Genomic DNA, 57,671 nt, shown 5'->3' with positions numbered 1-57,671 from the left:
ATTTCCAACAGCAAATCTTTAATAGAGTCATATGTGTTGTTTATACATACTAAACTTTTATCCCTATCCAACCACTTTACAATTTGTATATCTTCTTCTGTTTGTGGTATTGGCTCGCTATTATCTGCACAATACATCAAAAACCAATGCGTATGTTTTAAATGGTATTTTTCTTTTTTTGAAAAAATATGCCTTGTAACTCCCAATTTTCTTAAAATAGTTAGGTTGCTAAGTCCTGTTTCTTCTTCAACCTCTCTTAAAGCGGCATTTTTTCGGCTTTCACCCTCTTCTATTTTTCCCTTGGGTAAATCCCATTTCCCAAGTCGGTAAATCCACAGTATTTCTTGTTTGCTATTGACTACAATTCCTCCTGCTGCGTCAATTTTGATAAACAAAGATTTGAACTTTTTTATAGCATTTTTTATTTCACTTTTCTTTGCAATTATAGTTAAATTTATACCTTTGTCGTCAGATAAAAAATTTAAAACATGATCAAATAAATTTGATTCGGCGTTGTAGTAAACAATATTGTCTTCAACGTTTTTTTTGCGTAAAGCTTTATTGTTGCTGTAAAAGTTGATACAACGTTGATGAAAATAAACAGTATATCTTTGCATTATGAAGGAATATTTAAATGAAATTTCGGCAGTAACAGCAGAATCTCTTTTGCAAATTAAAGCAATAAAATTAAATAATACAACTCCATTTACATGGGCATCGGGCATAAAATCGCCTATATACTGCGACAATCGCAGGATTTTGTCTTTTCCAAAAATAAGAACTTATGTTCGTCAGGAAATGGCTAGAATAATAAATATTGAGTTCGGACCTGTTGCTGTAATTGCAGGTGTTGCTACAGGCGGAATAGCTATAGGAGCATTGGTTGCACAAGATTTGGGTGTGCCTTTTGCTTACGTTAGAAGCGAGAAAAAAGATCACGGAATGAAAAACCAGATTGAAGGCGTTGTTGAAAGCGGACAATCGGTGGTTGTAATAGAAGACCTTGTAAGCACAGGCAAAAGTAGTCTGAATGCTGTTGCTGCACTTCGCGAAGCTGAAGCCAACGTTAAAGGTATGGTGTCGATTTTTTCGTATCAATTGGAAGAAGCCATCGAAAATTTTAAAGCTGCAAATTGTCAGCTTTTTTCGCTAACAAATTATAACGACCTTATCAAAACAGCCTTACAACACGATTATATCAAAGAAAGTGATATGCAGTCGCTTATACAATGGAGAAGCAATCCATCAACTTGGGGAATTGAATAATGATAAAAGAAAATATTTCCGATCCTGTTAACATAAAGAGTACAGCATCAGGAACCTTCGATATTCTGAACGATTTTACAAATTTTTCGGAAGTTATTCCACAATACATCGATAATTGGCAAGCTACAAAAGGCACTTGTTCTTTTTCGTATCGCAATATTGTTGATATTACTTTCACAAATGAACACGCTGTAGCTTACGAGCAAGTGGTTTGGAAAATGACAAGCAACATAGTGAAAAATGCCGACATCGTTTTTAATATAACCGACAACGGCGATAATGTTGATGTTAATATTGCTTCAAAAGCCGACATACCACCAATTGTGATGATTGCCTATTCTTCAATGTTCGATAATTTTTTAAAAGAAATATTGCTCAATTTAAAGCAGTTTATTGAAAATAAATCGATAAAATAGTGCAATTGCTGTAATTACCTTATCTTTGTTCAACGATAAATAATAATAAAATGAAAGTATCATTATCTTGGCTTAAAAATTACATTAATATTGATAAAAGTGCTGAAAATATTTCGGAATTTCTTACCAATTGCGGTTTGGAAGTCGAAAAAGTTGAAAGCTACGAAACCATAAAAGGCGGTTTAAAAGGCTTAGTAGTTGGCGAGGTGTTGTCGGTAGAAAAACATCCCAACGCCGATAAGCTGAGCTGTTGTAAGGTAAACGTAGGAACCGAAGTTTTAGATATAGTTTGTGGAGCTCCAAATGTTGCTAACGGACAAAAAGTTGTTGTAGCAACTGTAGGCACAAAGCTTTATCCCACCGATGGTGAACCCTTTGAAATTAAAAAAAGTAAAATCAGGGGTGAAGAAAGTTACGGAATGATTTGTGCCGAAGATGAAGTTGGAATAGGTTCATCTCACGACGGTATTATGGTTTTGCCTGCTGAAACTCAAGTCGGCACTTTGGTAGCAGACTTGTACAATATCACTTCCGATACTGTTTTTGACATAGCAATTACGCCTAATAGGGGAGACGCTACTTCGCATCTTGGCACTGCTCGCGACTTGTACGCTGTTCTTAAACAAAACAAAAGTCAAGAAAACATAACTTTTTCGGTTCCCGAAGTCAAAAACTTTGCTATCGAAAGTAAGTCAAAGCCAATTTCTGTTGAGGTACAAAACCCCGAAGCTTGCATCAGATATTCTGGTATTTTAGTCGATAATGTTACTGTTGAAGAGTCGCCGCAGTGGCTTCGCGATTGCCTTTCGGCTGTGGGTATTCGTCCACACAACAACATTGTAGATATTACCAACTACATTCTGATGGATTTGGGACAACCCTTGCACGCATTCGACTATGACAAAATTTCCGGCAACGCCGTTGTGGTTAAAAAGTTAGAACATGATACACCTTTTGTAACCTTAGATGAAGTTGAACGCAAACTAACTTCGCAAGACCTTATGATATGCAGCAGTAGCGAACCTATGTGTATTGCAGGAGTGTTCGGCGGGATAGATTCATCGATTACTGATAAAACAACCACGGTATTTATCGAGAGTGCATGTTTCGATCCAGTTCATATCAGAAAAACAGCCAGACATCACGGTTTGTCAACCGATGCCTCTTTCAGATACGAAAGAGGAACCGACCCAAACATCACAATTTATGCTCTTAAAAAAGCGGCTATGATGATGAAAGAGGTCGCAGGCGGAAATATTGCATCTGAAATAATTGACGTTTATCCAAATCCGGTTCAAAAACATTCTATAACCGTTACAAAGCAGTATATCGACAATCTAATTGGTGTTGAAATAGATATGAATGATATTGTTTCAATTTTGAAATCCTTGGATTTTGAAGTGGAACTTCTCGGTCAAGATGAACTGAAAGTTTTAGTACCAACTGCAAAGGTCGAAGTTTTACAGCCTGCCGATGTTGTTGAAGAAATATTGCGAATATACGGCTACAACAATGTTCCGTTCTACGATAAAGTTTCAAGCTCTTTATCTTATGGCAAAAAACCCGATGGCGATAAATTACGCACCAATATATCGAAATATTTGAGTGCCAATGGTTTTGTAGAAGTTTTGAACAACTCTCTCACAGCTTCAAAGTATTACGAAAATAACGACAGCTATCCTTTGAGCAAATGCGCAAAAGTTTTAAATGCTCAAAGCTCAGAGTTTAACGTAATGCGTCAAACATTGCTTTATTCGGTTTTAGAAAATGTTGCTTTCAATATAAATAGGCAAAATTCAGACCTAATGTTTTTCGAGTTTGGAAACGTCTATAGATTTAATGCCGATGAGAGCGAACAAGATGTTGAAAAAAAATATTGGCAAAACTCAAATCTTGCGGTCTTAACTACAGGCAACGTGCTTCCAACCATTTGGAATAATCCTCACAAGCAGGCAGATTTTTATCACTTAAAATCATTTGTAGAAGCTATAATAAAAAAATCGGGCATACCTTTAGAAAGTTTAACACAAACCGACACAGAAAGTGGTATATTTGCCTACGGACAAACTTTGTCGCAAAGAAATGATTTTCTGGCACACTACGGAGAATTAGACGAAAAGGTTTTGAAAAACTTCGGAATTAAGCAAAAAGTGTTTTATGCCGAAATAAATTGGCAAATGGTATTAAGCAAAGCTATATACGCCAAGCAATCTAAAATTACCTTATCTAAATATCCTATAGTTGAAAGAGACTTAGCATTTATTATCGATAAGAATATTAAATATTCCGATTTGGAGAATGCGGCGTTTAAACTCATTAAAAAACCTTTGTTAAAGGTGATTTTGTTTGACGTATACGAAGGTAAACAAATAGCTGACGATAAAAAATCGTATGCGCTTAGGTTTCAATTTATTAACGAAGAGAAAACCTTTACCGATTCGGAAATTGACGGATACATGGATTCGCTAATGAATATGTATCAGAAGCAGTACGGAGCCGTTATCCGAAAATAAAAATTTGCAAACAAAGGTTGTTATATGACAAAATGTCGTTAAATTTGTTATTTAAACGACAGAAATGTTTAATTTTGCCGAAAATATAAAAGAATGGACGTACAAGCTATTAAATTAAGGTTTGGGATAATAGGCAACTCGCCTCTGTTAAACAATGCTATAGATGTAGCTGCGCAAGTAGCTGCAACCGATTTAAGCGTTTTGGTAACAGGCGAAAGCGGTGTGGGTAAAGAAGTGTTTCCTCAAATAATACATCACCTAAGTACCCGTAAGCATGGCAGATACATTGCTGTCAACTGTGGAGCAATTCCTGAAGGTACAATAGATTCGGAGCTTTTCGGACACGAAAAAGGATCGTTTACAGGTGCTACCGATGCTAGAAAAGGTTATTTTGAAGTTGCTGATGGCGGTACTATTTTTTTAGATGAAGTCGCCGAGCTGCCATTGTCAACGCAAGTTCGTTTGTTACGTGTGTTAGAATCGGGTGAGTTTTTAAGAGTTGGTTCTTCAAAACCGCAAAAAACCGATGTTAGAGTTGTTGCAGCTACAAATATTAACGTTAACGAAGCAGTAGAAACCGGGAAATTCAGACAAGATTTGTACTACCGTTTGAGTTCTGTGCCTATTCATATTCCTCCACTCAGAAAAAGAAAGGAAGATATTCATCTGATATTTAGGAAATTTGCTTCCGATTTTGCCGAAAAATACCGTATGCCAACTATTGAGCTCGATGAGCAAGCTGTTGAAATGCTTACCAATTACAGATGGCCCGGCAATGTCAGACAGTTGAAAAATATTACGGAACAAATTTCAATTATAGAGAAAAACAGAAATATTAACGCCGAAACACTTCAAAAATACTTACCTCAGGATAATCAGTTTCTGCCTACTTTAGTCGATAAAAAAAGCGCATCAGAGTTGGGAGAAAGAGAAATTTTGTACAAAATACTTTTCGATATGCGTAAAGATATTTCGGATCTGAAAAAAGTAGTTTCGTATCTATCGCAAGATAATTATCCCAAAAGTATTGACGAAATTTCAGACCTTGTAACTAAAGACCATTTTACGCAAAATATTCCCGAAACCAATAATATAAATATAGTTGTTCCTGTTGACAATCAATACGTAGAAGAATTTCAACCTACCGAAGTTTTGGAAGAAAGTCTTCAGCTACAACACAACGAAAAAGAACTGATAAAAAGAGCTTTGGCTAAAAATAACGGTAAAAGAAGAGTAGCAGCTAAAGAATTAGGAATTTCGGAACGAACACTTTATCGCAAAATTAAAGAATATAATTTGTAAAAATAATGAGTCGTACATTCAGACAATACTGCAAAATATCGTGTTTCGGATTGATAACCGTAATTACTTCGTTTTTGTACGTCTCGTGTGGTGTATATTCATTTACCGGAGCAAGTATTAGTCCTGATGTTAAAACTATAAGTATAGATTATTTTCAAAATAAATCTCGAATGGTAAATCCGACCTTGAGTAGGGTATTTACCGAAGCACTTAGAGATAAATTTGTAAATCAATCGACTTTATCTTTGGTAAACAACAACGGCGACCTTACTCTCGAGGGCGAAATAACCGACTATAACCTCGAACCTGTTGCTGTTACAAGCGATCAAAGAGCTTCTATGCAAAGACTCAGAATAAACGTTAGAGTCAGGTTTGTTAATACAAAAGACGAAAAACAAAATTTTGAGCAATCTTTTAGCCGCTATGCAGACTTCGATTCAAGATTACAACTATCGCAGGTAGAAAACGCATTGATTGAAACTATTAATGAAGAACTTACCGACGATATATTTAACAGAGCCGTAGTAAATTGGTAAAACTATGGAAAACAATATAACAATAGCACATTTAACAAGGTATATCCGGCAACCCGAAAGCATGGACAGGTTGGTTGTTAATGAGTTATGGAAGGTTATTCGCAAATATCCGTCGTTTCAGTTGGCTAGAGTTTTACTTGCAAAAAATCTGCTCAATACCAAACATAAGGCTTATCCGCTTTCGCTAAAATTAGCTTCGGCATATGCTTCGGATAGAGCGATGCTAAAAAAATTTTTAGAAGAAAAACCTTTGGTGAATCAAAGTGTGAGCCATAGTCGAGATGCTTACTATAATAATAAGGAAGTAGATACCCAAAATGTTGAAGTAACCAAAACCGAGCAAACAGATATTGATGTCATTGATGAGAAACCCGAAACAATTTCTCAAAAAGAAACAACCAATGAGCAGTTAAATAAACTAGTAAATAGAATTAGAATAAAACTGTCGGAAAATTCACCAGAAAATATAAATTCATCGACTGAACTAGATGAACAATACACCGATACTCAAGATGAGCAAGATGAAATATATAGTCAGCAAGACTTAATAGATGCCTTTATTAGCAATCAGCCCAGCATAAAACCCAAAAAAGGGGACTTCTTTAGACCATACAATGTTGCCAAACAAAGCGATACTAAACCCGACGATTTGGTGTCGGAAGCTTTGGCTGAAATATATAAAAATCAAGGGCATTTTGATAAGGCAATTGAAATTTACGAAAAATTAATTTTGCTTAATCCGGAAAAAAGTGTTTACTTTGCAAACCAAATTAAAGAAATACAAAAAAGTCAAAATTTTATAACATGAACGCATACGTTTTTATAGCAATTTTAATTCTTATAGCAGCAGTGCTAACTATATTGGTAGTGTTGGTGCAAAACTCAAAAGGTGGAGGTTTGGCTTCTAATTTTTCTTCGTCAAATCAGTACATGGGAGTTAGAAAAACCACCGACTTCTTAGAAAAATTTACTTGGGGAACTGCAATAGTCATTTTGGCATTATCATTGATTTCTGTTGTAGCTATACCACGTGGTGTAAGACACAACATCGAAGCTGATACAGAGTTGAGACAAGTTATTGACGAAAATGCAGTGCCTATTCAAGATTATCAGCCAATTCCGACAGAAGAATAAAATTGATAAGATATTATTCCGACAAAGTGTCAGTCTAAAAACTGACACTTTTTTTATTTTTAAGACGGACATTAACAATTCCTTTATTTAGCGTAATATGCTGACACACAGCGTCTTTATTGCAGCATTTTAAATTATTATCAGCTTTTACTTTCTTAAATTACCATTTTTTAAGCCTTTAAAAAATAAAATGGCATAAATTATGAAATACTAAGGCGTATTTGAATAATAAATTAACTTAAAAATAAATTTAATAATATGTCTAAAATTAACATTAAACCATTAGCAGACCGTGTTTTAGTTAAACCGGCAGAAGCAGAACAAAAAACAGCAGGCGGTATTATTATTCCCGACACAGCTAAAGAAAAACCACAAAAAGGAGAAGTTGTCGCAGTAGGTAACGGCAAAAAAGATGAACCACTTACTGTAAAGGTAGGCGATACCGTATTGTATGGAAAATATTCGGGAACCGAATTGAATTATAACGGTGAAGATTATCTTATGATGAGAGAAAGTGATATTTTAGCAATTATCTAAATAACCGAAAACAATAACAACATTTAAAATTTACAACGATGAAAGGAAAAGAAATAATATTCAATTTAGAAGCACGCGACCAAATGAAAAGGGGTGTTGACATGTTGGCTAATGCTGTAAAAGTAACACTCGGACCAAAAGGACGTAATGTAATTATAGAAAAATCGTACGGAGCACCACAAATTACTAAAGACGGTGTTACCGTTGCTAAAGAAATAGAATTAGAAAATTCAGTTGAAAATATGGGAGCTCAGCTTGTTAAGGAAGTAGCTTCCAAGACAGCTGATGTAGCAGGCGACGGAACCACTACGGCTACCGTTTTGGCACAGTCGATTATTGCTACCGGATTAAAAAATGTAACTGCAGGTTCCAATCCTATGGATTTGAAACGCGGTATAGATAAGGCTGTTGCAGTTGTGGTAGAACATATCAAAGGTATGTCGCAAGAAGTTGGCGACAATATCGCAAAAATAGAACAAGTTGCTACCATTTCGGCTAATAACGACCCCGATAGCGGTAAGCTTATCGCCGAAGCAATGGAAAAAGTTTCTAAAGAAGGCGTTATTACCATTGAAGAAGCCAAAGGTATTGAAACAACTATTAAAGTTGTTGAAGGTATGCAATTCGATAGAGGATATATTTCTCCATACTTTGTTACCGATACCGAAAAAATGGAAACAGTATTCGAAAATCCTTTTATTTTGATTTACGACAAGAAAATCAGTACAATGAAGGATTTCTTACCTATACTCGAAAAAGTTGTTCAAACCGGTCGTCCTCTATTAATTATTGCCGAAGATGTTGACGGAGAAGCTCTTGCAACACTAGTGGTAAATAAAATCAGAGGTTCGTTGAAAATTGCAGCTGTTAAAGCTCCGGGATTTGGCGACAGAAGAAAAGAAATGCTTGAAGATATTGCAATTCTTACAGGTGGAACCGTGATTTCCGAAGAAAAAGGTTATCGTTTGGAAGATGCTGACCTAAGCTACTTAGGCGAATCGGAAAAAGTTAATATTGATAAAGATAACACAACTATTGTTAGCGGAAAAGGCAGTTCAGAAGCTATTCAAGGCAGAGTTAACCAAATAAAGGTTCAAATTGAAAATACTACTTCCGACTACGACAGAGAAAAACTACAAGAACGTCTTGCTAAACTAAGCGGTGGCGTTGCAGTTATCTACGTTGGAGCAGCTAGCGAAGTTGAAATGAAAGAGAAAAAAGACCGCTACGACGATGCACTTCACGCAACCAGAGCAGCTGTTGAAGAAGGTACAATACCCGGCGGTGGCGTTGCTTACATTAGAGCAATTTCGGCATTGGACGGATTAAAATTGGAAAACGAAGACCAAGACTTAGGCGTTAAGATTATCCGTCGTGCTCTTGAAGAACCGCTCAGACAAATTGTTGCAAACGCAGGTCTCGAAGGATCAATAATAGTACAGAAAGTTAAAGACGGTAAAGATGATTTCGGCTTTAACGCTCGCAAAGAAGTTTACGAAAACCTTTACGAGTCTGGCGTTATCGACCCAACCAAAGTAGCTCGCGTTGCATTAGAAAATGCTGCATCTATCGCAGGAATGTTCCTAACTACCGAAGTTGTCATCTCCGATATAAAAGACGACAAAGAACCGGCTATGCCGGCAGGTATGGGCGGAATGGGCGGAATGTACTAGTAGATAAGTAAATATTCTTATAAAACAAAAAGCTGTCTGTAAAGGCAGCTTTTTTTGTGTAAATGTGCAAGTGGTGGTCGGTGGTTGGTGATGGGTGATGGGTGATGGGTGATGAGTGGTTAGTGAATTAGTTCTGAGTTTTGAGTTCTGAGTCAGGAAAAATATTCGTAACTCCTAACTCCTAACTCAAAACTCCCGACTCATAACTCGTAACTCTTCCGAAACTTCGGGACTAACCCGCACCCCGCACCCCGCAACCCGTAACCCGTACCACTAATTATATATATGTAAGACCTCCCCATCAAAGCTATGGCGATACATTTTTAAAGGGTAAATCGATGGACCTTCAATTTTGCCTCCGTCAACCAAATTAAAACGACTTCCACAAGTTGTGTCAATACATATAACGCCCGATTCTTCAACAAATACTTTTGCTGTTATCTTTTCGGGATCGTGTGGGCAGCACCTTTCAAATACCGAAAACTCGTTGGTCATAATTCTGTAAACAATCAAACCTCTGTAGCCATCGTCTATGTACTTGTATCCACCTACGGGAATATAATCCATTGAGTTAATATACAAGTACCTGTCGACATTAACGTAGGGTATATCAGGATAGTTTTTATCGCCACACGATAAAAACATGAAAAAGGAGCATAACAAAGTAAAAAAAATATTTTTATATGTACGTTTCATAACAATTTTGCGTTTCAATATAAAGGAACTATAAAGATAAAGTTTTTTTATAATTAGACAACTTACATTAAACACTTTTTATTTTATTGAAATGAACAAATTTTTTAAAATTCTGCTTTTAGTATTCTTGATAGTTACAACTTCATCGTGTGGTATTTTTAGCCGTAGCCAGCAAAAAAAAGTAGAACGTAGAGAAAGAGCCATAGTTAAAGCTCAGCAAAAAGAATACAAAAAGTTGAAAAAGGCTCACTTCAAAAAACAAGACAAAGAAACTCAAAAGATGATGAAAAGAACACGTAAAAAAGCTAAAAGGTTTAACAGAAAGTAATTTAAACCCTATCAGCTTTTTACAAATTTATTTTTCTCAGATAAAAAAATAATTGCTATACCTTATTATAATATATTACAGTTTTAACAAAAAAAATACGATTTTCAGGTTAAAATATTAAAAATCTTTTATCTTTGAAAAATATTTTTTTAAGCCTTACTATGAACACGATATTATTCATTCTGTTTACTGCTTTTTGGGTTATATTTTCGGTTTACGAAGCGAAAAAAAAGAAGCAGGAAAAGCTAAACAAGCAATCCGCTTTGAGGGATATTGTTGATAGTAAAGCAGATACTCTTTCCGATTACGAAGAAAATACGAGAAGTTCGGGCACTAGGTATAAGCCTCTTTCGGAAGACTCTCTCGAAACAATAATTGATGAAATTGAATACGATTATTCTAATAAACTAGAAAATATCGACAAAATACAGGTAGAAGATATAAAAGACGAAAAATTAGCAATAAATTTTGATTTGCAAAAGGCTGTGATATACAGCGAGTTGCTAAATAAAAAATATTTTTAACAAAAAATTTTTCATCAAATTTCTTGTTCTTGTTAAATTTGGTTAAAAATATATTATCTTTGACACCTTATTTTGATAAGTATTGAATAAATAAGAATTAAATTAAAATAAATAAAATTAAACTATTATTTACAAATAAACCAATTCAGTATGAAAAGAAAAATACTCCTATTCTTCGTTTGGTTTTTAGTCGCAAGTACCTTTGGATACGCTCAATCGGGTGCGTTGAGGGGAAAGATTTACGATAAAAAAACCAAAGAACCGATTCCATTTGCAAATATTGTTGTTGAGCACGGTGGCACACAAGCAGGCGGTGGTACAACCGATTTTGATGGAAATTACACAATTAAACCGGTACAGCCGGGAACATACGATGTAAGAGTTTCTTACGTTGGATATTCACCCGTGCTTATCAGAGGATTTGTTATTGCAGCCAACAAAACCGAATTCTTAGACATTGAGTTAGAGTCAACATCTACTCAGTTGGAAGAAGTCGTCGTGGTTGACTACAAAGTACCTCTTATTAGTAAAGACAACACAGTACAAGGCGGTACAGTTACATCTGAGGAAATCGCAAAGATGCCTATCAGAAGTGCTGCATCCGTTGCTACCAGCGTTGGTGGAGTTTTTTCACGCGACGGTGAAGTTGGTAGTGTGAGAGGACAAAGAACTGAAGGTAACGTTATGTACATCGACGGTATTAAAGTTATAGGTTCGAGCAGCCTCCCCGAATCTGCTATTGAGCAGGTATCGGTTATGTTGGGTGGTTTGCCGGCACAATACGGTGATGCTATCGGTGGTATTACCAACGTTACAACAAGAGGACCTTCAAGAATGTTTGGAGGAGGTCTTGAACTTCAAACCTCAGAATTGCTAGACCCGTACGGATATAATAGAGCAGGGCTTAACATCACAGGACCTATTTTTGTTAACAAAACAACAAATAGAGCACTTGTTGGATACTTTATAGCAGCCGATGCTACCTATAGAAAAGACGGAAGTCCTCTTGCAATTGGATCTTACTATATTAAAGATGATGTTTTGGAAGACATGTTAGAGCATCCATTCCAACCAAATACCCCAAACCATTACAAAGCCTTATTTATTACTAAGGACGATCTTGAATTTTCAAAATCAACCCGTAATAGCAATAACTTTAGTATAAATGCAACAGGTAAGTTCGACGTTACTCTTTCGCAAAATGCCAACCTTACCTTCGGAGGTTCGTATAATCTATTCTCCAGAAGAGATTTCAGTTATTATAACTCAATGTTCAACTACGACAACAATAGCATGGTAAGTGGTAATACCTGGAGAGTTTACGGTAGATATACTCATCGCTTCCCTAACAATCCGGAAAGCAATTCGGTATTTAAGAACGTATATCTTGAGCTTCAGGCAGACTACTCGCAGTCGTTTGGCAAAAGAGAAGATGCTGAGCTAAAAGATAACTTAATGGCTTACGGACATGTTGGACAGTTTGATACACATAAGAAGAGGGCGTACAATGAGGTGGCAGATACAGCCAATAGAAGATTTTATTATGAATTTGACGGATATGCAGATACTGCAATCATTTTCACACCTTCAACTTATAACCCGCTTATTGCCAACCATACCACAGACGTTTACGAACAATTTGGTAGCTTTAAATACAGAGAGGAACTATATGGATATGGTGGTTTGCTAAACGGACAAACCCCTAACACTCGTTTTGGCGGAATTTACAGTTTGTTTGGTATGCCAGGTGCACGTCAATCAGGTTATTCAATGAGTTCGTCAACTCAGTTTACAGCTAACTTCAATATATCGGGCGATATTAAAAATCACGAAGTTAAATTCGGTATGACTTTCGAACGTGGAACATATTCTTATGTAGGATATGCACCTACAGCTTTTTGGAGTCATATGTATTTGAGTACAAACTCGCATATTAAACAGTTAGACTTAGAAAACCCAATAGACACTGATCTTCAAAGACAAATTGAAATAGACGGAGTAGTGTGCGATGTGTACCAACGTGATTATAAATTCTTAGTTGGTACCGAAACACAATACGTATTTGACAGAAGATTAAGAGAAGCAATGGGCTTACCAACAAATGGTAGCGAATACATAGATATAGATTCGTACAATCCCGAAACGTACACAATTTCGTACTACGATAACGATATGGTTAGAAGAACCGTTACCTTGTCGAAGCCTATAGATATTACTTTCTTTAGTGCTGATGAGTTGTTAGGTCCTAACAGTTCCAGACAGTTTGCTTACGCCAGAGGCTACGATTTCCACGGCAACAAGTTTACCGGAGCTAATAAACCAAGTCATATGGACTTCTTTACCAAGAGAGATGAAAACGGAGTTTATACACGCCCGATTGCAGCCGAAGAACCAATTTACATGGCATTTTATCTACAAGATAAATTTGCTTTCGAAGATTTGGTATTTAACGTAGGTGTTAGAGTCGACCGTTTCGATGCTAACCAGCCGGTACTTGCCGACCCATATTCTCTATATCCTATCAGAACAGTTGGAGAAGACAATAATTTTACTCACCCTGCAAGCATGGGCGATGATTATAAAATTTACGTCGATAATATGGAAAATCCTACTACTGTTAAAGGTTACAGACATGAAAATGTTTGGTACGACGCAGGTGGAAACGAAGTTGTTGACCCTGAAAAGAGTTCTATTAAAACAGATATAGGTCTTATACCTTACTTTAAAACATTAGATAAGGTAGAACGCGAAAACTTTAATAGCTCGTTCTCCGATTACAAACCGCAATGGTCTGTAATGCCTCGTATATCATTCTCATTCCCGGTTACCGATGAGGCTTTATTCTATGCTCACTACGACGTTATTACACAACGTCCTAAATCTGCTAACACTTTCGACCCTGTTAACTATTTATACTGGGCTAATGAAAGCAATCCTACTTTCTCTAACCCTGATTTGAAACCCGAACAAAACGTTAACTACGAGTTAGGTTATAAACAAAAACTAACCAATACATCGTCAATTAATATTTCGGCGTTCTATATCGAATCAAGAGACCAAATCCAGTCGTTCCGTTATACAGGAGCATATCCTAAAACATATTATTCATACCATAATATAGACTTTGGTACAGTTAAAGGTCTTACTTTAACATACGATTTACGCCGTACAGGTAATGTTCGTTTAAGAGCAAGCTACACATTACAGTTTGCTAACGGTACAGGTTCCGATCCTGAAACTTCAAAAGCTCTTATCAGCTCGGGACAACCTAACTTGCGTAACTTATTCCCACTAACACACGACAGACGTCACGCTTTAGTTCTTAACTTTGACTTCCGCTATGGCGAAGGACAAGACTACAACGGTCCAAAGGTTGGAGGAAAAGATATATTGGCTAATACAGGTATAAATATTTCTATGAACGGTGGTTCGGGTACTCCTTATACACGTTCAAGCAAAATATATCCGGTATACCGTGTCCAAAAAATTATCGAAGGTTCGTATAACGGTTCTCGTATGCCATGGTCTTTCCGTTTCGACGGACGTTTAGACAAAGACTTTACTTTTGCTACGCAAAAAGATAAAAACGGAAATAAAAAGAATTATTACCTAAACGTTTATCTACAGGTGCTAAATATTCTTAACTCTAAAAACATAATGGGTGTTTATTCTGCAACAGGTAACCCCGATGATGACGGATTCTTGAGTGCAGCTGAGTATCAAACAGAGATAAACAACCAAATAAGTACTCAAACATTTATCGACTTGTATTCAATAAGAGTTAATAATCCTTATCACTACAGCTCACCAAGAATGATTCGCTTGGGTATAGGTTTAAACTTTTAATTCAAACTATAGATAATTAAAAAATAATCTCTTAAAAAGAGTATAACTGAAAAAAATATGATACAAATGAAAAAAATACTTTTAAGCTTATTAGCAGTCGGGTTTTTATTCTTGTTTTCGTCTGAAGTACAAGCCGAAAGATACAGATACGAAAAAAGTTCGCCTGCTCAAATAAAAGCCACAGCCGCAGGATGTAAGGCGGGTGCTAACTTTAAGTGGCTCGAAATTAACAACGTAAGAACACGTATCAACACCAGCGGCGACATGTGGTGGGACTTCGAAATTGGACAATACGAAATTCCAAAGGGTTCGAAAAAAACCAGTATGTTTGCTGCAGCATTGTGGATTGGAGGTCTTGACAACCAAGGACAGCTAAAACTTGCTGCACAACGTTTCCGCCAAGTTGGTATCGACTACTTCCCCGGACCGCTCACGGTTAGTGGCGATAACCCTGCTTCTATTACCAGAGAAGTTTGCGAAGAGTACGATAAAATATTCTCGATATCTCGTGCTGAAGTAGATGAATTTTTGGCTTATAACCAAAATCCGTCAGCATACCCAACTTATCAAGTGCCTGAATCAATTAGAGACTATCCGGCACACGGAAAAGAAAATCTACACCAACCCAGATATTTAGCTCCTTTTAAAGACGTAAACGGAGACGGAGAATACAAATGGGAAGATGGAGATTATCCGTACTACGACTTGACAAACGAGTTGTGCCACACCAATATTCCTACAATGGAGGGTAATGGTATTTTGGTTGACCAAGTGTTGAAAGGTGACGGAACTTTGTGGTGGGTGTTCAATGATAAAGGCGACGTTCACTCAGAAACCGGTGGACAGCCTATAGGCTTGGAAATCAGAGCTCAGGCTTTTGCTTTCAGCACCAACGACGAAATTAACGATATGACTTTCTACTCATACGAAATTATTAACCGTTCTACATATACCTTAAATAATACCTACTTCTCGCAATGGGTTGACTCTGAGTTAGGTTTCGCTTACGACGACTATGTTGGTTGCGATGTTATCAGAGGTTTGGGATATTGCTACAACGGTCGTCCTGTTGACGGTAATAATCAAGTATGGACATACGGAGAAAATCCACCGGCAGTCGGTGTTGACTTCTTCCAAGGTCCTTATCTTGACCCCGACGGTTACGACAACCCTTCATTCAATCCGTACAGCTACGACGAAGGTCCAACCTTTTTTGGAAGTTGTGCTATAGTTGAGTACGACTCTACACTCCAAATGGTTGCTCTTAACCAGTCGCCCGGCGACTCTGTTTTAACCTTAGTTAATGCATGTGCAATTAACGGTGTTAACTTTGGAAACGGAATTATTGATGACGAACGTTTTGGTATGAGAAGATTTGTTTATCACAACAACGAGTCAGGAAACCAAGGTGACCCTCATTATGCAAAAGACTACTATAACTACTTGACAGGACGCTGGAAAGATGGTAAAAGAATGGAGTATGGTGGAACAGCTTATCCGGGTCAGGGTGGTACATACGGACCTGTTTGCGACTTTATGTTCCCTGGAAATACCGATATTTGCGACTGGGGAACAGGTGGTTTGCAACCCAACGGACCTAAAGATTGGACTGAAGAAAGTAGCGGTAACCCTCCAGGCGACCGTCGTTTCATGCAGTCGGCAGGACCATTTACTCTAAGACCAGGTGCAGTTAACTACATTACCGTTGGTATTCCTTGGGCAAGAGCAACAAGTGGAGGACCAATGGCTTCGGTAAGAAAACTGCAAGTTGTTGACGATAAATGTCAGCAATTGTTCGACAACTGTTTTAAAGTTATCACCGGACCAAATGCTCCCGACTTAACTTTAAGAGAATTAGACAAAGCTATCATTATTTACATTTCTAACCGCAGAACTCCTGACGATGGAAATAACTTTAATGAAAAATACGTAGAATACGATCCTCGTATCCAGGCACCTGACCCATCAGTTTCTTGGGACTCGCTATATCGTTTCGAAGGTTATCAAATTTTCCAACTTAGAGATGCTACTGTTACAGTTGCCGATATTAAAGACGTTGATAAAGCTCGTCCGGTATTCCAATGCGACCTTAAAAACGACGTTTCTTCTATCATAAACTATTATTACAATGCCGACCTTAACAGTAATGAAGCTTACCAAGAAGTTAGAGGCGAAAATAAAGGTATTGTTCACTCAGTTAAGATTACAAAAGACGCGTTTACTAACGAAGCTCTTGTTAATCACAAACAATACTACTATTTGGCATTAGCTTATGCATATAATAACTACAAACCCTATAATCCACTAGATCCTGACATGTTGGATGGTCAGATGCTACCTTATTTGGCTGGTAGAAAAAACATCAGAGTTTATACAGGTATTCCTCATCAAACTGTGGGATTGCTTTCGCCTAAAGCAGAATATGGTGATGGTGTAGTTATTACTCGTATTGCAGGTCAAGGAAATGGTGGAAATTATCTTGAATTAGACGAATCTTCGATTGAAGAAATTTTGTCGAAACCAATGATGGATTCAACCAATAACACCTTAGGTATGGACACATATCCAATTGCTTACAATTTAAAGTATAAAGAAGGTAGAGGACCTATAGATGTTAAAGTTATCGACCCGCTTAATGTTAAAAATGCTGAATATGTTGTTAAGTTCGATCCTATGCATGACGTTGTATATAAATTCCAAAATAAAGATACGTTAATGCCTGTTGGCACATGGACATTGACCGACTTATCAACTGGAAAAGTGTACCATTCGGATACAAGTACAGTTGTTAAAAACGAACAATTATTCTTAGACTTAGGTCTTTCTATCAACATTCAACAAAGTCTATACTTTGGCTTGTACGTTACAAATGTTGAGATAAGACCGGACTATGATACCGCAGGTAACTTAACAGGTTATGATTATGTTTATACCAGAGAACCTCAATTGGAAAACAACGGATTCCTTGGTGCAACTATGGAATTTGAAGACCCGACAAAACCATATATTGATTTTGTTCCGGATATTGACGGTCATGAGCTTTTCGACTGGATTAGAGCAGGTATGATTAAGAATTGGGACTGGAAAGCTATAGGCAACTTTTTCGATCCTCAAGGAATTTACGAGCAAGTTTTGGAAGGCAGGTGGTCACCTATGATTTTTGCACAAAGTGATGGATATATAGCTCCTTCATACAGTGTTCAAAGTGATGCAATGCGTAATCAATTCATAAATACTCAGTTGTCAAGTGTTGATATAGTATTTACTCCTGATAAATCAAAATGGACACGTTGTGCCGTTGTTGAGTTGTCGAGAGCCAAAAATCAATCGCAAGGAAAAGTTGAGCAATTTGAACTTCGTGCACATCGCTCATTAAATCAAAATGGTGATACAGCTGTTGTAAGTTCTGATCCAGCACTTAACTCCGACTTTATCCACCCATATGGTATGAGCTGGTTCCCGGGATACGCTATCAATGTTGAAACAGGTGAACGTTTGAACATTGTTTTCGGAGAAGACTCTCGTTATCCGGAAGAAAATGGAGCTGACTTGCTCTTTAATCCGGCTCCGTTGAGATTAGACTACGAATATGCTCCGGTTGATTTCCCAATAGGTGGAAGACACTATATTTACGTCATGTCCACATATACAGGCAAAAAAGCAAAATTAGGTATAACATCTCCAATACATCCTGCAAGTGTATTCGACCATCCGGCTTATGATGGTTGTGCACACTTTGTTAAACAAATTACAAGACCTGCTATACCTGTACTTGCTCGTCAATTCAGAGCACAACAGCTTTCAAATGCTATGTGGGTAGCTGTACCTTACAGTACTCCTCAAACCGGAGAGTGGCTAAACTGCGACTTAAAAATCCAGATAAGAGTACAAAAACCGTACGAACGCTACTTCTCAGTTCCAATGGCTGGAGCGCATGCTGATAACGATTATTGGCCCATGTATAAGTTTACAACCGAGAATGTTGCAACAGAATATAACGATGTAGCAAAAGCCGAAAATGACTTGGATAAAATAGCAGTTGTACCTAATCCGTATTACGGTTATAACCAATACGAAACCGACCAATTAGATAAACGCGTAAAAATTGTTAACCTACCTCCAACTTGCGATATTTCGATATACAATACAGGTGGTAACTTAATACGTAAGTTTTCTAAAGACGACCCAACTATCAGTTCAGTCGATTGGGATTTGACAAACTATGCCGGTATTCCTGTTGCAGGAGGTATTTACATTATATATGTTAAATCACCACAAGGCGAAAAAGTTGTTAAATTCTTCGGTTCGCCACGTCAAATTGACTTAAATGCATTTTAATTCGTAACAAACAAAATTAAAGACAGATGAAAAAGATTTTAAATAAAATAGTTATAATTACAGTCGTTGCAGCCTTGTTGTTACCGGGTTATATGCAGGCTGGAAATAAAGACAGGTCTGGAGAAGCTGGAGCTTCCCAGTTATTGATAAACCCGTGGGCAAAAAGTTCGGGCTGGAATGGAGCCAACGTGGCTTGTGCCTTTGGTTTGGAAAGTTTGTTTTCAAACGTTGCAGGTTTGGCTTTTACTCCGGGTACTGAAGTTTCTTTCAACCATACACAATGGTTGAAAGGAGCTGAAATAGGTATATATAATATTGGTATAGCACAACGCGTTGGACCTGGAAGCGTTTTGGGTGCCTCTATTATGACAATGAATTTTGGAGATATACCTATTACTAGAGTTGACCTTCCCGAAGGAGGAGTTGGAAACTTTTCGCCCAGATATTTGGTTATTAACCTTGCATATGCAAAAGCGTTCTCTAACTCAATATACGGAGGTTTCAACTTTAAAATTATTAACGAGTCAATGAGTAACCTTAGCGCAAGCGGTGTAGCTATTGATGCCGGTATTCAGTACGTAACCGGTATTAAAGAAAACATCAAGTTCGGTATTGCTCTTAAAAACATTGGACCTACCATGAGATATACGGGAGACGGTTTGTCAATTCAAACATTCTTACCGGGCAACTCTAACCAATTTACCATGGACATACGTTCATCGGCGTTTGAATTGCCAACACAGCTATTTATTGGAGGTTCTTATGCTTTGGACTTTGCTGAAATTCACCAAATTACATTTGCAGGAGCATTTGTTTCAAATGCCTTCGGTAAAGACCAATTTGTTTTAGGTCTAGAGTATAGCTTAAGCGACTACTTGCAAGTACGTGGAGCATATACCTACGAAGATGGCATTTTAGATAATGCAAAAAGAACGACAGTATTTACAGGACCTAGTGCAGGTATTACTGTTCAAGCTCCTTTAAATTCTGACAAATCTTCCGTATTTGCGGTAGATTATTCGTATAGAGCAACTAATCCATTTGGTGGAGTTCACAATATTGCTGCCAGACTAAATTTCTAATATAGAAGAAATACATTTTGGTACTCTTTTTGTTCACCAAATATAAAGACCCTGTTAGTTCAGGGTCTTTATGTTTTTTTAATCTACATTTATTATGTCAAAAGTAGTATTTTATACTGAAGAAGGTTTAGAAAAGTTGCGTGCTGAATTAAAGCACCTAATAACTGTTGAGCGTCCTGCAATTTCGGAGCTGATAGCTGAGGCTAGAGATAAAGGCGATTTATCGGAAAATGCCGAATATGATGCTGCTAAGGATGCTCAGGCTATGTTGGAAAATAAAATATCTCAGTTGCAAGATTTAATTAGCAATGCTCGCTTAATTGATAAGTCGAGGCTCGACCCAAATAAAGTGCAACTTCTCGCAACTGTTACAATAAACAATCTTACAAGTAAGAGTAAGGTAACTTATACTATTGTTCCGGAGAGTGAAGCTAATATTAGGGAGAAAAAAATATCGGTAAACTCGCCCATAGCTAAAAGTTTGTTAGGCAAAAGCGTTGGCGATAAGGTTGAAGCTACCGTTCCTGCCGGAATACTGAAATTAGAAGTACTTGAAATAAAATATAATCATTAATAAAATGGCTAGTATATTTTCCAGAATAATAAAAGGCGAAATTCCATCGTATAAGGTGGCTGAAAACGACGACTTTTATGCTTTTTTGGATATAAATCCGCAAGCAAGAGGTCATGTTTTAGTGGTACCCAAACTAGAAGTCGATTATATATTCGATTTACCCGAAGATCTTTATCGCGCTTATTGGGATTTTGCTAAAAAAGTTGCAAAAGCAATTAAATTAACAATACCATGCGAAAGAGTAGGCGTGGCTGTTGTTGGTCTAGACGTTCCCCATTCTCATATACATCTTATCCCTATTTCTAAGGTTGAAGATATGAACTTTAGTAAAGAAAAAGTAAAATTAACGGATGAAGAGATGAGAAAAACCGCTGAGTCTATTGCTGAAAAGTATAGATTGGCAACAGAATTATAGGCTTATAAACTCAAACTTGCAACCGTCGAATAAACCCTTATCGCTTAGTTTGATTTCGGGTATAACCAACAACGCCATAAATGAAAGCGTCATAAACGGCGCTTTTAGCGTGCTACCCAATTGTTTTGCTTTAGCATCAATGTTTTGATATTGAGTAGCTACTTCCGATGCTTCAAGGTCTGACATTAGTCCGGCTATGGGTAGTTTTAGTATATCGGTTTTTCCGTCTTTGCTGCAACAAATTCCGCCTTTGGTTTCTATTATTGCGTTTATTGCTGTCGTAATGTCATTGTCGTTTGTGCCAACAGCAATAATATTATGGCTGTCGTGAGCAACCGTAGATGCAATAGCTCCCGATTGCAAGTTAAAACCTTTGATAAAGGCTACGGCAGGCTTGGCTTTGTTGTATCTATTGACAACAACAAGTTTTAGTATGTCGTCATCAATATTTTGAACGATTTTATTGTCCTTAACAGTTGGTTTTACAAGTATTTTGTTTGTAAATAACTCACCATCAATGGCTTCAATTACATTTATGCTTTCGTTACCCGAATATTCTACAGCAATTTCATCAACTGTAATCTCAGATATGTTGAATTTATTAATAATTGTAGGCGGTTTTGTTTCAATTAAAGAAACATTGCTTTCGGCAACGATATTTCCATTTATGACAGTTTTTATAATATCAAAATCGGACAAATTGTTAACTACAATGAAGTTAGCCTTATCATTAGTTTTTACAAATCCGGTATTAAGGTTATAATGTTTTACGGGGTTAATACAGGCGGCTGCGAGCACATCAAATAGGTTGTAATTCAATTTTACAGCCCTTTTAACCAATAAATTTATGTGTCCTTTCACAAGGTCGTCGGGGTGCTTATCGTCGCTACAAAACATTAATTTTTCGGGATATTTATCAAATAAGGGAACAAGAGCATCAAAATTTCTGGCAGCGCTACCTTCACGAATTAAAATGTTCATGCCACTATTAATTTTTTCTATAGCTTCATCTATTGTTGAGCACTCGTGGTCGGTGCTAATACCTGCTTTGGCGTACAATTTTAAGTTTTCGGAAGATATGCCCGGAGCATGACCATCAATAGGTTTATTGTATTTTTTTGCTAAGTCGATTATTGCCGATACGGTTTCGTCGTTGAAAACAACGCCTGGCACGTTCATCATTTCCGACAAATGGTAGATGTCCTTATTGCTTAAAAGTTCGTCTATTTCGGCAACACCTAATTTAGCTCCGTTTGTTTCAAAACTTGTGGTAGGAACGGAAGATGGAGCACCGTTGAAAAAATGAAACGGTACGGTTTTTCCGTTTTCAATCATAAATTCAACTCCTTTTACGCCGTTAACATTTGCAATTTCGTGTGGGTCGCAGACGGCTCCGATTGTACCATGAGTAACTGCAATTTTAGCAAATTCGGAAGGGACAAGCATTGAGCTTTCAATATGTATGTGCGAATCGATGAAGCCGGGCAAAATATATTGATCGCTTACGTCATCGGATTTGGTGATTTTTTCTATTCTATCGCCGGAAATATGAAGAATACCATCGTAAATATTACGGTTTTCAATATCGACTATGTGTCCTGAAATGGTTTTAAGTGGTTTCATAAATTATTGTTTTATTTGTTTTAACTGATTTGCGAGAAAGATTTTTGTTTTTTCTTTAGAAGTAGAAAATGCTTTAAAATATTGATATTTTCGGGATTATTGAGTCCGTTTTCGTATAGCAGAACTCTGTCGGCTTCATTTTTAGCAACAACTAACATTCTTTCATCTCTAACTAAATTAGCGATTTTCAGTTCCAAAATTCCACTCTGAGCTGTTCCTTCAAGGTCGCCCGGACCTCTCAAACGTAAGTCCACATCTGCTATTTCAAAGCCGTCGTTTGAGTTGACCATGGTTTGAATACGAGTGCGTCCTTCGCTACTAAGTTTACTATAATCGGATATCAGTATACAATACGATTGGTACTTGCCTCTTCCAACTCTGCCTCTGAGCTGATGCAATTGCGAAAGTCCGAAACGCTCGGCATTTTCAATTACCATTATGTTTGCATTAGGTACGTCAACTCCAACTTCAACAACAGTAGTAGCGACCATGATATCGGTTTCGCCATTTTTAAACTTTAGCATTGCTTCATCTTTTTCGGCTGGTTTCATTTTGCCGTGAAGCATATCTATTGAATATTTAGGCGAAGGAAAAATTTGTTTTATGTTTTCAAATTCTTCGTACAAACTGCGCAAATCGAGGGTTTCAGATTCTTCAATTATAGGATAAACAATATATGCTTGCCTTTTTTCGTCAATATTCTTTTTCACAAACCTGAAAACCTTTTGTCTGTCTTTTTCAAAAGCTGCAATTGTTTTTATTGGCAATCTGCCAGGTGGCAATTCGTCAATAACCGAAACATCTAAATCGCCGTAAAGTGTCATTGCCAAAGTACGTGGAATAGGAGTGGCAGTCATAACAAGCACGTGAGGCGGAGTAATCGACTTTTTCCATAGTTTTGCCCTTTGTTCTACGCCAAACCTGTGCTGTTCGTCTATTACCACAAATCCCAAGTTTTTGAATTGAACAATATCTTCAATAAGTGCGTGTGTTCCTATAATAATATGTAGGCTACCGTCTTGCAACTCTTCATGTAGTTTCTTTCTTTCCGAAGCCGTACTACTTCCCGTTAGTAATCCAACATTTATATTCATATCGCCTAGCATTTTGCTGATAGTGTTGTAGTGTTGGTTTGCAAGAATTTCGGTAGGAGCCATAAGGCAAGACTGAAAGTTATTATCGACGGCTATAAGCATACACATAAGAGCGACTAAGGTTTTGCCGCTACCGACATCGCCTTGCAAAAGTCGGTTCATTTGTTTACCCGAGCGCATATCGGCTCTAATTTCTTTTATCACTCTTTTTTGAGCATTAGTTAGCTTAAAGGGTAGGAGGTTGCTGTAAAAATAATTGAAATTATCGCCGACAACAGAAAAAGTAAAGCCTTTTATGCTTACGCTTCGTTGATGTTTGTAGCTTAAGATATTGAGTTGAAGAAAGAAAAGTTCTTCAAAAATCAGACTTTCTTTTGCTTTGTCAAGATTTCTTTCGTTTTTAGGATAGTGAATTTCTTTCAGACTATCTCTTCGTGATAAAAATTTATAACGATTTATTATGTCTTTGTTAAGATTTTCGCCTATTACTGCATAAACTTGGTCGATTAGGGTTTTAGTTAGTTTAGCTAGTTGCTTTGTACCCAAGCCGTGTTGCTTCATTTTTTCGGAAGTGTAGTATATTGGCTGTAGAGGGTCTATATTTATTAATGAGAACTCACTCACAGGTTCCATTTCGGGGTGAGCGATGTTGTACACTCCTTTAAAATAAGTGGGTTTTCCAAAAATTACCCATTCGGAGTTTATTTTAAACTTATCTTTAACCCATCTTATACCTGCAAACCAAATCAGTTCAATGCTTCCGGTGTCGTCTTCAACCGTAACTACAAGTCGCATTTTTCTGCCAACACCTATGGTTTCAGTTTTTATTACCTTAGCTTTCAGTTGAATATAAACGTTGTCGGATTGGATTTCGTTTATTTTATAAAATTTGCTTTTGTCAACATGCCTGAATGGAAAATAATGCAACAAATCGTAGTATGTACTGATATTCAATTCATCTCTCAGTATTTTACCCCTTTTAGGACCAATTCCTTTAAGGTATTCAATAGGAGTATCTAATAAATCTACTTGCATTATTATTTACATCTAAAACTAATGGCAAAGTTATAAAATTAGAATAAAAAAAACCGTTATAAAAACGGTTTTTTAAGTTAGATTGCAGGAAATTGATTAGTATTCCCACAAGTTTTGCTCAAAGTTGAGCAATTCATCTTTAATTCTTTGCGATTCAAGCACAGCATCCATACCTGTAGCGTATTCGGCAATACTTCTGTCGTACTGGTTATCAACTTTAGTAATGTAGCTTGAAAACATTCTTTTCCAGAAAAACTCATCGTACGACATACGAGCGGCACCGTTAAATCTGTTAAACACTTCGGCTTTGGCAAGAACTGGTCTGGCTTCGGCAAAGTTTATCCAAAACATTGGCGAAGGACCTCTATATGAGCCGTCTTCATTAAAGCGGTCGACTACCGGACAAAGACCTATAATTCTGACTTCAAGCATGGAACGTTGTTTGTCGAAATACCAATCTTCTTTAATACGTAGTGATTTAACATGCGAAGGATTGAATTTTTCAACCAAAACCGTATCGTAGTAGTCGTATGGAGGATAGTTTCTTTGAAGCTGTACAGTTTGCGTACGGTCGGTTCTCTCCATAAGTTCTTTGTAGCTTAAAGGAGTTGTAAACTCGTCTGTTGCAGATGTAGCATCGTATGCGGTAAGTGTTCCTTCACGAAGAGCGTCCATAATGACGGTTATAAAGTTACGCCAATTGTTGTGTGGCACTTCGGGATAGTACATTACTTGATTCATTTTTTCTTTGAAGTCAATGGTTCTCCATATACGGCGTTCCCATACATAGTCAGATGTGCGAACATAAGCATAAGGCACAGGTTCTTTTTCGAAACGTTCCGTTTTATCTATTACTCCATCTAATGGAGGAGTATTTAATATAGCCTGCGAATAACTACTTATAGTTATGCATAGTACAGCTGCCAATATTATGATTATTTGTTTCATTGTTTGTTGTTTTATTATTAATTTTAAAATTAGTAATATTATTACAAATCTTTATTTTTTAATTTTATTGTATAGTTAGAACAATTGGAGTAAGTCTTCTGGTTCTGCCATCGGGACCTTTGGCTTGAATATCGTTGATCGTAATTTGTTCTCTAGTTCTGGCATTTCTAATAAAGTCAATCATCTCAGGAGTTAGAGTATTGCCTTTACTTGGCAAGTCAATAATGTCTCCCCTTCTATTTCCTGAAAAATTGAAAGAAGTAATAACGAAATATAAATCGAATTCAAAATCGTCGGGCATTTTAGGGATAATAGCTCGTGCGGCAATAAGTCTGTCCTTAGTTATAGCACCTTCATTAATGTTAGCTATCATTGCAGTTGGACTTGGCACATATTTTACCCTATAATCAACGCTACCCATACTCTTCACTCTACCGTCAAGTTGGGCATTTACAGTTATTTTTGAAGCTCCTGCTGTTGCTGGTCTGACTATCCAGTCGCTTCCGCTTCTAACAATCTGACCGTTGTTAGTAGTAGCGGTAATTTGATCGGGAGAAACACCGCCTGCCGAAATTGTTACAGGATTGTCAACACCTACGTAAAATACATTCATTTTGGTTGCCGAAACGGCTAATGAAGGAGGAGCGACGATATAATCAAATTCAACGGGAGCAGTAACGTCGGTTCCGTCGGGTTTTTTGAAAAACACGGTTCCGGTTACTTTTTTAGGTCCGGGCGAAGTTGAAGGAAGGGAGATTTTAATAACTCCATTTTCACTCGAACGACTTACACCACCTATGTTAGCCGAAAAGCTTTGTTTGGTATCCATAGCGGTAACAAACACTTCAGCTTCGTAGTTTTCGCCTTGGAAAACGTACTGACTCTTAGGAACAACCGTAGCACCTATTTGGTCAATTTTAAAGTCCGATGCTCCAATTTCAGCCATAAGGTGGTTTACAACGTCATATTCGATATTTTGAATTTCGCCTACAATGTTGTTTAATATAGCAACGTCGGCAGCCAATATGGTATGATAAAAATTATACATTTCCCAATTTTGTTGTGTTCTGCCTGCGTCGTAGAATGGACCTTCTGTATCCAAACCAATTTTTATCATACCTCTCTTTTCGGGCTCTACCAAGTTCATAATATCTTCTTTGTACTTTTCAATTTTCTTTCTCATTTCTCCGGCTTTACCGGCAGAACCGTCATTAGAGTTGCCAATAAAAAATCTGGTAGGTGTGTCGTACTTATCTTTCTTCTTAATATCGCGAAGAGCAATAGTTTTAGCTTCTTCTTTTGTAATTCCTTCAGCAATGGAGATAAGTTCGTATTTTGTTTCATTAACATAATCTTTAAGTTCTTTGGATAAAGCTTTTGCTTCTAAAGCCTTATTCCAGAAAGGGGTTACTTTTTCAGGATTATCGGAGTTATATTTTTCAAATCTTGTATAAAGTTCTCCCGTTTTTGCATCGAAAGTCTCATTTGTTTTGGCAATAGTTTCGTTGACAATCAAAAACGCGTTCAATAGTTCAACGGAGACATTAAGAGCCAACATAGCAGTGAGTATAAGATACAACATTGCTATCATCTTTTGTCTGGGTGTTTCCTTATATGCAGCCATTTGTTAAATTTTCAAGTATTAGTTGTTAGTTTTTTGGATTGAAGTTCATTGCCGATAACATATTACCGTACACTTGGTTAAGAGCCGCAACTCTTTGAGTAAGTGCACTAAGTTCTTTTTGATAGTTATCCATGTTTTTGGCTGAAGTTTCAAGAGTTGAAAGGAAGTTACTTACTGAGTTAGTAAGTTCTTTGCTGGAATCAACTTGAGATGTAACAGACTTAACTTGCATTTCATATATATTGTTCAACGTTGCAAGGTTGTTTGAAATTTTTTGTAGCTGTTCGTTGTAGTTTTTACTATCGGAAGCACTAAAATTAAGTATATCAGCTGATTTCGATAACAATTCAGCGGACTCATTATATTTTTGTACTAAATTATTTGCCGAATTTGCTGCTTCCGACATTGTGTTTGAAAATGTTTGTGCTACATTAATTTCCTTTTTAATAGCACCCGAAACTTCTTCGTATGTTTGAGCTAAGTTGCTTGCAGTACTTGCAGCCGATTTAATGCTATTAGAAAATTCTCCTGTAACTTTTGCATCTTCATCTAACACTCTACCCATATTTTGGTACGATTTTGAAAGCTCGCTAGCCGATTTACTTGCTTCGGTTACATTTCTGACAAAGGTGTCGGATGTAATTGCCGAATCGGTAACATTTGACATTTTGCTAACATTTTCGCTCATTCTTCTCATGCCTTCTCCTAAACTTTCGATAAGTTCCGGTCCTATCTTGGCTTGTGTAAGCATATCGTCAAGTTCCTGTGTTGGCGTTTTTGCTACACCTGGAGCAGTTACTTGTTTTTTATCTTTATCCTTGACTTTTTTTTCTTTTTTGGTGGGACGCATGTGTTCGTACATACCTGCTAATTCCGGGTACACCAGAGACCAGTCTGGTTCAACGTAAGGTGGTTCGAACGCAGAGAAAAAGAATATTATAGCCTCCGCCGAAAGACCGGCTATAAGCATAATATTTGCTCCCGGTAAGTGTACAATTTTAAAAAGTGCTCCTGTAATAGCTACTGCAGCTCCTATCCCGTAGAGCTTAGCCATGAAAAGTTTATATCCTTTACTTGTTACAATACTTTGTAGTCCCATTTTAGTTATGTTTAATTGTTGATTATTTATTAATTATTAATTTGTGATTATTTTCTATTAGTATATTCTTGATGCCTTTGCGGGGTTATCGTTTTTCTGACGTCCAATGAAGTCTTGTACGCAACGGAAACCTATGTAGCATTTGGCAGAATCTTGGTATTCGTACGATCTGGTGTTAACTTGCAGATAATAAGCAATATCTTTCCATGAGCCGCCTCTGATTACTTTTCTTTTAAGTATTGCAGGGTCGTCTTCTTTGGCATTGTACTGGTACGTTGGGTTCATATCCCAAGTAAATTGTGTAGCCGATTCGTCGTATGCATCAACGCACCATTCAGCAACGTTGCCTGCCATATCGTAAAGTCCGAAATCGTTAGCCGGATAGTGTGCAACTATAATTGTTCTGGCTCCTCCATCGTCGACGTAATTACCTCTAAGTGGTTTAAAGTTAGCCAAGAAACAGCCTTTATCGTTACGTGTATAAGGTCCTCCCCAAGGGTAAGGGCTGAATGTGTTTCCACCTCTGGCTGCCCATTCCCATTCTGCCTCGGTTGGTAAACGGAACTCTGCAGGCATAGCACCTTTTTTTCTGTTTTTCATACCCGTTTCTAGCAGGCGTGTTCTCCATACGCAAAATGCGTTGGCTTGTTTCCAACTAACTCCCACAACCGGATAATGATCGTAGCCCGGATGCGAAAAGTACATCTTTGCAATAGGGTCGTTGTAGCTATACGAGTAGTCGTGTAGCCAAGATAAAGTATCGGGATAAACGTTTATAACTTCTTTACGAACGTAAACCGAACGGTCTCTCATACCTTGATGCCTATTAGCAAAGTTGGCATTTTTGGGGTCGCTTGTTTCCTTAAAGTTTTTCTTTGAAGCTGCTAATAGATCTACAAAATAGTATTCGTAGAATAATTTTCTGGCGTCAATTTCTTTTTTTCTGAAATACCTTTCATTTTCGGGAACGTACAATGGTTCGAGAGCTTCAACTACCTCCTGATTTCTTAAATCAATTTTTGTTTCCCAATTAAGGTATGGCGGGTCGTAGATTTCGCCTGTTTTTTTGTTTTCTGAGATTAGGAATTCTTCGGGATTGATTTCGCCAAGCAATGTTCTTGCAATAGAATCGCGAACGTAGTACACAAATTGCCTATACTCATTGTTTGTAATTTCCGTTTCGTCCATATAAAAAGCCGATACGGTTATGGTACGAGGCATATTTTGAAAAGAATAAAAAGCATCTTCTTCGCCTGCACCTTGTGCATAGCTACCCATTGGCACGTATGCCATTCCGTAGGGATCGGGTTGGAAAAATTTACCTCTGTTTTGTACTCCTATTAATTCGCCGTTGCCATTGTTTTTACAGCTATAAGCAGCTATACCTATTAATAAAACGAATATTAGCTTCTTCATCATGAAAAATTTAATTCTTAGTTAGTTTTTTTACAACGCAAAAAACTTAAATTTATTGTGTTTGCGTTGGTCTGATTTAGTTTAGTCTTTCTTATAACGAGTTTATATTTTTTTTATTTTATAAGATACAAAAAATATTATAAAAATCTTGTATTTCTGTATCCTGTATTAGTTTTTTGCCTTTCTATTTTAAATAAATATCTCATCATTATTTCGTGCGACCCAAATGTCCTTATCCCAAGCCCACTAATAGGTATGTCAAAAGCGTAACCTATTTCTATGTCGTTAAATTCTGTTCCTATAATAAGGTTTATTGCATCTTGAAAACGATACCCAACTCCGCCCCAAATTTTATTATTATATTTTGCCATTGCCATAAAATTTGTTTGAAAAACTTTTCCATCGCTGTATATTAAGGCTGTTGGCATAAATACAAAGTTGGGGTAGGCTGGTAATGTAAAGTTGTAACCAACGTTAGCATAATAATGCCTTCTGTTCTGCAGGGCAATGGAACTTTGTCCTTCCAACTCTTTTTTTGTTTCCAAAACCTTGTTTGATGATAGCGAAATGTAGTACTTAGGATTTTTAAATATTAATCCGACAGCCATATCGGTAACAACAGCGCCTTTATCGTTACCACCTAAGTTAACAGGTTCGTTATCGGTGGTAATGTATTTAGAATTATCGTGGCTTACATTGTTAAGGTCGACGTTTGCTCCTATGCTCAACAAATTATTGCCTATGTACGCGTGAAAGGCATATCCTAGCTTCACATCTAAATTGGAGGTAAAACCTAATTTATCTTGCATAACTCCAAAGCCTATGCCACCGTGCAAAATCCTTATCGGAGCATCGGCAGTTGCTTCTACGGTAACAGGAGAAACAATATTTCCCTCAGGGTCTTTAAATCCTAACCATTGATTGCGAAAAACTCCAACAACCGAAATGCCATCGGAGAGACCAAAATTTGCAGGATTATATATCGACCTATTGAACATGTAATGCGTAAAGTGGGGGTCTTGCTGTGAGTACGAATCCTTACCCGCTATAAACATTACAGTCGTTACCAACAGTATTATTAGATATGATTTGTTTGTCATTTTTACAGTAATAGACCTCCTGTTTTAAAGCGTGCTAAATTAATACTTTTTCAATATTAAACGAATACTCGTTAGATTTTCTTGTATTTATTTTGCAAATTTAACTAAAAACTCAGAACTTGAATGCATAATTGTAAAAAAATGATAGATGTTTTATAAGATTAGACTTTAAAGCCCTAATATTGAATGGGGTACGTGGGAATCAATAATTAACAATTAGTAATTAGCCCCGAAACTTCGGGGTTAACTGTACATTGCTCATTTCTCATTGCATCTGCCACCACTTCAAGGTTTTATCGAAAAGTTGAAAAATATTGACAAGCATTTTTAGAGTAGTTTTGCACAATTATTATTTTTACAAAATATTAAATCAGAAATATCATAAATAAAGACATATGAATAGAATTAATATTAAAGTAGGTCTTGTTGTATTTTCGCTGTTTGCATTATGCTTAACGCTGATTGTTTCTTGCAAATCGGATAAGAATAAGGTGGGCGATGAGCTAACAAAGCGTATTCAGTACGATGTTCCTATATGTGATGTAAGTGCCGACTCCTATTGGTGGATAAACAATATAGAAGGAATAAAAAGAGAGGAATTTGTTAAACATATTTTCAAGCAAGTTACCGACGGGAATGTTGTTGCTCACGACATTTTTTCGTACAGACAGTTATCTGCCGAAGACGTAAAAACCATAATTCGCCGTGTTGATACTATTAGCGTAATGTCGGCTCAACCGCCATACGAGTTGGTTGACACCGTTTTGATTAAGGAAATTTCGGTTCAGGACATAACTAAAATTAGATTTTTGGAGGAGTGGTATTTCGACAAAAAAACATTGCAGATAGATAAAAAAGTTAAAGGTATTTGTCCTGTTGTTGAAATATACAACGAAGATGGCACTTTTAGAGGCAACAAACCTTTGTTTTGGATTTTTACCGACGATACCTATCCGAAAGCGTTTAACCTTGTGGAAGAATAATTATGAGCTATCAGTATCAGGTTTTGCCTAACGGTTTAAAATGGATTCATTTGCAGAAGGACTCAAAACTTAGTCATATTGCTGTTTTGGTTAAGGTCGGTTCAAGGTATGAAAGCAGTTCTCTTTCGGGAATATCGCACCTTATTGAGCATGTATTATTTAAGGGAACGAGTAAACGCAACAATGTACAGGTGCTAAACAGGTTAGAAAGTGTTGGAGCTGACTTGAATGCGTATACAACAAAAGAAGATACAACTATTTATGCTTCCTTTCTGACTGAATATTTTTTGAGAGCTGCCGAACTAATCAGCGATGTGCTTTTCAATTCGGTTTTTCCGGCAAAAGAAATTGAAAAAGAAAAAAATGTAGTTATCGACGAAATAAATTCGTATAAAGATAGTCCTGCCGACAATATTATCGATGCATTTGATGAAGTTCTTTTCAAAAACCACCCGTTGGGCTCTAATATTTTGGGCAAAGTATCAACAGTGAAAAAAATAAGTCAGGCTGATATTGTCGATTATTATAACACTTATTACGCGGTTAATAATTTGGTAATAGCTACTATTAGCGGAAAAAGTATGAAACAGTTGCAAAACACGGTACACAAGTGTTTCGGCAATAATAATAGGAGGTCGGAAATTATCAAAGCCGAATCTGTTTTAAATTATGTTCCGCAAACGGTTATAAAGAATAAATCGCGTCATCAAAACCATATTGTTATTGGCAATGTTACGTACAGCTTGCACGACGAAAATAGAGTAACTTTGAGTTTACTAACCAATATGTTGGGTGGTCCAGCCATGAACTCAATATTAGCTTTAGCTTTAAGAGAAAGAAACGGCATAGCCTACAACTTGGAGGCTAATTACAATGCATATTGCGATACCGGAAGTTTTTCTTTTTATTTGGGAACCGATAGTATTAATACCGACAAGGCTATATCAATAGTTAGAAAAGAATTTAAAAAATTGAGAGACAATAGGCTATCGGCTCAAAAAATTAGTATGGCGAAAAAGCAGATGAAAGGTCAATTGGCGTTAGCTATAGAATCGTCGCAAGCTGAAATTTTGAGTATGGTAAAGTCGTATGCAGTATTCGATAAGGTTGATACTTTTGATGAAATTTGCGAAAAAATTGATAATGTAACATCAAACGATATTATCGATGTTGCCAATCAGGTTTTGGACGATGATAAATTAAGTGTTCTTATTTATAAGTAGTTGAAATAGTTATGGTTAAAATTCCGAATCCGCAAAAGTTGTATTGGCAAGTTGATGAGTATGCCGAAAAGTACTCGGGCAAGGATTTGCCTTTGCTTCAAGAGCTGTACAGAGAAACAAACTTAAAAACGGCTTATCCGCAAATGATTACATTGCCACATCAAGGTAGAGTATTGCAGTTTTTGAGCAAAGTAATCAGACCTAAGTTTGTTTTAGATTTGGGTACGTTTACCGGATATTCGGCTCTGTGTTTGGCTCAAGGTCTTCAAGAAAACGGCAAACTCTTCACTGTTGATTACAACGACGAGACTTCGCAAATAGCATTGAAATACTTTAAGAAAGCAGGTTTGGACGATAAAATCGAATATATAAAAGGTAATGCGGAAGATGTTATCAAAACCTTGAATTACAGTTTCGATATTGTTTACGTCGATATTAACAAAGAAAGTTATTGCTCGATAGTAGATTTGATATTGCCAAAATTAAGCGACAACGGAATAATAATAGTCGATAATGTGTTGTGGTATTTGCGAACAGTTGATAACATAGCCGATAAAGACACAATGGCTGTTACCAAATTCAATAATTACGTGCAAAATCGCAGCGATATTAACAATATCATGCTACCTATTGGTGACGGCTTTATGATAATTACCAAGAATTGAAAGTTATCAGGGCTTAGCTACACTTTATATTTATAATCTAACTTTGATAATTCATTATTAGCATTCACAATTTTTTGTTTCAAATTGCTTTTGTACAGTTTTAGCTTTTCGTTAATTTTTTCGTCACTCAAAGCTAAAATTTGTATAGCTAATAGTCCTGCATTTGTAGCAGCGTTAATACCTACGGTTGCAACAGGTATTCCTGGAGGCATTTGGACAATAGCCAACAAAGCGTCAATACCGTAGAGAGAGGCATTTATAGGCACACCAATAACAGGCAGCGTAGTATATGCAGCAATAACTCCGGGCAAGTGAGCCGCCATTCCTGCAGCAGCTATTATTACTTTTATACCCCTTTCTTCTGCTGTGCTTGCAAACTTTTCAACTTCTTGTGGTGTGCGGTGAGCCGATAAAGCATTTATTTCAAAAGGAATTTCAAATTCATCAAATAGCTTTGCTGCTTGTTCCATTACTTTTAGGTCGCTGGTGCTACCCATAATTATACTTACAATTGCTTTCATCTTTTTAATTTTTTTCAAAAGTATAATATTTGCGTGTTTTATCAAAGTTATTGAAAGTTATTTTGAATTATTAGCTTTTGGCTGTTAGCCGTTAGCCGTTAGCCGTTAGCTTTTGGTGATTAGTGATGAGTGATCGGTCGTTGGTGGTTGGTGGTCGGTGAGTTGTCAGTTTTGTCCCGAAATTTCGGGACAAAACTAACCCGCAACTCGTACCCCGCAACACGCAAAAGCTTTATCCTTTAAACACAACAAAAAAGTAAATGATAAAGATGAAAATGCTTGAAAACAAGTAAGTAATCAGCAAAAAACATGAAATTTGTCATACTTATTTAGAAATGACAGGAATAAATTTAAATAAAATTCTAACTTTGCATTTTTGCAATTAAATGATAGAATTTTATGCCTAATCAAATAAGTATTGACGGGATTGACTTTAAGAAGTATATAGAAGAAACTGATATAGTTGAAAAAATTAATCAGATAAGCTATACAATAAATTCCGAGTACAAAGACAAGGATCCGATTTTTATAGTAATACTTAACGGTTCTTTTATGTTTGCATCCGATTTGGTAAAAAGATTTTCGGGTCATTGTCAATTGGCATTTGTAAAACTGTCTTCATATGATAAATTAGAAAGTTCGGGAAAAGTTAGGGAAGTTTTTGGTCTAGATATTGATATAAACGGCAAAGATGTTATTATTGTAGAAGACATTGTTGACACAGGCTTAACGCTTGAATTTTTTATTTCAAGATTGCATGAACATAATCCTAAAAGTGTCAGAATAGCAACACTTTTACTAAAGCCCGATTCATTTAACAATCGTTTCCCTGTCGATTATGTGGGCTTTGAGATACCCAACGATTTTATTGTTGGCTATGGGTTAGATTTAGACGGCTACGGCAGAAATTACCCACATATTTATAAAAAAGAAAACAAGTAATAAATATTAATAAACCTTAAGGTAAATGTTAAATATAGCTATATTCGGACCTCCGGGAGCAGGAAAAGGAACACAGTCAAAGTTGCTTATTGAGAAGTATAACCTTGCATATATTTCAACCGGCGACTTGTTACGTCAAGAAATTAAAGAAGGAACTGAGTTGGGAAAGCAGGTTGATGACCTGATAGCCAAAGGAAATCTCGTTTCCGACGATATTATGGTTGAACTTATTGAAAAACGAATAATAACCAATCCCGACAAAAACGGATTTCTTTTCGATGGCTTTCCAAGAACTTTAGTACAAGCGTACATACTCGACGGATTGTTGTTAAAACTTAACACAACTCTAACTTGTATGTTAAGTCTGGAAGTTCCCGACGAAGAGCTTACCCGCCGTCTTATTGAAAGAGGAAAAGTGTCCGGAAGGAGCGACGATAACGAAGAGGTAATTCAGTTCCGACTTCAAGAGTATCATCAAAAAACAGCTCCTGTTAAAGAATATTACAAGGAAAGAAATTTATATCAGGCAATAAATGGAGTTGGGCATATACCCGATATTTTTAAAAAGCTTCAAAAAGCTATTGATGAAGCACTTCAAAAAGTATGGTTCAATTTGGTGCTTTCGGGACCTCCGGGTGTTGGTAAAGGAACGCAGGGTAGGCTTATTGCTCAGAAATATAACTTATACTATATTTCTACAGGTTCATTGCTACGCAAAGAGGTTGAAATGAACACCAAATTGAGTGAAGTAATTAAACCAAAATTAGAACAAGGTGAGCTTGTTCCTGATGAGATAGTTATAAGAATTATAGAACGTGAGATAAAACTTCATAGCGATGTCAACGGATTTGTTTTTAAAGGATTTCCGCGTACAATATTGCAGTCTTACATTTTAGACGGGTTGTTGCGAAAGATGAACATGAATGTTTCGTTTGTTATCGAAATGACAGCACCTACAATCGAGCTCATTAAGCGATTAGACAAGAGAGGTCGTTCCGAAAAAGGACGTCCTTACGACAAATCTACAGGACTTATAATTGGTCGTCTCGAAGAGTACCAAACCAAAACGGCTCCTGTTATGGATTTGTACAAAAAAAGAGGTAAGCATGTTCTTGTTGATGCAACGGGAGAAAAAGCGGAAATTTTTAATCGTATTTCGGCTAAGGTAGGCAAGGCAATTTTAAAAATCAGATAGGAGAAAATAGAATAGTATGGCTTTATCGAACTTTGTTGATTACGTAAAAATATACGTCCGTTCCGGTAATGGCGGTAGCGGTTCGACTCATTTTTACAGAGCAAGAGGAATTCCTAAGGGAGGTCCCGACGGCGGCGACGGCGGTCGCGGAGGTCATATTATTGTCAGAGGAGATGCTCAACTGTGGACATTGCTACATTTAAAATATACCAAACATTTGCATGCCGGAAACGGAGTTGGCGGCTCGGGAAACAATAAAACCGGAGCCGATGGCGACGATGTTGTTATTAAAGTTCCATTAGGAACGGTAATTAGAGATTCCGAAACAGGCGAAGCTATTTGCGAAGTTGTTGAAGACAACGAAGAGCACATAGTTGTTAAAGGCGGCAAAGGCGGACTTGGAAATATAAATTTTAAATCGTCAACAAATCAAGCTCCACGATACGCACAGCCGGGAGAGTCGGGTAGCGAGGCATGGGTTATTTTCGAGCTAAAACTATTAGCCGACGTGGGTTTGGTTGGTTTCCCAAATGCCGGTAAATCAACTTTGTTGAGTACCATTTCGGCAGCAAAACCCGAAATAGGCGATTATCCTTTTACTACACTGCGACCAAATTTGGGTATAGTTTCTTACTACGATTATAAATCGTTTATTATGGCAGATATTCCCGGTATTATTGAAGGAGCTCACGAAGGCAAAGGTTTGGGACACAGGTTTTTAAGGCACGTTGAACGTAATTCGGTATTATTATTCATCATAGCCGCCGATTCGAAAAGTATAAAAAAGGAATACAAAATTCTTTTAAACGAATTGCAAATGTACAATCCTGAACTTGTACATAAGAAAAGGATGCTTGCCGTAAGCAAATCAGATTTGTTAGACGACGAACTGATAGAGATGCTGAAAAAAGAATTACCAAAGGATATTACTACAGTTTTTATTTCATCACATCACAAAAAAGGCTTAACCGAGCTTAAAAACCACTTGTGGAAGCTGTTGGAGGAATAATTTTGGGTGATTGGTGGTTGGTGGTCGGTGGTCGGTGAGTTGTCAGTTTTGAGTCGAGAGTATTGAGTTTGGAGACTCGGAACTCGGAACTCGGAACTCAGAACTCGGAACTCAAAACTCAAAACTCAAAACTAACCCGCACCCACTACTTCTCGTCCAACTTATCTTCTAAATTCTTAAAGCCTTTTCCTAAAATTTCGCTAGCATCAAGTACTGCTATAAAAGCATTAGGGTCTATTCGGTGAATAAACTCTTGAAGCATGTACAACTCCTTAGGGTTAACAACGGTAAAAATTATTTTTTTCGATTTGTATTTATACATACCTTCACCAATCAAGAAAGTACCACCACGTCCCAAATCACCTATAATGCTGTCGCGTATTTCCTGATGCTTATCGGAAATGATAAACAAAGTTTTATCGTACGAAAATCCGTGCATAACAGCATCTATAACTCTACCTATAACAAAAATGGAAATAAAACTGTACAAGGGTAAAGTCCAATCTTTGAAAACAATAGTGCTTATAAAAACAATAACGGCATCAACCGACATCATTAATTGTCCTATTGGCAGACGTGTGTACTTTTGCAAAATCATAGCAACAACGTCGGTTCCGCCACTTGTGGCTTTGGCTTTAAATGTAAAAGCCACTCCAACGCCCACGAAAAGTCCACCGAATAAACCCGAAACTAATGTATCATCGGGAACCAAAGCAACATTACCACTTATCATTGATATAATATCGGTAAAAATACCTGTAAGTACGAAAGCAACTACGGTTTTGGCTCCAAACCTGGGCCCTAATATTTTTGTTCCTATTAGTGTTAAAGGAATATTGAAAGCCAATGAAACCATACCAATAGGAGTGTTAAACAGGTGGTGCAGCATAATGGATATACCATAAATTCCGCCTGGTATTATCTTGTGCGGACTTAAAAACAGCACGTATCCCATCGAAACCAACAAAGTGCCAATAGTTATGTAGGAGTACGATTTAAACCATCTCTTCGAAAAAGGTATTTCTTTGCGTAAGTTTTTTATTTCCATTTTTTAAAATTATTCGTGTGTAATGTTAATCTGATAGTTTTTTTGTAAGCGACCTAAAGCCGTCGCCGTATATTTCGCTTGCTTCAATTATGGTAATAAACGCTTCGGGGTCAACGCTGTGTATGTATTCTTCCAACAAAGCCATTTCTCTGCGGTTAACAACAACAAATATTATCGTTCTTTCATCGCCTTGGTACATACCTGTTCCGGGAATATAAGTCCCACCGCGTTCCAACTTTTCAATAATAAAGTTGCGAATAAGTTCCGACTCTTTCGATATAATAAACATAGTACGGTCGAAGTTTGTTCCTTCGCTCACAATATCAATAGTTTTACCTGTAATAAAAATAACAACCAACGAGTAAAGCGGAATTTTCCAATCGGCAAAAACAACCAATCCTAATAGAACAATAACCGAATCGACATAAATAAGCAATTGACCTACAGTCAGTTTTGAATATTTTGCCAAAATCATAGCCACAATATCCGTTCCGCCCGAAGTAGCTTTACTTTTAAAAATAATTCCTAAGCCAATCCCTATCAGCAATCCGCCAAAAATAGACGAAAGCAAAGCGTCACCTTCCACCAATGGACTTTCTCCGTAGAAAAATGTGAGAGTATCGACAAATATTGCCGTACAAACAAATCCTACTACAGTTTTAATTCCAAATCTTGGACCTAAAACCCTTACCCCAATGATGGTTAGCGGAATGTCAATCATAAGAGCCATCATACCGACAGGCAAACCGTTGGGAGCCCACGAAAATACACCTTTTGTTACGTGATGTATAACAATTGATATACCGTAAGAACCGCCGGGTACTATTTTATAAGGTGTAATAAAAAAGACAAAACCTGATGCCAAAATAAAAGCACCGATGACTATGAGCGAATAACTGATAAACCAGCTTTTTGAGAACACCTTTTCTTTGAAGTGTGCCATTGTGTTTTAGTGTTTTTTTAATTTTTAATAATAAATTCGTCTGCAAATTTCGTAAGTTTATTTGAATTAGATTAATTTTGTTACATGAAAAATGTAAAAAATAATTTCGATAAAGTAATTAATCGTCGTGGTAGCGGTAGCTTGAAATACGATGCTATGAAGCAAGTTTTGGGACACGATGCCAAATACGCTATGTGGGTCGCCGATATGGATTTTAAAACCCCTAATTTTATAACCAAAGCATTGAAAGACAGAGTTAAACACTCGGTTTTTGGTTACGATTACAGAAATCCCAATCATTTCGATTCTTTTATTTCGTGGTTTAAAAATAGGCATCAGTTAGAAATTTGCTCAACCACTGTCGGATTCACGCCTGGAGTCGTTCCGGCTGTTAATATTGCTGTACTTGCTTATACAAACGAAGGAGACAAAATTTTGGTTCAGCCGCCGGTTTATTTCCCGTTTTTTAACGCAGTAACCGACCATAACAGAGTCTTGGTGCAAAGTAAACTCAATTTTGACGGCAGCAGACTTCAAATAGATTTCGATGACTTTGAAGAGCAGATTAAACAAGGTGTTAAACTTTTTATTCTGTCAAATCCGCACAACCCTGGAGGGAACGTATGGACTGTTGAAGAACTGACCAAAATGACTGATATAGCTCTCAAATACAATGTAATCATTGTGTCGGACGATATTCACTGCGATTTGGTTTACAAAAAATATAAGTATACACCTATTCTCACTTTATCGGAAGAGGTTGCGCAACAAACAGTTATGTTTACCGCACCGAGCAAAACTTTTAATGTGTCGGGATTGGCTTCTTCGGTTTATGTTATTCCTAATCCTGAGCTAAGAAGTAAATTTGAAAATCAAATTCAAAAATATCATATTTCCAACGGAAATATTTTTGGCAATGTAGCTCTTAAAGAGGCGTACAAGAATGGCTACCAATATGTTGATGATTTGATGAGTTACCTGCAAAAAAACGTCGATTATGTTGTAGAATTTATGTCGGAATATACGCCAAAAATAAAACCTGTAATCCCCGAATCTACTTTTTTAATGTGGTTAGACTGTCGAGAGCTTAATTTAAGCGACAAAAGATTAAATCATTTCTTTTTGAAAAAAGCCGATATGGGACTCAATACTGGAATTATGTTCGGCAGTGGAGGCGAAGGCTTTATGCGTTTGAATATTGGTTGTCCGAAATCGCATCTGAAAAAAGCTCTTAATAGTCTTAAAAAAGCATACGATAAAGATTTTAAAAAATAATATATATGATAGTAGATTTACTCAGCGATACAGTTACAAAACCAACACCCGAAATGCTCCAATACATGATGCAGGCACAGGTTGGCGACGATGTATATGGAGGCGACCCGACAACCAAGCGATTGGAAGAAAAAATCGCTAAAATGTTTAATAAGGAAAGTGCTCTGTATTTTCCTTCGGGAACTATGGCTAATCAGGTTGCTATAAAAACTCATACGCAACCCGGACAAGAGATTATTTGCCATAAGTTGTCGCATATATATTACTATGAGTCTGGAGGACCGGCTTTTCATTCTGGCTTGTCAACTTGCTTGTTATCCGGCGATAGAGGTCATCTCGACCCCGATGATGTAGAAAATCACATAAATCCATCCGACGATGTTCATCGTCCGCCAACAGCTTTAGTGTCTGTCGAAAATACCATGAATAAAGGCGGTGGCAGTATCTACGATTTTAATAAATTGGTGGAAATAGGTAAAATATGCAAAAAGCATAATTTAAAATATCACTTAGACGGAGCCAGACTGTTCAACGCTTTGGTTGAAACCGAGCAAACAACCGAAGACTATGGAAATTTGTTCGACAGTATTTCGGTGTGCATGTCGAAAGGATTGGGAGCTCCTGTGGGTTCGGTGCTAATGGGAGATAGCAAATTTATAAATACTGCAAGACGCTACCGAAAGATGTTTGGTGGAGGAATGAGGCAGTCAGGCTATTTGGCTGCAGCCTGTATTTATGCACTCGACAATAATATTTTACGTCTGAAAGACGACCATAGAAGAGCTAAACTTTTAAGCACCGAATTAGAAAAACTCAACTATGTGCAAAGCGTAGCAAAAGTTGAAACCAATATTGTTCTTTTTAAATTAGACCCAAAAGTAGACGCCGATAATTATGTCAGTCAATTAAAGAACGACGGCATACTGACCATGCACATGGGTTACAATAATATCAGAATGGTAACACATTTAGGTATCGATGATAATATGATTGATAGAACAATTGATGTAATTAAAAAATATAAAATTTGACCTTTATTGGCGATTTAATACTACCTTTACCACTTTTAATATTTTTAGGAAATAAGAATTAAAAACAGAGATGGCAATATTCAACTCAATAGTATCGTGGTTTATGCGTCGGCGCATGCATCAAATAGAATACTTTTTGAAGTATCCCGACGAAGTACAAAGGGAATGGTTACAAAAGCTTTTGCAAAGCGGTAGCAGTACCGAATGGGGCAAAAAATACGACTACGATTCAATAAACAATTTTTACGATTACGTAAATCGCGTTCCCATTAGCAAGTACGAAGATTTGCAACCATACATTGAAAGGCTACGAGCAGGCGAAAATAATATCTTGTGGAATACAGATGTAAAATGGTTTGCCAAAAGCTCAGGAACAACAAATAGCAAAAGTAAATTTATTCCGGTAACTAACGAAGCTCTCAACGATTGTCATTACAAAGGCGGCAAAGACCTAATAGCTATTTATTTGCACAACAACCCCGACTCAATAATATTAGAAGGAAAAACATTGGCTATGGGAGGGAGTCTTAAGCAAGACGGAGTTGGTGGACAAATTGCTTGCGGTGATGTGTCGGCTATACTTATGGACAATCTTCCGTTTTGGGCTCAATTGGCACGCACTCCAAGTATTGATATAGCTTTGATTGAAGATTGGGAAGAAAAACTAGATCAGATGTCAAACGCAACCATTAAGGAAAATGTTACTGCTCTTATGGGTGTCCCATCGTGGATGTTAGTGATGCTTAACAGAATTTTGGAAATGACGGGAAAGAAGTACATCAACGAAGTTTGGAATGACTTGGAGCTTTTTATTCATGGTGGTGTTAATTTTTCTTCGTACAGAAATCACTACGACAAAATATTGAGTAAACCGTTGTATTACCTGCAAACATACAATGCCAGCGAAGGATTTTTCGGAATACAAGATAGGTTAGTAGCTACCGATATGTTGCTAATGCTTGATTACGGCATCTTTTACGAATTTATACCGTTAAGCAACTTGCAATCCGATAATCCTAAAAGTCATCCCATTTGGGAAGTAGAAATGGGCAAAAATTATGCAGTTGTTATTTCAACCAATGCAGGACTATGGCGGTATATGATTGGCGATACAATTGAATTTACATCTTTAGACCCGTACAGAATTAGGGTTACCGGACGAACCACAAGTTTTGTCAACACTTTCGGAGAAGAAGTTATTGAAGACAATGCCAACAAGGCTTTAGAAGTTGCTTGCAGAAACACAAATTCCGATTTTACAAACTATACCGTTGCACCTTATATCAACGAAGATAACAATACTGCAATGCACGAGTGGATTATTGAGTTTGTGCAAGTGCCCGATTCTGTGGACGCTTTTACTCACGAGCTTGATGTGGCTCTTAAAAGTTTAAACTCCGACTACGAAGCCAAAAGGCATAAAGATATTATGCTAAAACCGCCAAAAGTACATGCAGTACCCAGAGGAACTTTTTACGAATGGATGAGAAATCGTGAAAGATTAGGTGGTCAGAATAAGGTGCCCCGTTTGAACAATGAAAGAAATTATGTTGACGAAATATTACAAATGTTAGCTGAAAAATAATATCTTTGTTAGCAAAATATAAATAATCACAATAAAAAATATAATGGGAAAACATATAGCAATAGCCGGAAATATCGGTGCAGGAAAAACAACCCTAACACGTTTGTTATCAAAACAATTAAATTGGCATCCTTTGTACGAGGATGTTGATACAAACCCGTATCTGCATAGTTTTTATGAAGATATGCAACGTTGGTCTTTCAATTTGCAAGTTTACTACTTAAATAGTCGTTTTCGTCAGGTAATAAATATCAGAAACAGCGAATTTGATGTTATTCAAGACCGTACCATATACGAAGATGCGTACATCTTTGCACCCAACCTACATTCAATGGGATTGATGGAATCACGTGATTTTGAAAACTATTCTTCACTGTTCGAGCTGATGGAATCGTTTATAAAGCCGCCCGAACTACTTATATATTTGCGTGCCGAAATAGGTACTCTTGTCAGAAACATACAAAGGCGCGGCAGGGAATATGAGGCAGGTATAAGATTAGATTACCTGAAAAGTTTGGGCGAAAGATACGAAGCATGGATAGACAACTACAAGTACAGCAATCTGATTATTTTAGACGTTGATAATCTTAACTTTGAAGATAATCCGCAGGATTTGGCTAAGGTAATTCAAAAAATAGAAACTCACATGCACGGGCTATTTGCCTGATTGTCTGCATTAGTGATTCATTATTTTATAATTAAATAACTTATTATGTTTGCAAAATTTTAAAAATAATGTACATTTGCAAACTTTAATAGTTATTGGAATGAAACCTACAGATAAATTGGATGAATTTAATATTTCGTTGGCAAACTTGAGCGACGACAGAAATGAGTTCAATTATTCTGTAACGCAAGAATTTATGCAAATTTTCAATCCCGATTACTCAAAAAAAACCGACATCGATATTACTATCGTTTTACAAAAAAGACACTCGATAATAGATGTTGATATTTGCGGAAAAGGATGGATTGAAGTTATGTGTAATCGTTGCGCCGAAGATTTCATTTATCCGGTAAATATTGAAGAAAAATTAATAGTTAAATATACTGATATCCCTACTGAAGATACAGTTGAAGAGAAGTTCATACATTACTCAAGCACCGAAATAAATTTTTCGAAAGAAATATACGATATTATTTATCTTGCAGTGCCTATGTATGTGGTTCATCCGGACACCGAAACAGGTGAGTCCACGTGCAATGCCGATACTTTGGAGCTATTGCGGACTTATTCGGAAAAAAACGTGTCTTCGCATTGGGATAAACTTAAAGAATTAATAGAAAAATAATAATTATTATGGCACATCCTAAGAGAAGAAATTCAAAAGCTAGAACGGCAAAACGCAGAGCACACGACTTTTTGAAAGAACCTACAATAACACTATGCTCAAATTGTCAAAGCCCTGTATTGTATCACCGTGTGTGCAAAGAGTGCGGATATTATCGTGGAAAGCAAGTTATAGAGGCAAAAGAGGCATAATTATTTTAGTCTGATATGAGAATAGGACTAGATGTTATGGGAGGGGATAAGGCTCCTAATGCAACGCTTGACGGAGCCATTCTTTCTATTCCTTATCTGCACGACGAAGATGTTATTGTTTTGTTTGGCGACGAAACATTAATATCTGAGTATTTGCATTCGCACAATGCAGATATGGCTAAGTTTGAAATTGTAAACTGTAGCCAGGTAATAGAAATGAGCGAGCATCCTACGCGAGCCTTAGTTCAAAAGCCCGACTCAACAACGGTTGTCGGTTTTCAGCATCTTAAAAATAAGCAAATAGACGCTTTTGCAAGTGCAGGAAACAGCGGAGCCATGTTAGTTGGGGCTGTACAAAGCATTGGTCTTATCGACAAAGTTCTGCGTCCGTGTGCTTCGGTTGTTATTCCGCAAGAAAACGGCTCATTTACAATGCTGTTAGACGTTGGAACAACTCCTGACTCTAAGCCCGAAAATTTGTTGCAATTTGCTATTATCGGCTCAACTTTTATGAAACACCTTTATAATATTGATAATCCTATTGTAAAGCTGCTTAATATTGGTTCCGAAAGCGAGAAGGGTAGCATATTGTATCAAAAAGCTCACAAACTATTGAAGCAAAGTGAAGATGTAAATTTTTGCGGAAATATTGAAAGTAGAGACGTGTTGAGAGATAAAGCCGATGTTATTGTTTGCGATGGATTTACAGGCAATATAGTGCTTAAATTAATCGAATCTTTTTATTACATGTTGTCTAAAAGAGATAAACTTGATGATTTCTTCGTAAAACTTAACTACGAAAAATTTGGTGGAACTCCAATTCTTGGTGTTAAAGGCAATGTAATGATAGGGCATGGAATTTCCAGCGGCGAAGCAGTTTGTAACATGATAATTAATTGCAAGAAGATTCATCAATCAAACTATATTGAGAAATCTAAACTTATTTTAAATAATTATAAACCAGTTAATTAACCGAATTAAAAATATCAGAACAGCAATTGTTCTTACAAAATAAAATATATGAACAGAAATATAAAAGCAGTTATCACAGGAGTATCCGGATATCTTCCTGATTATATTTTGACTAACGAAGAATTGAGTCGTATGGTTGATACATCAGACGAATGGATAATGACTCGTATAGGAATTAAAGAAAGACGATTATTAAAACAGCATGGCTTAGGCTCTTCGTACATGGCAGAACATGCAGTAAACGATTTGCTTAAAAAAACAAATACCAATCCCGAAGATGTTGATATGGTAGTTTGTGCAACTGTTACTCCCGATATGCTTTTCCCTTCAAATGCTTCTATTGTTAGCGATAAGTGCGGAATTAAAAATGCTTTTAGCTTTGATATAGAAGCTGCTTGTAGCAGTTTTTTGTATAGTCTTTCTGTGGCACAAAAATTCATTGAATCAGGTACGCATAAAAAGGTTATTGTTATTGGAGCCGATAAAATGTCGTCAATAATAGATTATACCGACAGAGCTACTTGTCCTATCTTTGGCGATGCGGCAGGTGCAGTACTTTTGGAACCTACAACCGAAGATGTAGGAATTATAGACTCATATTTGAGGTCTGACGGAGTTGGTCGTCATCATTTATATATGAAAGCCGGTGGCTCAGCTTATCCCCCAACTATCGAAACCGTTACAGCTCGCGAACACTATGTTATTCAGGAAGGACAAGTAGTGTTCAAATGGGCGGTTAGCAAAATGGTTGAAGCAACCGAAGAAGTACTGAAAAAAAATAATTTAACCATCAACGATATTGATTGGTTAGTTCCTCACCAGGCAAATCTCCGAATTATACATTCGGTAGCTCATCATCTTAAACTTTCACCAGACAAGGTAATGATAAATATTCACAGGTACGGAAATACCACTTCCGGAACTTTACCACTTTGTTTGTACGACTACGAAAAACAACTCAAAAAAGGCGATAAAATAATATTGGTTACTTTTGGAGGAGGCTTCACCTGGGGAGCTACCTACTTAAAGTGGGGTTACGACGGGGATAATAAGTAGTTAAGCAGTATTAAAACAAAAATATGAAACAGTATCAAATTTTGAAGACTATTATTGTGTTAATGGCAATGTTTTTTTGCTTTCAAACAGAAATAAAAGCACAGACAAAAACAGAAGTACTTGTAATAGGGACAATTCATGCTGGACACATTGACAACCCAAATTACTCATTACAAGACCTTGTGAATATTTTGGGAACATACAATCCCGACGCGATTTGTGTCGAGATACCACCATCATATTTTAGAAAGCAATCCTATCTAAAAGAGATGATGTTAGCTGCTATATACGGTTTTGATAATAATAAAAAAGTTTACCCTATTGATTGGTGGGAAACTCTTTCTGACGCTCGAGCTGAAAGAAATGAATATATCAAAACTGACGATTTTAAAATCAAAAGCCAACAAGCAGATTCTTTAAAAAACAATAATCGTATAATGCAAGAATTCACAGCGAGATATGGCACAATGGATAGCATATGGAAAAATAATATAATGAGCTATGAGTTCTTTAATGGCGAAGATTATAACGACTACATTCGAGAAATGTACACCATACTAATTAATGTATTTGGCGATGGATGTATGAATTTATATTCAGAATTACGTAACGCTAAGATGATGGAATTAATCAACAAAGCCATTTCTGAAAATGAAGGGAAACGCGTTATTGTACTTACAGGGGCTGAACATAAGTATTATTTTGATATCGCCTTTTCAAAACAAAAAGGTGTTAAATTGATTAACTTTAAGGAATTATTACCATTAAAAACAATAGCTCTAACCTCAAACTTAACAGAGTTTATTGACAGAGATTTGGCTAAGGGTTATTATGATGTATCGAATGCTTCATCTGTTGATATTATGTATCAGGGGGCATTAGTCCCGCTTGTTCATGGTATGGGAATGGATTACGACCCTGCTATTATACCTGCTGAAAACGTAGAAAAAGCCAATTCCATTATAGCTGAATGGGAATCAATAAGTTCAAAATCAACAGTATTACAGTTTGAGAAAGCATGGATTAAGTTTTTAGAAGAAGATTATTTAACTGCGATTGAAATATCAGAAAATATTAAAGATAGGATTGACGAATTTCCGAAAGAAAAACATTGGTTTTATGTAGGACATTATTGGCGTAATTTGGGGTTTTGTTATGACATGACTAATCAAAGAGAGAAAGCAGTAGATGCTTATAAAGAATGCATAAAAGCTTGTGAAACGTTGGGTGTTGACATGAATTTTGCCAAAAATTATATCTACAAAAATTTTGAAAATGAACCTTACATGAGGAAAAAGGACAAATAAAGTTACATAACACTGTATTTACAACAGGCGAAGTTGTACGCAAATTTGCAGTTCTGTACCTCGCACCACGCAATTCGTAACCCGTAACCCATAACACGCAACTCGAACCACGCAACACGTAACACGTAACACGAAAGCCAACAGCTAATTAAAATAATAGTTAAACTCTACTTAACCGTACTTCCGTTATCAATAACAGAACTTGGCGAAACAAAATGAAGTTTTCCTTCGTTGTCTTCAGCCATTAAAACCATTCCTTTAGATTCAATTCCTTTGAACATTTTGGGCTGCAAGTTTTCCAAAACTACAACCTGTTTGTTTATAATATCGGCAGGATTAAAGTGTTGAGCTATGCCCGAGACTATCACTCTCTTTTCGGAACCTAAGTCGATTGTAAGTTTAAGTAGTTTGTCGGTTTTTGCAACCTTTTCGGCTTCTACAATAGAGCCCACAACCAAATTCATTTTTACAAAATCATCAAAGTTGATGTTTTCTTTAACTTCAATCTTTTTGTTTTTTTCGGTGTTTTCTTGTAAGGTCTTATTTAGTTTGTCGATTTGAAAATCAATAGCTTCATCTTCAATTTTGCTAAATAACAATTCAGCTTCGCCTACAAGGTGTTCATCTTTTACTATGTTGTGGCTGCCTGCATCGTTCCACAAAAGTTTTTCAATTTTAAGTAATTTGAACAGTTTAGCTGATGTAAAAGGCAAGAACGGTTCGCAAAGTATTGCCATATTGGCACAAATTTGAATTGAAATATTCAATATTGTTTCAACTCTTTTGGGGTCGGTTTTAAATACTTTCCAAGGTTCGGTATCGGTTAAATATTTGTTTCCCAATCTGGCTAAGTTCATCAACTCGGCTAAAGCCTCTCTAAATCTGAATTTGTCAAGCGATTCACCTATAGTTGAAGGATATTTTTGCAATTCTTTAATAACTTCTTCATCAATCGAAGTCAAATTGCCTATAGGTTTTACTTTTCCATCGAAGTATTTGTTTGTCAGACTTATAGTTCTGTTAACAAAATTACCGAATATGGCAACTAATTCGGAATTGTTTTTCGTTTGAAAATCTTTCCAAGTAAAGTCGTTGTCTTTGGTTTCGGGAGCATTTGTTGTAAGTACGTATCTCAAAACGTCTTGTTGGTCGGGAAACTCAACCAAGTACTCGTGAAGCCAAACAGCCCAATTTTTCGATGTAGAAATTTTATTTCCTTCCAAATTTAAAAACTCGTTAGCCGGAACATTTTCGGGCAATATGTACGAGCCTTCTGCCTTTAGCATAGCCGGAAAAATAATGCAGTGAAAAACAATATTATCCTTGCCTATAAAATGGACAAGTTTTGTGTCGTTGCTTTTCCAATAGGGTTTCCAATCTTTATTATTTTGTTCAGCCCATTCTTTCGATGCCGATATGTATCCTATAGGTGCATCAAACCATACGTACAACACTTTACCTTTAGTATCGGGTAGCGGAAGACTAACTCCCCAATCCAAGTCGCGAGTAACTGCACGAGGTTGCAGACCGCTGTCTAACCACGATTTGCATTGTCCGTAAACATTGGTTTTCCAATTGGTTTTATTTTCAACAAGAATCCATTCCTTAAGAAAATCTTCGTAGTCGTTTAACGGCAAGTACCAGTGTTTAGTAGGTTTTCTTACAAGTTTAGCTCCGCTAAGCGTAGATTTAGGATTTATCAAATCAGTTGCATTGTGCGAAGTCCCACACTTTTCGCATTGGTCGCCATAGGCTTCTTCGTATCCGCATTTTGGGCAAGTTCCTATAATATATCTGTCGGCTAAAAACTGTTGAGCTTGTTCGTCGTAGTATTGTTCTGTGGTTTGTTCTATAAATTTACCTTCGTCGTAAAGCTTTTTAAAAAAATCGGAAGCCGTAGCGTGGTGAACTTCCGAAGAAGTGCGACTATATACATCAAATGAAATTCCGAAATCGGAAAATGATTTTTTTATAATATCATGGAATTTATCAACTATATCTTGCGGTGTAACTCCTTCTTTCAGAGCTTTTATCATTATAGGTACACCGTGTTCGTCGCTACCGCCTATAAATAGTACGTCTTGTCTGTTAGAACGCAGGTAACGTGCATAAATATCAGCAGGAACATAGACACCGGCAAGGTGTCCAATATGTATAGGTCCGTTTGCGTATGGCAAAGCCGAAGTTATAGTATATCTTTTGTAATTTTTTTCGTGCATTTTTGTTGATGTGATATTATTTGCAATAGTTATAAAGGTTTACGAGTTAGAGGCAATGTCATACATCTGCAACCGCCGCCACCGCGCGAAAGTTCGGCACCGTTGATGGTTATTACGCATTGTTTATAGTCATAAATGTTTATGTTTTTGTTTATAACCTCGTCGGCTGTAAGCACTTCGTAGCCATTTTTGTTAAGTTCTTCAATTGTGTGAATGTTTCTGCCGTAGCCCAATATTTTTCCGGGAGCAAGTGCAAAAAAGTTTGCACCGCTGTGCCATTGTTCTCTTTCTTCCAAAAGCTCTTTTCCGCCGCCACAGTATAATATTTCCAAATCCATTCCTAATGATTTTAACACTGTTGGTATATTGTCAACTTCGTTAATAGAAACCACTTTGCCGTTTTCGTACTGTATATGTATTGTTAAATATCTGTTTGGCAGCATAATAAGGGGCTTATAAACCATACATTGATGCGTGTTAATAAACGTAAACACCATATCTAAGTGTATAAATGAAGCCGGAGTATAAGGAAGTTCCTGTACGATAATATGCCCTTTTTGACGATTGTTTTTCAGATAATTAAGTACAAAATCGATTCCGGTAGTAGATGTTCTATCACCGGTACCGACAAGTAAAATATCTTCTCTTGCTATAAGGAAGTCGCCGCCTTCAAAGCTAATAGGTTTGTTGTTGTTGTTTTCATCGGTTTTTGGACTTGTTACTATTTTGGTGGCTATGTTTGGGTGATGTTTAAAAACATGTTCCATGATAATAGCCTCACGATTCCTAACATTGCTTGCCATTCGGCTTATAAAAATATTGTCGTTTATACCGATAGATATATCACGTGTGAAAAACAAATTGTGCAAAGGTCCAATTTCGTAAGGGTCGTTGTCTAAAAATTTTGTTAATGTATCTTTTTTAAGTTCAACACCTTTGATAATAGCCGAGCATAGGTCGTTGTTCGATAATGAATTAAGATAATCCATTACGGCAGGTGTAATATACTCTTTTTCAGCAATTTTTGTTAAAAAATCACCTCTGTTGTTTCCATTGTTAAAAGCATCTAATAAAAGCTCTTCTATCTCAAAAACATTGGCAACTTTGCTTATTACATTCTGATATACAGCATGTTCTCTTTTAGCTACATTCAAGTTTAAAATATCGTTATAAAGAGCCTTTTGTGCATATTCGGGTGTCATGTTTTCAAGTTCAATGCCAGGCGTGTGCATTATCACATTTTCTAATTGTCCTACTTCGGAATTGATACTTATTTTAATATTATTAGACTGCATAATACTATAACCTTTTTTATTTACTGATTTGAATTTATGTTATTGCAAAATTAATAAAATGTTACTAACGTAGGTAATCTATATTTCTTTTTAATCCTCCAAATTTGGCTCTTTTAATTGCTGAGCCCTCAAATATTGTTTTAAAACTCTCTTCATCAATGTTTTCCCAGTCGTGGGCTGTAAGATTTTTTATATTATCAGAAAGCTTAAAATCAGGTTCTTTGTGATGCTTTACTTTTTTATTCCATGGGCAAACTTGTTGGCAAATATCACAGCCGAATATCCAGTTGGAGTACGTGCCTTTGAACTGTTTGGGAATTTCTTCTTTGTTTTCAATCGTTAAGAATGATATACATTTGTTTGAATCAACAACGTATGGCGATGTTATTGCTTTGGTAGGGCAGGCATCTATACAGTTTGTACAAGAACCGCAGTAATTTTTTGGCTCTTTTGCCAAAGTAGTTTCTGTAAGTTCAACGTTGGTGGCAATACCGCAAATAAAAAAGTAAGAACCAAGTTTTTTATTAATTAGCAATGAGTTTTTCCCTATCCAGCCCAAATTTGCTTTTTGAGCCAACGCTTTTTCCATTATTGGAGCAGTATCAACGAAAATTCTTGTTGTCAGCTGTTTGTGGTTTTCTTCAATTTGTTTGCTTATTCTTTTCAGCTTTTTTCTTAATACTTTGTGATAATCCTTTCCGTAAGCGTATTTTGATATTTTGTAGGTGTTATCAGACAAACTCTCGTTGGTGTAATAGTTTTGCAAAAAAATAAAAACCGATTTTGCACCATCAATTATTTTCGAAGGGTCTTTTCTGATGTCAACATTTCTATTCATGTAGTGCATCGATGCGTTAAAACCCTTGTCTAACCATTCGTCAAGTTTTTTATTATTAAACTCAAGCGATTCTATATTAATATAGCCAACATCATCAAAACCTTCGTCAAAGGCTAATTTTCGTACAAATGATATCAAATTATCCAACTAAATATGGTATTATTGTTTTTTTATTATCAGAATAACGTATCCGTATCTTTAGCTTTGGTTTTGCCAACGTGTAAGTACGCTTTTTCGGTAGCTTCTCTGCCTCTTGGTGTCCGCATAATGTATCCTTCTTGGATTAAAAAAGGCTCATACACTTCTTCAATTGTATCGGCATCTTCGCTAACGGCAGTGGAAATTGTCGAAATACCAACGGGACCACCTTTAAACTTATCAATTATGCACGATATAATTTTATTATCCATTTCATCGAGTCCGTTTTTGTCAACTTGCAGTGCATTCAATCCGTACTGAGTTATTTCCATATCAATGGCACCATCGCCTTTTATTTGTGCAAAGTCTCTAATTCGTCTGAGCAAAAGATTTGCAATACGCGGTGTGCCTCTGCTACGTCGGGCAATTTCAATAGAAGCATCGTATGTAATATCTATTTTTAAGATACCTGCCGAGCGAGAAATTATTTTTTGCAAAGTATTTGTATCGTAGTATTGCAATCGGGAGTTAATGCCGAACCGAGAGCGTAACGGAGCTGTAAGCAATCCCGACCTTGTTGTTGCTCCTACCAAAGTAAAAGGGTTTAGCGAAAGTTGTACGCTTCTGGCGTTTGGACCACTTTCTATCATAATGTCTATCTTATAATCTTCCATTGCCGAGTACAAGTATTCTTCTATTATCGGGTGCAAGCGATGAATTTCATCTATAAACAGAACATCGTTTGGACCAAGTGCAGTGAGCAATCCTGCCAAGTCGCCGGGTTTGTCCAATACCGGACCCGATGTAACTTTAATATTTACGCCCAATTCGTGAGCTATAATATACGATAAAGTTGTTTTGCCTAAACCCGGAGGTCCATGTAGCAACACGTGGTCTAGCGCTTCTCCTCTCTGTTTTGCAGCAGCAACAAATATTTTTAAATTATCGATTATTGACTTTTGTCCCGAAAATTCGCTAAAATCTTCAGGTCGCAATGCCTTTTCAATGTCTTTATCCGTTGCATTAAAGTGCTTATCTGTTGCATCTAAATTGATGTTCATTATAATAAATCTTGTAAAATAATTATTAACGACTTCAAAAGTACAAAAATAGTGTGTAATTATGTTGCTACTGTACAAGTTTTTTGTGTTACATCTGTCAAATCTTATTATTTACATCAAAAACTTTCATCTATGTATTTGCTTTCATTCAATCAATTAGCTTTAAATAATTATAAAAATGCATCAACTTTTCAATTTCCTGTTGTATAATTTCAAAAATTGATTATCTTTGCGGAAGCAATATTGAAGTTCAAAAAATTAAAAAATATATTGCGGGGTGGAGCAGTGGTAGCTCGTTGGGCTCATAACCCAAAGGCCGCAGGTTCGAGTCCTGCCCCCGCTACAACAAAGATAGAGCATCATTAGTTAAAAAATGGTTGCTTTTTTTAATCGTATCTTAAATTTTTTAATTTGACAAAAAAAGCTATCTCGGTTTACCCAAGATAGCTTTTTTGTTTTTGTTTAACTAATTCTATTAGTCTTCAGGGTGAATTGCTTCAACCGGACAAGCTTCGGCGCATGCACCGCAGTCAATGCAAAGGTCTGGGTCAATTTTATAAATATCACCTTCCGAAATAGCCTCAACTGGGCATTCGTCGATGCATGTTCCACATGCTATACAATTTTCTGAAATTTTGTGTGCCATAGTTATGTGTTTTTTAGTTGTTTTTTGCAAAAATAAAATAAGGTTTAATAAAATGGATGTTTTTATTTTGATGCAAAAATTAATTACTTTAACAATTATTTTAATTAATTTGTCTATCTGCCATAAAACTAACATGTTATAAAGCGAACAAAGTTCTTAATTAGACTTATTATAATTTATAATTTAGTTTTAGTTTAAATAAAGATAAAAACCAATCAACTATCTCTAATCCCTTACAAATATTACCATTACGCAAGTTGAAACTTGTTAGGGTTAAAATTAGTTCAAAATAATTTTTTTGATTACGGTTTTCTTATACCTTTGCAGTTTGTTATTAAAAGGTAATACGAAATTAATAAAAAATAAATCTATAAAAAATATTTAAAAACATTTTAAAGCTATACAAATAGAATGAAAGAACAAGTTAGTTTTATTGAAAAAGAGGACATTGTCGTTAAATTTGTTGGCGATTCGGGCGATGGAATGCAATTAGCAGGAACTATTTTTAGCCACACTGCTGCGCTTCTTTACCTCGATTTGGCAACATTTCCCGACTATCCAGCCGAAATTAGAGCGCCTCACAATACTGTTGCAGGTGTTTCAGGATTTCAGGTGCATGTAGCGTCTAAGAAAGTTGGTTCAACAGGCGATTTTGTTGACATCTTGGTTGCTATGAACCCAGCTTCACTTAAAGCAAACAAAAAATGGTTGCGAAAAGGAGCTATGATTATTGTTGATGTCGATACCTTTGTAGATAAGGCATTTGAGAAAGCCGGCTACAAAGAAAATCCATTGGATGATGGCAGTTTATCCGATTATCAAATTGTTCGTGCTCCCATAACAACATTATGTCGCGAAGCCCTTGTTCCATTAGGCTTGACAAATGTTGTTGCCGACAAAACCAGAAACATGTTTACCCTTGGTTTGCTTTACTACATTTTAAATTGGACTTTGGAACATACTAACAGGTACTTTGAGCTAAAATTTAAAAAAGACGAAAAATTAGTTCAGGCTAACAAAATAATTTTAGAAGCCGGCTATAATTTCGGCGATACTATGGAAGTACTCAATCGTACTTACAAAATACCAAAAGCGCCATTGCCTAAGGGTAAATACAGAAATATTACCGGTAACATAGCAACTGCTTGGGGCGTTATGGCAGCGTCGGAACGTTCGGGACGACCATTGTTTTTAGGTTCGTATCCTATAACACCGGCTACCGACATTTTAATAGAACTGTCTAAGCATAAATCGTTGGGCGTTAAGGTTTTCCAAGCCGAAGATGAGATTGCAGCTATCTGTTCCACAATCGGAGCATCGTACGCCGGAGCTTTAGCAGTTACGAGTACATCCGGTCCTGGTTTATCGCTAAAAAGCGAAGCTTTAGGTTTAGCAGTTATGACTGAGCTACCTCTACTAGTAATAGACGTACAAAGAGGTGGTCCTTCAACCGGATTGCCAACCAAAAGTGAGCAAAGCGACCTAATGCAAGCTCTTTTCGGAAGAAATGGCGAAGCACCTCTTGTTGTTGTTGCTGCCTCCACTCCTGAAAATTGCTTTTATTCAGCTTACAATGCAGCAAAAATAGCTTTGGAGCACATGACTCCGGTTATTCTTCTTACCGACGGTTCTTTAGGAAACGGTGCACAATTGTTCCGCATCCCAAAAGTTGCCGATTTGCCAGAAATAGTTCCTCCATTGGCAAAACCTAACGAAGAAAACTTTGCTCCTTACAGAAGAGACGAAAATACTTACGTTAGAAAATGGGCTATCCCTGGAACAGAAGGACTTAGACACAGAATAGGCGGTTTGGAAAAATTAAATATTACAGGAAGTGTTAGCACCGATCCGGATAACCACCAACTTATGGTTGACTTGCGTGAGAAAAAAGTTCAGAAAGTTGCCGACTTTATCCCAGAACAAGAAATAATAGGTGATGCTACCGGCGATTTATTAGTTGTTAGCTGGGGTGGTACACTTGGAACTACCTTAGGTGCTGTAGAAGAAATGCAAAAACAAGGTAAAAAAGTTAGTTTGGCTCACTTCCACAATATTATGCCTTTGCCCAAAAATACTAAAGATATTTTTGGTAATTTCAAGAAAATAATTGTTTGCGAGCTTAATAGCGGACAATTTGCCAATTACCTAAGGATGAACTTTCCACAGGTTGATTTTATGCAGTACAATAAAGTTATGGGCTTACCTTTTACCATAACCGAGTTAGTTGCAAAATTTAATGAAATAGTTTAAAAATAAGGAGTTATAAGAATGAATAAATTCCCAGAAAAAACAATAGAAAGATCCGATGTAGAACTTCAAAAGTCGGATTTTGTTAGCGACCAGATGGTAAAATGGTGTCCAGGTTGCGGTAATCACGCTATATTGGCTGCAACCACAAGTGTATTCCCAAAAATAGGATATCGTAAAGAAAACTTTATGGTAGTTTCCGGTATAGGATGCTCATCTCGTTTTCCGTATTACGTTAATACCTACGGATTCCACGGTATTCATGGTAGAGCTCATGCTATAGCCACCGGAATGAAATTGGCTAATCCTTCGTTAAGTGTATGGATTAACAGCGGAGACGGAGACTCTATGGCTATTGGTGGAAATCACTTTATACACATTGTTCGTCGCAACTTAGATGTTAATATTATATTATTCAACAATCAGATTTACGGTCTAACAAAAGGACAGTATTCGCCTACAACACCAATGGGCAAGATTACTGCAACATCACCGTACGGAACTATTGAATCGCCTTTTAATCCCGGCGAATTGGTTTTAGGTGCTCAAGGAACTTTCTTTGCACGTGCCGTTGATAACAATATTAACATGATGACGGATATTATGTTCGAAGCTGCTAAACACGATGGGACATCAGTAATTGAAGTCCTCCAAAACTGTGTTATTTTTGCCGACAAAGCTCACCATGCTGTTGCATCTCGTGAAAACAGAGATGAAGCCCAGCTTCACTTAAAACAAGGTCAGCCAATGATTTTTGGTAAAGATAAAGATAAAGGTATCGTGCTTAAAGGTAAAAAATTAGAAGTTGTACAAATAGGAAAAGACGGTATTACCGAAGATGATATTTTGGCTCACGATTCGTACACACAA

50 protein-coding genes, 1 tRNA gene and 1 pseudogene (1 of these 52 running past the window's edge) are annotated in these 57,671 nt (G+C 36.7%); 35 read left to right on the top strand and 17 right to left on the bottom strand.

The genetic code is table 11. The annotated features are described in order from the left end of the window. Positions 1-617 carry the 5' portion of an NUDIX domain-containing protein gene (locus PHP31_00905; GenBank protein ID MDD3737839.1) on the bottom strand. The gene continues 25 nt to the left of window position 1, outside the view, so the window shows 617 of its 642 coding nt (coding positions 1-617); its start codon is at positions 615-617; the stop codon falls past the left edge of the window. A 1-nt stretch (position 618) separates the two neighbouring features. Here PHP31_00905 and pyrE point away from each other — a divergent pair, with 1 nt between their 5' ends. From pyrE to groL, 9 genes are all read left to right on the top strand, one after another. Next, positions 619-1,266 (top strand): orotate phosphoribosyltransferase, encoded by a 648-nt coding sequence (pyrE, locus tag PHP31_00900; GenBank protein ID MDD3737838.1) that lies wholly within the window; start codon positions 619-621, stop codon positions 1,264-1,266. After that, positions 1,266-1,682: a hypothetical protein gene (locus PHP31_00895; protein MDD3737837.1), complete on the top strand. Its 417-nt coding sequence runs from the start codon at positions 1,266-1,268 to the stop codon at positions 1,680-1,682. Before pyrE ends, PHP31_00895 begins: the two co-directional genes overlap by 1 nt. Before the next feature lie 50 nt (positions 1,683-1,732). Further along, a complete protein-coding gene (gene pheT / locus PHP31_00890) occupies positions 1,733-4,195 on the top strand; it encodes a phenylalanine--tRNA ligase subunit beta (protein ID MDD3737836.1) in 2,463 nt (820 codons plus the stop codon). Positions 4,196-4,288: 93 nt separating this feature from the next. Further along, the gene (locus tag PHP31_00885; protein MDD3737835.1) at positions 4,289-5,497 is read left to right on the top strand and encodes a sigma-54 dependent transcriptional regulator; all 1,209 of its coding nucleotides are present in this window, start codon (positions 4,289-4,291) and stop codon (positions 5,495-5,497) included. A gap of 5 nt (positions 5,498-5,502) precedes the next feature. Then, positions 5,503-6,033, top strand: a complete 531-nt coding sequence (locus tag PHP31_00880) for an LptE family protein (protein ID MDD3737834.1) — start codon at positions 5,503-5,505, stop codon at positions 6,031-6,033. Between the two features lie 4 nt (positions 6,034-6,037). Then, positions 6,038-6,841 carry a tetratricopeptide repeat protein gene (locus PHP31_00875; GenBank protein MDD3737833.1) on the top strand — a complete coding sequence of 268 codons (804 nt, stop codon included), beginning with the start codon at positions 6,038-6,040 and terminating at the stop codon, positions 6,839-6,841. Further along, positions 6,838-7,167: a preprotein translocase subunit SecG gene (gene secG, locus PHP31_00870; GenBank protein MDD3737832.1), complete on the top strand. Its 330-nt coding sequence runs from the start codon at positions 6,838-6,840 to the stop codon at positions 7,165-7,167. Before PHP31_00875 ends, secG begins: the two co-directional genes overlap by 4 nt. 267 nt (positions 7,168-7,434) lie before the next feature. Continuing rightward, positions 7,435-7,704 carry a co-chaperone GroES gene (locus tag PHP31_00865; protein MDD3737831.1) on the top strand — a complete coding sequence of 90 codons (270 nt, stop codon included), beginning with the start codon at positions 7,435-7,437 and terminating at the stop codon, positions 7,702-7,704. A gap of 38 nt (positions 7,705-7,742) precedes the next feature. Further along, the gene (groL, locus tag PHP31_00860; protein MDD3737830.1) at positions 7,743-9,377 is read left to right on the top strand and encodes a chaperonin GroEL; all 1,635 of its coding nucleotides are present in this window, start codon (positions 7,743-7,745) and stop codon (positions 9,375-9,377) included. Between the two features lie 273 nt (positions 9,378-9,650). Here the strand turns inward: groL and PHP31_00855 are convergent, their stop codons facing one another. After that, positions 9,651-10,073, bottom strand: a complete 423-nt coding sequence (locus PHP31_00855; protein MDD3737829.1) for a hypothetical protein — start codon at positions 10,071-10,073, stop codon at positions 9,651-9,653. A gap of 91 nt (positions 10,074-10,164) precedes the next feature. On the opposite strand from PHP31_00855, the gene PHP31_00850 reads away from it, so the two are divergent. The 7 genes from PHP31_00850 (at position 10,165) to PHP31_00820 (ending at position 21,180) form a co-directional block, all read left to right on the top strand. Further along, entirely contained in the window at positions 10,165-10,401 is a 237-nt protein-coding gene (locus PHP31_00850; GenBank protein ID MDD3737828.1) for a hypothetical protein, read from the top strand. A gap of 134 nt (positions 10,402-10,535) precedes the next feature. Continuing rightward, a complete protein-coding gene (locus PHP31_00845; GenBank protein MDD3737827.1) occupies positions 10,536-10,925 on the top strand; it encodes a hypothetical protein in 390 nt (129 codons plus the stop codon). A 150-nt stretch (positions 10,926-11,075) separates the two neighbouring features. Then, positions 11,076-14,771, top strand: a complete 3,696-nt coding sequence (locus PHP31_00840; protein MDD3737826.1) for a TonB-dependent receptor — start codon at positions 11,076-11,078, stop codon at positions 14,769-14,771. A gap of 66 nt (positions 14,772-14,837) precedes the next feature. Beyond that, positions 14,838-19,109, top strand: coding sequence for a hypothetical protein (locus PHP31_00835; protein ID MDD3737825.1), 4,272 nt, complete (start codon positions 14,838-14,840; stop codon positions 19,107-19,109). A 26-nt stretch (positions 19,110-19,135) separates the two neighbouring features. Beyond that, positions 19,136-20,191: a PorV/PorQ family protein gene (locus PHP31_00830; protein MDD3737824.1), complete on the top strand. Its 1,056-nt coding sequence runs from the start codon at positions 19,136-19,138 to the stop codon at positions 20,189-20,191. Positions 20,192-20,285: 94 nt separating this feature from the next. Continuing rightward, entirely contained in the window at positions 20,286-20,765 is a 480-nt protein-coding gene (gene greA, locus PHP31_00825; protein ID MDD3737823.1) for a transcription elongation factor GreA, read from the top strand. 4 nt (positions 20,766-20,769) lie between these two features. Next, positions 20,770-21,180 carry an HIT family protein gene (locus tag PHP31_00820; protein ID MDD3737822.1) on the top strand — a complete coding sequence of 137 codons (411 nt, stop codon included), beginning with the start codon at positions 20,770-20,772 and terminating at the stop codon, positions 21,178-21,180. On the opposite strand, the gene ade is transcribed toward PHP31_00820, so the two are convergent. From ade to PHP31_00785, 7 genes are all read right to left on the bottom strand, one after another. Next, a complete protein-coding gene (gene ade / locus PHP31_00815) occupies positions 21,175-22,803 on the bottom strand; it encodes an adenine deaminase (GenBank protein MDD3737821.1) in 1,629 nt (542 codons plus the stop codon). The two genes, PHP31_00820 and ade, sit on opposite strands and share 6 nt — an antisense overlap. 20 nt (positions 22,804-22,823) lie before the next feature. Continuing rightward, entirely contained in the window at positions 22,824-24,932 is a 2,109-nt protein-coding gene (gene recG / locus PHP31_00810; GenBank protein ID MDD3737820.1) for an ATP-dependent DNA helicase RecG, read from the bottom strand. Positions 24,933-25,028: 96 nt separating this feature from the next. Beyond that, positions 25,029-25,880, bottom strand: a complete 852-nt coding sequence (gene gldN / locus PHP31_00805; protein MDD3737819.1) for a gliding motility protein GldN — start codon at positions 25,878-25,880, stop codon at positions 25,029-25,031. Positions 25,881-25,944: 64 nt separating this feature from the next. Then, positions 25,945-27,504, bottom strand: a complete 1,560-nt coding sequence (gene gldM / locus PHP31_00800; protein MDD3737818.1) for a gliding motility protein GldM — start codon at positions 27,502-27,504, stop codon at positions 25,945-25,947. A 25-nt stretch (positions 27,505-27,529) separates the two neighbouring features. Next, a complete protein-coding gene (gldL, locus tag PHP31_00795; protein MDD3737817.1) occupies positions 27,530-28,603 on the bottom strand; it encodes a gliding motility protein GldL in 1,074 nt (357 codons plus the stop codon). A gap of 57 nt (positions 28,604-28,660) precedes the next feature. After that, positions 28,661-30,022, bottom strand: a complete 1,362-nt coding sequence (locus PHP31_00790) for an SUMF1/EgtB/PvdO family nonheme iron enzyme (GenBank protein MDD3737816.1) — start codon at positions 30,020-30,022, stop codon at positions 28,661-28,663. Positions 30,023-30,156: 134 nt separating this feature from the next. After that, positions 30,157-31,119 carry a PorP/SprF family type IX secretion system membrane protein gene (locus PHP31_00785; GenBank protein MDD3737815.1) on the bottom strand — a complete coding sequence of 321 codons (963 nt, stop codon included), beginning with the start codon at positions 31,117-31,119 and terminating at the stop codon, positions 30,157-30,159. A 395-nt stretch (positions 31,120-31,514) separates the two neighbouring features. Between PHP31_00785 and PHP31_00780 the strand changes: the two genes are divergently transcribed. Genes PHP31_00780 through PHP31_00770 form a run of 3 tightly spaced genes read left to right on the top strand, consistent with a single transcriptional unit; the run spans position 31,515 to position 33,990 of the window. After that, positions 31,515-32,102, top strand: a complete 588-nt coding sequence (locus PHP31_00780; GenBank protein ID MDD3737814.1) for a hypothetical protein — start codon at positions 31,515-31,517, stop codon at positions 32,100-32,102. A gap of 2 nt (positions 32,103-32,104) precedes the next feature. Further along, the gene (locus PHP31_00775) at positions 32,105-33,325 is read left to right on the top strand and encodes a pitrilysin family protein (GenBank protein ID MDD3737813.1); all 1,221 of its coding nucleotides are present in this window, start codon (positions 32,105-32,107) and stop codon (positions 33,323-33,325) included. An 11-nt stretch (positions 33,326-33,336) separates the two neighbouring features. Continuing rightward, the gene (locus tag PHP31_00770; GenBank protein MDD3737812.1) at positions 33,337-33,990 is read left to right on the top strand and encodes an O-methyltransferase; all 654 of its coding nucleotides are present in this window, start codon (positions 33,337-33,339) and stop codon (positions 33,988-33,990) included. Between the two features lie 17 nt (positions 33,991-34,007). On the opposite strand, the gene purE is transcribed toward PHP31_00770, so the two are convergent. Beyond that, complete coding sequence (purE, locus tag PHP31_00765) at positions 34,008-34,511, bottom strand: 5-(carboxyamino)imidazole ribonucleotide mutase (protein ID MDD3737811.1); 504 nt, start codon at positions 34,509-34,511, stop codon at positions 34,008-34,010. Positions 34,512-34,910: 399 nt separating this feature from the next. On the opposite strand from purE, the gene hpt reads away from it, so the two are divergent. The 4 genes and pseudogenes from hpt (at position 34,911) to obgE (ending at position 37,657) form a co-directional block, all read left to right on the top strand. Further along, complete coding sequence (gene hpt / locus PHP31_00760) at positions 34,911-35,453, top strand: hypoxanthine phosphoribosyltransferase (GenBank protein MDD3737810.1); 543 nt, start codon at positions 34,911-34,913, stop codon at positions 35,451-35,453. Between the two features lie 25 nt (positions 35,454-35,478). Further along, positions 35,479-36,039 (top strand): annotated as a pseudogene (locus PHP31_00755) (adenylate kinase). A gap of 30 nt (positions 36,040-36,069) precedes the next feature. Next, positions 36,070-36,648, top strand: a complete 579-nt coding sequence (locus PHP31_00750; GenBank protein ID MDD3737809.1) for a nucleoside monophosphate kinase — start codon at positions 36,070-36,072, stop codon at positions 36,646-36,648. Positions 36,649-36,664: 16 nt separating this feature from the next. Continuing rightward, positions 36,665-37,657 (top strand): GTPase ObgE, encoded by a 993-nt coding sequence (gene obgE, locus PHP31_00745; protein MDD3737808.1) that lies wholly within the window; start codon positions 36,665-36,667, stop codon positions 37,655-37,657. 145 nt (positions 37,658-37,802) lie between these two features. Here the strand turns inward: obgE and PHP31_00740 are convergent, their stop codons facing one another. Continuing rightward, on the bottom strand, positions 37,803-38,705 hold the full coding sequence (locus PHP31_00740; protein ID MDD3737807.1) for a YitT family protein: 903 nt from the start codon (positions 38,703-38,705) through the stop codon (positions 37,803-37,805). A 25-nt stretch (positions 38,706-38,730) separates the two neighbouring features. Next, a complete protein-coding gene (locus tag PHP31_00735) occupies positions 38,731-39,648 on the bottom strand; it encodes a YitT family protein (protein ID MDD3737806.1) in 918 nt (305 codons plus the stop codon). A gap of 84 nt (positions 39,649-39,732) precedes the next feature. Between PHP31_00735 and PHP31_00730 the strand changes: the two genes are divergently transcribed. From PHP31_00730 to PHP31_00690, 9 genes are all read left to right on the top strand, one after another. Continuing rightward, positions 39,733-40,923 carry a PatB family C-S lyase gene (locus tag PHP31_00730; protein ID MDD3737805.1) on the top strand — a complete coding sequence of 397 codons (1,191 nt, stop codon included), beginning with the start codon at positions 39,733-39,735 and terminating at the stop codon, positions 40,921-40,923. 5 nt (positions 40,924-40,928) lie between these two features. After that, positions 40,929-41,954, top strand: coding sequence for a GntG family PLP-dependent aldolase (locus PHP31_00725; protein MDD3737804.1), 1,026 nt, complete (start codon positions 40,929-40,931; stop codon positions 41,952-41,954). A 70-nt stretch (positions 41,955-42,024) separates the two neighbouring features. Continuing rightward, positions 42,025-43,539: a GH3 auxin-responsive promoter family protein gene (locus PHP31_00720; GenBank protein MDD3737803.1), complete on the top strand. Its 1,515-nt coding sequence runs from the start codon at positions 42,025-42,027 to the stop codon at positions 43,537-43,539. A gap of 43 nt (positions 43,540-43,582) precedes the next feature. After that, the gene (locus PHP31_00715; protein ID MDD3737802.1) at positions 43,583-44,206 is read left to right on the top strand and encodes a deoxynucleoside kinase; all 624 of its coding nucleotides are present in this window, start codon (positions 43,583-43,585) and stop codon (positions 44,204-44,206) included. Positions 44,207-44,282: 76 nt separating this feature from the next. After that, complete coding sequence (locus tag PHP31_00710; GenBank protein ID MDD3737801.1) at positions 44,283-44,831, top strand: DUF177 domain-containing protein; 549 nt, start codon at positions 44,283-44,285, stop codon at positions 44,829-44,831. 8 nt (positions 44,832-44,839) lie between these two features. Further along, complete coding sequence (gene rpmF, locus PHP31_00705; protein ID MDD3737800.1) at positions 44,840-45,022, top strand: 50S ribosomal protein L32; 183 nt, start codon at positions 44,840-44,842, stop codon at positions 45,020-45,022. 15 nt (positions 45,023-45,037) lie between these two features. Continuing rightward, positions 45,038-45,994, top strand: a complete 957-nt coding sequence (locus PHP31_00700) for a phosphate--acyl-ACP acyltransferase (GenBank protein ID MDD3737799.1) — start codon at positions 45,038-45,040, stop codon at positions 45,992-45,994. A 48-nt stretch (positions 45,995-46,042) separates the two neighbouring features. Beyond that, positions 46,043-47,050: a ketoacyl-ACP synthase III gene (locus PHP31_00695; GenBank protein MDD3737798.1), complete on the top strand. Its 1,008-nt coding sequence runs from the start codon at positions 46,043-46,045 to the stop codon at positions 47,048-47,050. A 23-nt stretch (positions 47,051-47,073) separates the two neighbouring features. Continuing rightward, a complete protein-coding gene (locus PHP31_00690) occupies positions 47,074-48,357 on the top strand; it encodes a DUF5694 domain-containing protein (GenBank protein MDD3737797.1) in 1,284 nt (427 codons plus the stop codon). 167 nt (positions 48,358-48,524) lie between these two features. Here the strand turns inward: PHP31_00690 and metG are convergent, their stop codons facing one another. The 4 genes from metG to ruvB form a co-directional block, all read right to left on the bottom strand. Continuing rightward, on the bottom strand, positions 48,525-50,576 hold the full coding sequence (gene metG, locus PHP31_00685; protein MDD3737796.1) for a methionine--tRNA ligase: 2,052 nt from the start codon (positions 50,574-50,576) through the stop codon (positions 48,525-48,527). Positions 50,577-50,605: 29 nt separating this feature from the next. Then, positions 50,606-51,871, bottom strand: a complete 1,266-nt coding sequence (locus PHP31_00680; protein ID MDD3737795.1) for an arginine deiminase family protein — start codon at positions 51,869-51,871, stop codon at positions 50,606-50,608. Between the two features lie 64 nt (positions 51,872-51,935). After that, entirely contained in the window at positions 51,936-52,856 is a 921-nt protein-coding gene (gene queG, locus PHP31_00675) for a tRNA epoxyqueuosine(34) reductase QueG (GenBank protein MDD3737794.1), read from the bottom strand. Positions 52,857-52,885: 29 nt separating this feature from the next. Continuing rightward, on the bottom strand, positions 52,886-53,908 hold the full coding sequence (gene ruvB, locus PHP31_00670) for a Holliday junction branch migration DNA helicase RuvB (GenBank protein ID MDD3737793.1): 1,023 nt from the start codon (positions 53,906-53,908) through the stop codon (positions 52,886-52,888). Positions 53,909-54,179: 271 nt separating this feature from the next. Here ruvB and PHP31_00665 point away from each other — a divergent pair. After that, positions 54,180-54,251, top strand: a tRNA-Met gene (locus PHP31_00665). A 132-nt stretch (positions 54,252-54,383) separates the two neighbouring features. Here the strand turns inward: PHP31_00665 and PHP31_00660 are convergent. Further along, positions 54,384-54,554 (bottom strand): 4Fe-4S binding protein, encoded by a 171-nt coding sequence (locus PHP31_00660; protein ID MDD3737792.1) that lies wholly within the window; start codon positions 54,552-54,554, stop codon positions 54,384-54,386. 411 nt (positions 54,555-54,965) lie between these two features. Between PHP31_00660 and PHP31_00655 the strand changes: the two genes are divergently transcribed. Together PHP31_00655 and PHP31_00650 are read left to right on the top strand one after the other, a co-directional pair. Next, complete coding sequence (locus tag PHP31_00655) at positions 54,966-56,804, top strand: 2-oxoacid:acceptor oxidoreductase subunit alpha (GenBank protein ID MDD3737791.1); 1,839 nt, start codon at positions 54,966-54,968, stop codon at positions 56,802-56,804. An 18-nt stretch (positions 56,805-56,822) separates the two neighbouring features. Continuing rightward, positions 56,823-57,671, top strand: an 849-nt coding sequence (locus PHP31_00650) for a 2-oxoacid:ferredoxin oxidoreductase subunit beta (protein ID MDD3737790.1), incomplete at its 3' end; no start/stop codon positions are given.

Source organism: Lentimicrobiaceae bacterium (assembly GCA_028697555.1).
Lineage (GTDB): Bacteria > Bacteroidota > Bacteroidia > Bacteroidales > UBA4417 > UBA4417.
This window is presented reverse-complemented; position numbering and strand designations above follow the sequence as displayed.

Bases quoted from the DNA above. Each gene is read 5' to 3' on its own strand.
- pyrE (MDD3737838.1), top strand. From the start codon at position 619: ATGAAGGAATATTTAAATGAAATTTCGGCAGTAACAGCAGAATCTCTT.
- PHP31_00895 (MDD3737837.1), top strand. From the start codon at position 1,266: ATGATAAAAGAAAATATTTCCGATCCTGTTAACATAAAGAGTACAGCA.
- pheT (MDD3737836.1), top strand. From the start codon at position 1,733: ATGAAAGTATCATTATCTTGGCTTAAAAATTACATTAATATTGATAAA.
- PHP31_00885 (MDD3737835.1), top strand. From the start codon at position 4,289: ATGGACGTACAAGCTATTAAATTAAGGTTTGGGATAATAGGCAACTCG.
- PHP31_00880 (MDD3737834.1), top strand. From the start codon at position 5,503: ATGAGTCGTACATTCAGACAATACTGCAAAATATCGTGTTTCGGATTG.
- PHP31_00875 (MDD3737833.1), top strand. From the start codon at position 6,038: ATGGAAAACAATATAACAATAGCACATTTAACAAGGTATATCCGGCAA.
- secG (MDD3737832.1), top strand. From the start codon at position 6,838: ATGAACGCATACGTTTTTATAGCAATTTTAATTCTTATAGCAGCAGTG.
- groL (MDD3737830.1), top strand. From the start codon at position 7,743: ATGAAAGGAAAAGAAATAATATTCAATTTAGAAGCACGCGACCAAATG.
- PHP31_00855 (MDD3737829.1), bottom strand. From the start codon at position 10,073: ATGAAACGTACATATAAAAATATTTTTTTTACTTTGTTATGCTCCTTT.
- PHP31_00850 (MDD3737828.1), top strand. From the start codon at position 10,165: ATGAACAAATTTTTTAAAATTCTGCTTTTAGTATTCTTGATAGTTACA.
- PHP31_00840 (MDD3737826.1), top strand. From the start codon at position 11,076: ATGAAAAGAAAAATACTCCTATTCTTCGTTTGGTTTTTAGTCGCAAGT.
- PHP31_00835 (MDD3737825.1), top strand. From the start codon at position 14,838: ATGAAAAAAATACTTTTAAGCTTATTAGCAGTCGGGTTTTTATTCTTG.
- PHP31_00830 (MDD3737824.1), top strand. From the start codon at position 19,136: ATGAAAAAGATTTTAAATAAAATAGTTATAATTACAGTCGTTGCAGCC.
- greA (MDD3737823.1), top strand. From the start codon at position 20,286: ATGTCAAAAGTAGTATTTTATACTGAAGAAGGTTTAGAAAAGTTGCGT.
- PHP31_00820 (MDD3737822.1), top strand. From the start codon at position 20,770: ATGGCTAGTATATTTTCCAGAATAATAAAAGGCGAAATTCCATCGTAT.
- ade (MDD3737821.1), bottom strand. From the start codon at position 22,803: ATGAAACCACTTAAAACCATTTCAGGACACATAGTCGATATTGAAAAC.
- recG (MDD3737820.1), bottom strand. From the start codon at position 24,932: ATGCAAGTAGATTTATTAGATACTCCTATTGAATACCTTAAAGGAATT.
- gldN (MDD3737819.1), bottom strand. From the start codon at position 25,880: ATGAAACAAATAATCATAATATTGGCAGCTGTACTATGCATAACTATA.
- gldM (MDD3737818.1), bottom strand. From the start codon at position 27,504: ATGGCTGCATATAAGGAAACACCCAGACAAAAGATGATAGCAATGTTG.
- gldL (MDD3737817.1), bottom strand. From the start codon at position 28,603: ATGGGACTACAAAGTATTGTAACAAGTAAAGGATATAAACTTTTCATG.
- PHP31_00790 (MDD3737816.1), bottom strand. From the start codon at position 30,022: ATGATGAAGAAGCTAATATTCGTTTTATTAATAGGTATAGCTGCTTAT.
- PHP31_00785 (MDD3737815.1), bottom strand. From the start codon at position 31,119: ATGACAAACAAATCATATCTAATAATACTGTTGGTAACGACTGTAATG.
- PHP31_00780 (MDD3737814.1), top strand. From the start codon at position 31,515: ATGAATAGAATTAATATTAAAGTAGGTCTTGTTGTATTTTCGCTGTTT.
- PHP31_00775 (MDD3737813.1), top strand. From the start codon at position 32,105: ATGAGCTATCAGTATCAGGTTTTGCCTAACGGTTTAAAATGGATTCAT.
- PHP31_00770 (MDD3737812.1), top strand. From the start codon at position 33,337: ATGGTTAAAATTCCGAATCCGCAAAAGTTGTATTGGCAAGTTGATGAG.
- purE (MDD3737811.1), bottom strand. From the start codon at position 34,511: ATGAAAGCAATTGTAAGTATAATTATGGGTAGCACCAGCGACCTAAAA.
- hpt (MDD3737810.1), top strand. From the start codon at position 34,911: ATGCCTAATCAAATAAGTATTGACGGGATTGACTTTAAGAAGTATATA.
- obgE (MDD3737808.1), top strand. From the start codon at position 36,665: ATGGCTTTATCGAACTTTGTTGATTACGTAAAAATATACGTCCGTTCC.
- PHP31_00740 (MDD3737807.1), bottom strand. From the start codon at position 38,705: ATGGAAATAAAAAACTTACGCAAAGAAATACCTTTTTCGAAGAGATGG.
- PHP31_00735 (MDD3737806.1), bottom strand. From the start codon at position 39,648: ATGGCACACTTCAAAGAAAAGGTGTTCTCAAAAAGCTGGTTTATCAGT.
- PHP31_00730 (MDD3737805.1), top strand. From the start codon at position 39,733: ATGAAAAATGTAAAAAATAATTTCGATAAAGTAATTAATCGTCGTGGT.
- PHP31_00725 (MDD3737804.1), top strand. From the start codon at position 40,929: ATGATAGTAGATTTACTCAGCGATACAGTTACAAAACCAACACCCGAA.
- PHP31_00720 (MDD3737803.1), top strand. From the start codon at position 42,025: ATGGCAATATTCAACTCAATAGTATCGTGGTTTATGCGTCGGCGCATG.
- PHP31_00715 (MDD3737802.1), top strand. From the start codon at position 43,583: ATGGGAAAACATATAGCAATAGCCGGAAATATCGGTGCAGGAAAAACA.
- rpmF (MDD3737800.1), top strand. From the start codon at position 44,840: ATGGCACATCCTAAGAGAAGAAATTCAAAAGCTAGAACGGCAAAACGC.
- PHP31_00700 (MDD3737799.1), top strand. From the start codon at position 45,038: ATGAGAATAGGACTAGATGTTATGGGAGGGGATAAGGCTCCTAATGCA.
- PHP31_00695 (MDD3737798.1), top strand. From the start codon at position 46,043: ATGAACAGAAATATAAAAGCAGTTATCACAGGAGTATCCGGATATCTT.
- PHP31_00690 (MDD3737797.1), top strand. From the start codon at position 47,074: ATGAAACAGTATCAAATTTTGAAGACTATTATTGTGTTAATGGCAATG.
- metG (MDD3737796.1), bottom strand. From the start codon at position 50,576: ATGCACGAAAAAAATTACAAAAGATATACTATAACTTCGGCTTTGCCA.
- PHP31_00680 (MDD3737795.1), bottom strand. From the start codon at position 51,871: ATGCAGTCTAATAATATTAAAATAAGTATCAATTCCGAAGTAGGACAA.
- ruvB (MDD3737793.1), bottom strand. From the start codon at position 53,908: ATGAACATCAATTTAGATGCAACAGATAAGCACTTTAATGCAACGGAT.
- PHP31_00660 (MDD3737792.1), bottom strand. From the start codon at position 54,554: ATGGCACACAAAATTTCAGAAAATTGTATAGCATGTGGAACATGCATC.
- PHP31_00655 (MDD3737791.1), top strand. From the start codon at position 54,966: ATGAAAGAACAAGTTAGTTTTATTGAAAAAGAGGACATTGTCGTTAAA.